The sequence below is a fragment of the Streptomyces lacrimifluminis genome (genome assembly GCF_014646095.1).
In the GTDB taxonomy this organism is placed as follows: Bacteria; Actinomycetota; Actinomycetes; order Streptomycetales; family Streptomycetaceae; genus Streptomyces; species Streptomyces lacrimifluminis.
The window spans coordinates 1-52,541 of record NZ_BMMU01000041.1 but is presented as its reverse complement, the minus strand read 5'-3'; the positions used below and the strand labels follow the sequence as shown (position 1 = coordinate 52,541).

Sequence of the window (52,541 nt, the reverse complement as noted above, 5' to 3'; positions counted from 1 at the left end):
TGGCCGCGCTCGACTGCATCCCGGGGATGAAGGGGCTGACCACCCTCGGCGGACTCGCCAAAGGCATGAAGGCCCTGGGCGCGGGTGGTCTCAAGGCCATGGCCAAGGGGCTGGGAAGACGAGGCCTGCGCAGCGAGGCGGACAATGCCGTCGCCAAGGGGAAACCGGCCGGCGGGCGGTGCAAGAACGGCGATCCGATCGACATGGTTTCCGGCGAGATGCTGATGACCGCGACGGACGTACTGCTTCCCGGAGTGCTGCGGCTGGCCGTCGCGCGCACGCATGTCTCCACCTATCGCTCGGGCCGCTGGTTCGGCCCCTCATGGACCTCCACACTCGACCAACGGCTGGAACTCGACGACGAGGGAGTTCTGTTCGCCACGGCGGACGGCATGGTCCTGGTCTATCCGCCGCCGCAGGGCGACAGCGCTGTCCTGCCGCAGGAAGGGCCGCGCTGGCCGCTGTCCTGGGACGAGGAGCAACCGGGTGCTCTGCGAGTCACTGACCCCGTGTCGGGTATCACCCGGCTTTTCGCTCCCGTGGAGAGTGCCGAGCACGACACCGCGCTCACGCTGCCCATACGGGCGGTCTGGGACCGCAACGGCAACCGTATCGACTTCGATTACGCCACTGACGGCTCGCCGCTCGCCCTGAGGCACTCAGGTGGCTACCACGTGGCCGTCGACTCGGCCGGCGCCCGAGTCACGGGACTACGGCTGCTCGATCCGGACAACGGCCCCGTCCCGCTGGTTCGTTACGGCTACGACAACGGCCGCCTGACCGAGATCCTCAACTCCAGCGACCTGCCGTACAGGCTCACCTACGACGCTGACGACCGAATAACGTCCTGGACCGACCGCACGGGCTCCTGGTACCGCTACACCTATGACGAGGCCCACCGTGTCATCCGCGGCGAGGGCGTCGAGGGCATCCTGGGCTGCACCATCGCGTACGGAGCCGAGAACCGCACCACGCGGTACACCGACTCCCGCGGCCGCACCGCCACGTACCGGCACAACGAGAGGCTCCAGCTCGTCTCGGTGACCAATGCGCTCGGGCAGAGCATCGTCAACGAGTGGGACCGCTTCGACCGCCTTCTCTCCCGGACCGACGCACTGGGCCGCACCACCCGCTACGGCTACGACCCGGCGGGGAATCTCACCACGGTCGTCCGCCCCGACGGTGCCGTGACCGCAGCCGAATACGACGAACTGCGCCGACTTGTGCGGGCGGTGACCCCCGGTGGAGCGGAGTGGCACCACGCGTACGACAGCAGAGGCAACCACCTCGCCACCACCAGCCCGAGCGGGGCGACGACGCGCTACGAGTACGACGGTCACGGCGGCCTCATCGCCGTCACCGATGCTGTGGGGCGCACCAGCACAGCTCGGTGCGACGCGGCCGGGCTGCCCGTGGAGTTCACCGACGCGCGGGGTGCCGTCAGCCGGATCCAGCGGGACGCCCTGGGACAGGTCAGCAGTTTCACCGACCCGCGGGGACGCGTCACGCACCGGCGGACGACGCCCGAGGGCCGGATGGTGTGGCGCCGGACACCGGACGGGGCCCAGGAGTACTGGGTGTGGGACGCCGAGGGCAACCTGGTGTCCCAGACCGACCATTCCGGGCGTACGACCACGTTTGCGGTCGGCCCGTTCGGTCAGGTCGCCGCCCGTCGGCTGGCCGACGGCACCACTCACTCATTCGCCTACGACACCGAGCTGAACCTGGTCGAGGTGACGGACCCGCACGACAACACCTGGCAGTACGGGTACGACGCGGCGAACCGCCTGGTGTCCGAGACCGACTTCGGCGGGCGCTCGCTGGCCTACGAACTGGACGCGGTCGGCCTGCTCGCGTCCCGTGTCAACGGCGCCGGAGAGACGGTCTCGTTCCAGCGCGACGTCCTGGGCCGCACCGTCGAGACACGGTACGACGGTGGGTCCGCCAGTTGCACGTACGACGCCGCCGGCCGTCCGACCCGGGAGGCCGGTCCCGACGCCACAGTCGACCGCACGTACAGCATGGACGGTCTGCTGCTCACGGAGAGCATCGACGGCCGGACGACGACGTTCGAGTACGACATGCTCGGACGGCGCATCAGGCGGTGTACCCCCACGGGCATCGAGTCCACCTGGACGTACGACGACACGGAACGCTCTGCCGTGCTCGAAGCGGACGGTCGCCGCATCGTGTTCGGCTTCGACGAAAGCGATCGCGAGACGAGCCGAGCCCTCCCGGGCGGTGTCCGGCTCAGCCACTCCTGGGACGGCACGGGCAGACTCGCTGCCCAGACGCTGGAGCGAACTTCGGCCCCCGATGGGGAAGAAGCCCTGCTCCAGCAGCGTACCTATCTGTACCGCCCGGATGGTGTCCCCACGTCTGTCGACGAACTCACCACCGGAACACGCCACTTCGCCCTCGACACCAGGGGCCGGGTCACCGCCGTGGACGCGCGAGGGTGGCAGGAGGCGTACCAGTACGACGAGTTGGGGAACATCACTCAGGCGTCGAGCCCCGCTGTCGAGGACGGTGACAGTGATCGTGCCTTCGCGGGAACCCGCATCCGCCGCACCGGGCGCACCAGTTACGAACGGGACGGGGAAGGCCGGATCGTCCGCACGGTGCGGCGGCTGCTCAACGGGCAGCGGCGGATCCGGTCGTACACGTGGAACAGCCGGAGCCAACTCGTCGGCACGACAACACCGGACGGATCCGACTGGCGCTACCGGTACGACCCCGCGGGCCGGCGGGTGGCGAAGCAACTGCTGACCGCGGACGGCGCTGTTGCCGACGAGATCCTCTTTGTGTGGGACGGCACCCGTCTCGTCGAGCAGATAGCGCAGGACGGTTCCGCCACGACCTGGGACTACGTCCCCGGCACTCATCAGCCGATCGCCCAACTCGACCGGGCTGCGCCAGGCATGGACGCACTTTTCCACGCGATCGTCACCGACCTCTCGGGCGCGCCGGCGGAACTCGTCTCGGCGGACGGCGAGGTGGCCTGGCAGCAGCGGACAACTCTCTGGGGCAGCCGTCTGCCCGACACCCCGCATACCGGCGTCACCGACAAGGTCGACTGCCCGCTGCGGTTCCCCGGGCAGTACGCCGACGAGGAGACCGGCTGGCACTACAACTTCCTGCGCCACTACGACCCCCTCGCGGGGCAGTACGTCAGCCCCGACCCGCTCGGCCTCGCACCCGCCGCGAACGACAGCGCGTACGTCCCCAACCCGTACCGATGGAGCGACCCGCTCGGCCTGGCCTGGCAGGACCCGAGCAACGGAATGCGGTTCGGGCGGGATCCGGATCTTCCGGAGGGGGATCGCGCGTACACGCGAGACAACCAGTACCCGTCGGGTTACCGCACGCCCACCCACGACTACATGGTCGAGAACTACACCGACGAAGGCCGGGCGATCAGCGGGGTGCCGCGAGACAGCGACGGCGCGCGGATCCCACGGGACCAGCTCACCTGGCGCAACGGCAACGACGACCTGATCTGGGACCCCCGGGCCAACAATCCTGAACCGTTCCACCGTACGGTGACCTACGAACACCTGGATCCCGTAGTCCAGCACTGGAATCGGGACGGCCGATTCTCCGACCGCGCCACACGCAACGACTTCTACAACAACACGGACCACCTGGAACCGATGGAATGGAGCGAGAACTCCCGGGGCGGCGGGCGTATGACGGACACGTTCATCCAGGAAGTCGGAGACGGATACTCATGCAGCTGAGCACGGAGGATTCATGGACATTCGCGCCGTAGTGACGGGCTTCCGTGACGCGGAGCCGCTTTCCGGCCTGCCCGACAGCTGGCACTGGTCGCCGGCACCCGGCATCGACTTCGCGGGGGCGTTGTCCGCCGACGGTAAGCGGCTGCTCCAGCTGAGCGGCCGTAATTCCTACGATCAGGAACTCGCCGTCAGCACCCTCCGGTTCGCCCGTGAGCACGAGGACACGCTTTTCTCCAGCAATTCCTTCCTGGGCGCGCTTGGCGGATTCGAACCGCCCGCCGGGCATCGTTTCGATGCGGTGGTCGGCATCGCGCCTGAGGTCCACCGCTTCTATCGTGTGGAGAATCCGGACCTGACGCCGCACGTCCGGCTGACCTTTCCGGCGTACTCCTGCGAGTTCTCCGGCGAAGAAACGCTGGACGAGGCCATCACCAGGTACCGCATGCTGCGCCTGAACCATCTCGGCCGCGAACCTCTCCCCTTCCTGAAGATGCGGTACGCCAACACGCGGACCCGAGGCAAGAGCACGAATCCCGGACGGGGCCTCACCGAGCCGGCACGGCTCGTGGAGGAGCTTCGGCTGATGGACGGCGGAACCGGGAGTTTCGTCGAGTTCGAGAACCGGCATGGCGATGTGTGGCGGGCAGAATGGCACGGCTCCTGGTTCGTCGCCGAGTGGAATTCCCAGAACGGCACACCGAGGCAGATCGAGATCGACGAACTTGTCGAGTTCGCCACCGCGAGGCTGCGCGACCGGTAGGGACGAAGGTCGAGCATGGCGTCCGAGTGGGACTGGGAGAGCGGCCAGGGTCTGCTGGGTCTCGATGACCCCAGCGAAATGGGGATGCCGCGTTCGACTGTGGCGAGGTTCGTCTCGGTACAGCGGTGGTCGGGTTGGCCTTCAACTGCTCTCTGGCCGAGGCCTCGCCACGCATCGTCAGGGCGATGCAGTTGCCGGACCGGGATCAACGCGGGTTCGCCCTCACCGCTGCGGGCACCGCGGCGCGGCTCGACGGTGAGCTGACCCCGGAGCTGGACGCCGCACTGCGGGCGGTGGGGCCATCGCGGCCTCGCCGAGACCGCCGTCGACGACACGATGACGTTCGTGCCGTTCCGGGATCTGCCGCCGTGGTTCAAGTGGCGGAAGGTCGCCTCAAGGGTGCTGGACTGGGCGGCACAGCCGATCCGTCTGGGCCTGCCCGGCTGGCACGCGCTCACCGTACGGCCGCTCGTGCTGAGCCCGGAGAACGTGCCGCTCATCGCGGACGAGGCCGAGGCGAAACGGGATGTGTTCCTCGCGGCCTTCTCCGCGATGACGCATGGTAGGGGCCCGGGTGCCGCTGCCATACTGAAACCGCTGGCGGCAGCGCTGGAGACCGCCGACACCGAAGGCGCGGGGATGCTCGCGCAGTTCGTCGAGTCATGCCTGGGGGACGCCCAGGCCAGGAACTGATGATGCCGGTCAACTACTCCTTCCGGCACGAGGTCGCCGAGAAGGTCCGAGAAGAAGGCCGAGAAGAAGGCCGAGAAGAGGGCATCGAGAAGGAACGCGCTTCGATGATCCTCCGGATCGTCGAGTGGCGCGGCATCACGGTTCCGGCCTCCGTACGGGACCGAGTCGAGGCCTGTTCCGACCTGGGTCAGCTTGGGATCTGGGCCCAGCGGGCGGTCAACGCGACGAGCGTGGAGGACCTGTTCGCCGACGGCACGCACTGACTGGTCCGATCCGGCCGCCGGGACCCAGCCTGCGTCGGCGGCCGACCCACCGGATCTCCTGGACGGTGATGTCCTGCGCCGTCTCGGACTGATCTGCCGCCGGGCGACTGTGCGGGGACCGTGAAGAGTGTGCCGTGGCGGTTGTGAACGGTCCGTAGGTGGAGCGGCATTGGCCCTCTTTGTCACTCCCGGCTCGGACCTGGTGGGCCGTATCGGACGAGTTCCATACGCCCGGACACCTCCTCCCCGCCTCGACCCTCCACTGCCCTCTACACCCGAAATAGGTTCCCGATAGGCTCAGCACACCCCCACATCTCCCTCCCACCCCACACGACACGAACCCAGGACACCCGCCATGCCGCGACGCAGCACTTCAAGCCGGACGGGAAGCTCGTCGGGAGACCCGTCGGGGCCCAGGAACCGCACGCCGCAGCCCCTGCCGGGGCGGCGGCGCAGCATCGGCGACTTCGTCAAGGCGTTCCTCGCGTTCGTCGCCCTCGCCGTCCTGCTCGTCGGCGTGCCCTACACCCTCGCCGTGACCATCGGCTGGCCGTTCCCGGACGGGTCACCGTCCCTGGACTGGCTGCAGGAAGAGATCACGGTCAACACGTTCCTCGGTGTCCTCGGGGTCATCGTGTGGGTCGCCTGGGCCCAGTTCACCGCGTGCGTGCTCGTCGAGGTGAAGGCCGCGCTGTCCGGGGTCGGGATGCCGGGGCGGGTGCCCGGGGCCGGGCCGAGTCAGCTGCTCGCGCGGCAGCTCGTCGCCGCGCTGCTGCTGGTCGGAGCCACGGCCGCCTCCCTCACACCTGGCCTCTCGCAGCTCGGGAACAGCTACGACGACAACCAGAGGGGCACCGTCGCCTCCGCCCAGGCCACGCCCGGCGGTTCGCTGAGCGGGATGTTCGCGCAGCAGCAGGAGCAGGCGGCCAGTACCGCCGCCGCGCTCGGCCGGCAGGCCGCGGATGCCGCCAGTCACGCGGAGATCGGGGGACCGTCGGTCAAGGCCGAGGACACCAAGTACTACCGGATTCAGCCTCCCGAGGGGCGTCATCACGACTCCCTCTGGGAGATAGCTGAGCGGCACCTCGGCGACGGGCGCCGGTACGGCGAGATCTACCAGCTCAACAAGGACCGCGTGCAGCCGGACGGTTCGCGGCTCTCCGAGGCCAGTCTGATCCGGCCCGGCTGGATCATGCAGATGCCCGGCGACGCCCGGGGCGGCGACCTCGTCGAGATGCCCAGCACCGGCACAGGCGCAGGAACGAGCACCACCGCTCCCGACGCCGGTGCCACCGTCTCCCCGCAGGTCGCGCAGCAGATCAACCAGTACGCCCAGACCGGCGACCACGCTCAGAAAGCCGGTGGCGGCCGGCAGGGCGGCACCGCCTCCCTGGACACCAACACCACCCGCATCAGCCTCTCCGACCGGCGCGCCGCAACCGGGCCCCAGGCCACCCCGGCCCCGGCCGAGCACCAGGAGCCGCACGCCGAAGCCGCGACCTCGGCCTCCGCGACCTCCGCCGAATCAGATGCCGGCTTCTCCTTCGGTCTCCCCGAAGCCCTCGTCGGAGCCCCTCTCCTCGCCGCCGGTCTCCTCGGCGCCCTCGGCCGTCGGCGCCGGCAGGCCCTGTGGCAGTCGGCGCTCGGTGCGGTCGGCGGGCGGCGCGGTATGGAGCCGCCCACACCGACCGGTGCCGCCGCCGACGCCCAGGACGCGCTCCTCATCGGCGCCGACCCCGAAGCCGTACGCCTGCTCGACCGGTCGCTGCGCGGGCTCGCCGCCTCCCTCGCCGGAGAGTCCCGCCCGCTCCCCACCGTCTACGCCGCCTGGCTCAGCAACGGTGACCTGCACCTCCAGCTCGCCCAGCCCGCCGGAAAGCCCCCGGCCCCGTGGCAGCTCGGCCAGGACCAGACGTTCTGGCTGCTGTCCCGGACCGACGCCGAGCGGTACGAGGATGTCGACACCGCCGCTCCCTACCCGGGCCTCGTCAGCCTCGGCACCATGGACGACTCGCGTCTGCTGCTCAACCTGGAGTCGGTGCCGGGCATCGTCTCGCTGAGCGGGAGCGAGTCCGACCGGGCCGCCGTATTCGCCTCTGTCGCCGCCGAGTTGGCCACCAACGGGTGGTCGGACCGGATGACCATCACCCTCGTCGGATTCGGCGAGGACCTCACCCCCCTCGCCCCCAACCGGCTGCGCCACCTCGACGACATCGAGGCCCTCGTCGAGACGATGGAGGCCGAGACCAGGCAGCGGCGCGGCGCGCTCGGTGCCGCCGGTCACGACTCGGTCCTCACCGGCCGTACCGGGCCCGCCCAGCACACCCGTTGGGCCCCGCACCTCGTCCTCCTGGCCGCCGAACCCTCCGCCGACGACGCCGTCAAGCTCGCCGAACTCGCCGCCGACGCAAGCCGGCTGGGTATCGGATACCTCGTCGGCACCGACAGCGGTGATCTGCCCGGCGCCGCCTGGGAGTTGGAGATCACCAGCGAGGGCAAGCTCCTCGCTCCCCTCCTCGGACTCGAACTCGACGCCCAGGTACTGCCCGTCGCCCAACAGCGGGCGATCGTCGAGCTGTTCGTCAGCGCCGACCCCGAGAGCACTCCGGACGGCCCGACGGCCACGCCTCCCTTCCTCGTCGACATCAGCGAGCAGGGGCGCCCGGCGGTGTACGCGCGGCTCGTGGGCCCGTACGAGATCATCGGCCTCGACACCCCGGACGGCGAGCGCAGCCCGCTCCAACACGAGGCGCTCGCCCTGCTGTTGCTGCACCGCGAGGGCGTCCACCCGCGCGTGCTCGCCTCGGCGCTCTGGCCGCGCGGGGTCACCGACGACGTACGCGAGGCGCTTCTCGACCGGCTGCGCCTCTGGCTCGGCACCGACCCCGACGGCACCCCCCGCCTCGCCACCGACGCGGGCGGGCGGCTCACGCTCGCCAAGTCGGTCGTGTCCGACCTCGATGTGCTGCGCTCCCTCTACCACGAGGCCACGCAGGGCAAGGGCGTCGACAGCCGGGTCGTCCGCGGGCGGCTCCTCACCGACGCGCTCGTGCTGGTGCGCGGGCCGTTGCTCGCCGATCGTCCCGAGGGTCGCTACGGCTGGCTCACGCACGAGATCATCGACGCCCAACTCCCGCTGCTGGTCGCGGACATCGGGCTCGCGCTCGCCGAGTTCCACCTCGTGAAGAACCGCGCCGAGCGGGCCATCGAGGCGCTCACCGCCGCCCTCAACTCCGCCCCCGGCGACGAGCGGCTGTGGCACGAACTCCTGCGCGCCACACACTCCACCGGCGACACGGACAAGCTCCAGCAGGTCGCCGCCGACCTGATCCGCCGCAGCGGCGCGCGCGGTCTGCCGCCCCGCACCGAGGCGCTCCTCGACGAACTGCTGCCGACGTGGCGCGACGGCACGGCGGCCGTGGGATGAGGGCCGTGGAATGAGAGTTGTCGGATGAGAGCTGTGGCATGAGAGCTGTGGGATGAGCATCGACCAGCTGATCGTGGCCGTCTCCGCCCTCTGGGGCGCGGCGGCCGGGACGCTCGTGCCGCGTGCCGCCTACCGGTTCTCCGTCCCGCCCGGGGAGACCTGGCGGGACCGGTGCCCGCAAGGGCATGAACTCGGCGGCTGGCTGGGCCGGGCGCGCTGCGCGACCTGCGCCGGTACGGCAGACAGGTCCGCCGGGGACGCCGGGCACCTCGCGGCGGGCGCGGCCGGCCCCCCGTACGAAGGGAGCGCGAGCGCGTCGTACGGCCCCAGCACCCCTCTCCTCGCCCTGGCCACCGCGCTCGTCTGTGCCGCGCTCGCCGCCGCGACAGGTACCCGGCCCGAGCTCGGGGCCTGGCTGCTGCTGGCGCCCGTCGGGGTGCTGCTCGCGGTCGTGGACTTCCGGGTGCAGCGGCTGCCCGACCCGCTGACCCTGCCGCTGGCCGCCGCCGCCCTCGTCCTGCTGGGCGTGGCCGCGCTGCTGCCCGAGCACGCCGGCGACTGGCTGACCTCGTTGCTGGGTGCCCTGGTGCTCGGGGGCGCGTACTTCGTCCTCTTCCTCATCAGCCCCAACGGCATGGGCTTCGGCGATGTGAAACTCGCCCTCGGGCTCGGGGCCGTCCTGGGCTGGTACGGGTGGGGGAGTGTCGTGCTCGGCACCTTCGCCGGGTTCCTGTTCGGAGGCCTGTACGGGCTCGCGCTCGTCATCGCGCGGCGCGCCGGGCGCCGTACGTCCATCCCGTTCGGGCCGTTCCTGATCGCCGGCGCGTTCGTCGGGCTGCTGATCGGGGCGTACGCGGCCTGACGTGAGGCCACGCGGCCTGACGTGAGGCGTGGCGGGACGCTGACGTAGGCTGGAACGGTCCGCCCCACGCCTTCCGAAGGGACGCCCGGTGACCGAGAACGCCGACCATATGTCGTTTGATGTCACAGCCGTCCTCGAACGTGCGGCGGCGGGCGAGCGGATCACCCCCGAAGAGGCGCTCCACCTCTACCGCGACGCCCCGCTGCACGCTCTCGGCTCGGCCGCCGACGCCGTACGCCGCCGCCGTTACGCGGGTACGGAGCACATCGCGACGTACATCATCGAGCGCAACATCAACTACACCAACGTGTGCGTCACGGCGTGCAAGTTCTGCGCCTTCTACGCCGCCCCCAAGGACAAGGCCAAGGGCTGGACCCGCGATCTCGACGACATCCTGCGCCGCTGCGCGGAGACCGTCGAACTCGGCGGTACGCAGATCATGTTCCAGGGTGGCCACCACCCGGACTACGGCGTCGAGTACTACGAGAAGCACTTCGCCGCGATCAAGGCCGAGTTCCCGCAGCTCGTCATCCACAGCCTGGGTGCGAGCGAGGTCGAGCACATGGCCCGGATCTCGAAGGTGTCGGTCGAGGAGGCGATCACCCGAATCCACGAGGCCGGTCTCGACTCCTTCGCCGGCGCCGGTGCCGAACTCCTGCCCGCGCGCCCCCGCAAGGCCATCGCGCCCCTGAAGGAGTCCGGCGAACGCTGGTTGGAGATCATGGAGACCGCGCACGGGCTGGGTGTCGAATCGACGTCCACCATGCTCATGGGCACCGGCGAGACCAACGCCGAGCGCATCGAGCACCTGCGGATGATCCGTGACGTACAGGACCGGACGGGCGGCTTCCGCGCCTTCATCCCGTACACCTACCAGCCCGAGAACAACCACCTCAAGGGCCGTACGCAGGCCACGATCTTCGAGTACCTCCGCATGATCGCCATCGCCCGCCTCTTCATGGACAACATCGTCCACATCCAGGGCTCGTGGCTCACCACGGGCAAGGAGGCCGGCCAGCTGTCCCTGCACTACGGCGCGGACGACCTCGGCTCGATCATGCTGGAGGAGAACGTCGTCTCCGCCGCGGGCGCCAAGCACCGCTCCAACCGTATGGAGATCATCGACCTGATCCGCAGGGCGGGCCGCGTCCCCGCCCAGCGGACCACGACGTACGAGCACATCGTCGTCCACGACGACCCGGCGAACGACCCGGTCGACGAGCGCGTCATGTCCCACATCTCGTCCACCGCGATCGAGGGCGGCACGGCCCACCCCGAGCTGAAGCTCCTCGCCAGCAACTGACCGAATCACCACCTCACCGACTCACCAACTGGCCTTCCTGTGCTGACGATTCATGCCGCCGACGAGGTCCGGGTCGGCTGGGACGCGGAACCCCTGAAGGACGGTGCCGTCGCGGTCGACGGCAACCGGGTCGCCGCCGTGGGCCCGCTCACCGAGGTCGCGGAGCGGTTCCCGGGCGCGCGGGTGCGTCGCTGGCCCGGTGTCCTGGGACCCGGACTCGTGCACGAGGGCCCACTCCCGGACGCCCCGACGCCACGCGAACGCGTGCATGCCGTGCTGAAGGGGGGTGCGGTGGCGGTGCTGGAGGAGTACGTCACCTCACCCGGCCTCCGATCGGCGGCCGAGCGCAACGAGGTCGTCGTACTGACGCGGACACGGGTTCCGGCGATCGTCGAGGGCGAGCGAGCCGATCTGGCCGTATTCGACGAGAACGAGCAGTGCATCGCGACGGTCTGCGCAGGACGCCTGGTCCACAGACGTAGATAGTGGACAGGGGTCCGGCTTCTGTATGGGGCCTGTGCGAAACGGACCTGCCTTCAGGGGCGCGGGGCTGTATCTGATCTGCGGCTCCGCCGCGTGGGCGCGACAAGCCCCCACGCACCCGCACCCGACAAGCAACCCCACCCCTCTCATCCCGAAAACGCCACTCCGAACGCCCCCGCATCCTGAGAAACCCCACTGCAATTGGTCGCCGCATCATCAGCCGCGACAACCCCCTCCTCGCACTCCTGATCCCGAAACGTCGACCACATCGACACCCACGCAATCCCCTTTTCCTCCGCGAACGCCCGCACCTCCGCCGCGTCCGCCAAGGAGAACGTCTCATTGTCGACGTCATTCACCCCGATCATCGACGTCAACGCCATCCCCTGCCACGCCCTCTCCTCCGACAGCCCGAAGATGTCGGCGAGTTGATCGCGCGTCGCGGCGGCCGAGGCGAGTGCGTAGTCGCCCATGTCGCCGGTGTGCTCGCTGCTGTAGTTCATCGTCATGATGTTGACCGTGGACACCTGTACGGAGTTGTTGTTCGCCGAGTCGAGCAGGGCCACGCTGTCGTCGTCGAGGCCGGTCGGCATGACGGGCAGGGTGAAGGAGACGCTCAGGTCGGTGCGTTCCTTCTGCAGCAGGGCGATCGCCTTCGAACGCAGCTCGACGGAGGCGGAGTCGGTGAGCGTGTCGCCCTCGACGTCGAAGTCGGCCTGGGTCGAACCGGCGGCGTCCAGGGCCGTGCCATAGGCCCTGGCCAGCGCGGACGCACTGCCGCAGACCTCGGCCAGCTCCTTGCCGGAGGCGCCGCCGAAGGAGACACGGACCGTGCTTCCGGTCGCCGTGAGCTTCGCCAGGCGGGACGCGACGGCCGAGTCGCCGATGGCCGTCGTACCGTTCCACTTCGGCGTACAGGTCGTACCGTCCGAGATCACGAACGCCAGGTTGTACGTCGCCGGTGAGCCCGCGCTGTCGTTGCCGGACGCGTCGGTCGCACTGACGTACGGCGCGAAGCCGGTCGTCGAGGCCTGCTCGGAAGGGACCTCGGAGGCGGTGTCGGCGCCGCTGTCCGTATCGCTGTCCGTATCGCTGTTCGTGTTGCTGTCCGAACCGGATGAGCACCCGGCGCAGGTCAGTGCCACCAGACAAGTGAATCCGGCGGCCGACCTCAGAAAACGCCTCATCGCGTATGCACCTGCTCTCGTGATTTCTGTCCCCGGACGGAAACGAAGTGTGTTTCCGGAATGGATCCGAAGCGAATCCGAAGCGGAAATGTCTCACACGACACTGTCCTTCATCAGGGCAGCGGGAGGGCGGGTGGTGCAGGCCGTCGGAGGATCTCTCAGAAGATGCACAGGTTAAGGAGTTTCTCATGGGAGTCTCACATGAGAACCGGAGTTCGGGTCACATAAAGCCCTCCTAACGTCCGGGGAATGCATTCCGAGCCTGACATCGAAAAGCGTGCCGCCGGTCGCGGTCGGCGCCGTAAGAGCGGCAGGGCGTCCGAGCGGCTGGGTGGAGGACGTCGCCGCCAGGAAGAAGCCGAGACTGCTGCCGTAGACGGCGGACCGACCGGTGTGCGACGGGCCCGGCGCTTCAGGTGCGTCCGGCCCGCGCCCGTGCCGCCGGGATGCCGCGACGTACGTACTGCCACAATGGGCACGTGACCCGCGCATCCCTGAACAAGCAGCCGCACGAAGTCGCCTCGATGTTCGACGACGTGGCGGAACGGTACGACCTCACGAACGACGTGCTGTCGCTCGGCCAGGACCGAGTGTGGCGCAAGGAGGTCGCGAAGGCGGTCGACGCGCGCCCGGCGCAGAAGATCCTCGACCTGGCCGCCGGTACGGCCACGTCCTCCCTCCCCTTCGCCCGCACGGGCGCGTACGTCGTCCCCTGCGACTTCTCCCTCGGGATGCTCAGGGTCGGCAAGCGGAACCACCCCTGGCTGCCCTTCACAGCGGGCGACGCCACCAGGTTGCCCTTCAAGGACGACACCTTCGACGCGGTGACGATCTCCTTCGGGCTGCGCAACGTCCAGGACACGGGCGCGGCGCTGCGCGAGCTGTACCGGGTCACGCGCCCCGGCGGACGGGTCGTGATCTGCGAGTTCTCCCACCCGACCTGGGCGCCCTTCCGCACGGTGTACACCGAGTACCTGATGCGCGCCCTGCCCCCGGTCGCCCGCGCGGTCTCCTCGAACCCCGACGCGTACGTCTACCTCGCCGAGTCCATCCGCGCCTGGCCCGACCAGCCGGCCCTGGCCGACCTGCTGCGTGACGCGGGCTGGTCGAAGACGGCTTGGCGCAACCTGACGGGCGGCGTCGTGGCCCTGCACCGAGGCTTCAAGCAGCCGTAGCCGTAGCCGTCGCGGTCCTCTCCCTGTTTCCGTCCTCCGCTGTTCTCCCGTTCCCTTTTCCTTCCCGGTCGGTCACCTGATTACCTGGTCACCTCGAACGCGTCCCCGGGCCGGTCCAGTTCGCGTTCCAGCCCGCCCCGGGGCGGTTTCGGTACGCGCGGCTCGCGCACCCCCGCGCCCCCGCCGCCCTCGCCCTCCCCGAAGTCGAACCACACGGTGACGACGGCACCGCGCGGTATCGCGACGCCGGGCGGCGGATACTGCCGTACGACGTAGTCGACGACGCTGAGCTGGAATTCGGGCCGGTCGGGCGCGCCGAGGAGCACCCCGTGTGCTCTGGCCCTCTCGCGCGCGTCCATGGCCATCAGGCCGACGAGTTTCGGTACGCGCACTTCGGGCGTGTTGGGTGTTCTGTGCACAGACGTCACCCCCAGCGGTACGGGCAGAGTAACCCCGGCCACGCACCGCCCGGAAGCGCTAAGTGTTTTTCTGCGCCAAATTGCTACCGTCTGTAATCAGTTGTGGTCGCAGATCAAGGTGGACACAGATCAAACTGGTGACAGATCAAGCCGATAACAGTGCCCTTCCTGCTTCAGCGTCGGAGTCGTGAAGACGTCGGTGAGCCGCATGCCCAGCCGTCGGGTGACCGCGATGGACCGCTCGTTGCGGGCGTTGACCATCGCGACCACGCTGGACACACCCGCCGCGCGCACCCGCTCCAGGGTCAACCCGGCCGCCGCCGTGGCGTATCCCTGTCCCCAGTAGGCCCGCCCGAGCCGCCAGCCGATCTCGATCTCGCCCTTGGGACCCCAGTCCTGTGGCCACGGCTGGGCGCCCGTGAATCCGATGACCTGGTCCGACTCGTCGAGCATGGTCCACAGGCAGAACCCGTACTCGGCGTCGTGCCGGCGCTGGCGGGCGGTGAGTTCCTCGTAGACGGACAGTTCCGCCGACCTGCCCCCGTGGAACGCCATGACATCGGGGTCGTCGAAGACCCGGTGCCAGGCGAATGCGTCCTCGTCGGTGGGAACACGCAGGCGTACTACGGGGAGCGCTCGGTTCACTGGGCAGCCCTTCAGCCGGGTGATCAGTACTGCTGAATAGACTGCCCATGTCCAGTGCCGGTCGGCACGCAGATTTGAGAGTCTTGGGGAGAACCCGTCGTGACCGAGCCCCTCTCCGAAAACACCGCCGATGTGATCGTCGTCGGGGCCGGGCCAGCCGGTTCCACCACCGCCTACTACCTGGCGAAGGCCGGACTCGACGTACTGCTGCTGGAGAAGACCAGCTTCCCGCGCGAAAAGGTCTGCGGCGACGGCCTCACGCCCCGGGCGACCAAGCAGCTCGTCGCGATGGGCATCGACATCTCCGAGGAGGCCGGCTGGCTGCGGAACAAGGGCCTCCGCATCATCGGCGGCGGCGTCCGCCTCCAGCTCGACTGGCCGGAACTCGCCTCCTTCCCCGACTACGGCCTCGTCCGCAAGCGCGACGACTTCGACGAACAGCTCGCCCGCCAGGCCCAGAAGGCGGGCGCGCGACTGTACGAACGCTGCAACGTCGGCGCCCCGATCACCGACGACCGCACCGGCCGCATCACCGGCGTGCACGCGAAACTCGGTGAGGACAAGCGGGAGGTCACCTTCCACGCCCCGCTGGTGGTCGCGGCCGACGGCAACTCCACCCGCCTGTCCCTGGCGATGGGCCTGCACCGCCGCGAGGACCGCCCGATGGGCGTCGCGGTCCGCACCTACTTCACGTCTCCGCGCCACGAGGACGACTACCTGGAGTCCTGGCTGGAACTCTGGGACCGGCGGGGGGCCGAGGACCGCCTGCTCCCCGGCTACGGCTGGATCTTCGGGATGGGCGACGGTACGTCCAACGTCGGCCTCGGCGTGCTCAACACCTCGGACTCCTTCAAGGAACTGGACTGGCGCGAGGTACTGAAGGCCTGGTGCGCGTCGATGCCGGAGGACTGGGGCTACACCCCCGACAACATGACCGGCCCGATCCGTGGCGCCGCCCTCCCCATGGCCTTCAACCGGCAGCCCCACTACACGAAGGGCCTGCTGCTCGTCGGCGACGCCGGCGGCCTGGTGAACCCCTTCAACGGCGAGGGCATCGCCTACGCCATGGAATCCGGCCAGATCGCCGCCGACGTCATCGTCCAGGCCCACGCCCGGGCCACACCGGCCCAGCGGGAGATCGCGCTCCAGCGCTACCCGCGCGTGCTCAAGGACACCTACGGCGGCTACTACACGCTGGGCCGCGCCTTCGTGAAGCTCATCGGCAACCCGAAGGTCATGAAGATCGCGGCCGAACGCGGCCTGACCCACCCCTTGTTGATGAAGTTCACCCTGAAGATGCTGGCCAACCTGACCGACCCGACGGGTGGCGACGCGATGGACCGGATCATCAACGGCCTGAGCAAGGTGGCCCCGAAGGCGTGATCGGCGGAGGCCCTGTCGGCAGGAGGTGAGTGCCTCCTGCTCGACGGCCCGTCGTGCGAACACCGCCTCGGGGCGGGCCGCCACCGGTACCTGAGGAACCCGTTGGCCGGCGCGCCGCCTGCCGCAGCGCGTCCTGCCGGGCCCGCTTCGAGAGCCGGTCCGGATACACACGCCGTTCACCTGGTCGGTCCCGTGCTCCAGCCACCGGGCGAAGTACCCCGTCCCTCGACCGCAAGAGCGTTCCCGCCCTGATCGAGCCCGCGCGCGACGCCACGATCAGGGCCACGATCAGGGCGTTGATACGTCCACCACGGCCCCCGGCACGGACAGGCAGGCAGCCCTCGCTCTCGTCAAAGAGGCGCGGGCCACCGACGTCGGGCGGCTCCAGTACCGGGTTGACGGGTTGTCCGACATGTCGGACAACAGGCTACGGGTCGAGGGTCGTTGCCCACCAGCGGCAACGACCCTCACAGGTGAATCCTCAACCGCCCGCTCAGAGCACGCGTACCGCACCCGACGCCGGGTACCCGGACAGATCCTGGACGACAACACCCTTGGACGGGTTGGCCGCGTCCAGGTACTGGCCGTTCCCCACGTAGACCCCCACGTGGTACGCCGAACCCTTCGCACCCCAGTACAGGATGTCCCCGACCTGGAGGTTCGACAGGGAGACCTCGGTGCCCTGCATCGACTGGTCCTGCGAGACCCGGGGGAGATCCACGCCGACCTGCTTGAACGCGGCCTGGACCAGCGAGGAGCAGTCCCACGCGTTGGGGCCCGTGGCGCCCATGACGTAGGCGTCGCCCAACTGCGCGTTGAGGAAGGCGATGACGGTCGCGACACTGCCGCTCGCGGGAGCGGCCACCTGCGTCGTCTCCGAGCTGGAGACGGAGGTGGAGGTGGAGGCAGCGAGCGTGGCACGCTCGGCGGAGCGGGAGACAGCGGCCTCCGCAGCGGCCTTGCGGGCGGCCTCTGCCTTCTTCTTGGCCTCCGCCTTCTCCTTCGCCTCCGCGAGGTCCTTCCTGGCCTCCTGAGCCGCCTTGGCGGCTGCGGCGTCACGCTCGGCCTGGAGCTCGTAGTTCGCGGCGGCCAGCTGCGTGGCGTCCGCGGACTCGGCGATCTGAGTGGCCAGGTCGGCCGTGAGGGTGGGCAGTTCGATGGTCTGCGTCACAGGCTCGGCGGCGTTCGCCGCGCTGGACGCACCCGCCACTGCCAGGGTGCTGAGAACGCCACCGGCGACTCCGGCACGCATCGCCAGCGACGAGTTGCCGGCACGCCGGGGCTTCCGGTGGCTTCGTATGTGAGCGGTAGCGGTGTGGGACATGGGTACTAGCGGTACCAGCGACTCCTCCATACCTTCAAGAAACGTGTGGTGCGCCACAGTTGTTCAATGGGGCCCACAAATTCCCGGTCCGTCACTCTTTATTGACGCCGTAACGGGCATTGCGGACACGGGTGATCATGCCTGTGATCACGCACTTTCATCGGTACGTCCCAATTGCCCGCTGCCTACCATTGGTTGCGGTCCGTGGCCAACCCCCGATCTTCACAGGCCTTCACAGGTGTGGTGCAGGTCACGGAACGGTCACCACTCGGGGTGCGTCCCGCGCGAAAATCATCGATCGCCGCCGCTCGTGAACGCGTGCACGCACGTTCGTGCGTCCACATTGACCGCATGCATCCCTCCGGGGTGTGAACGCGCTCCACTATCAAGCGGCCCTGCCCATCTCCAATTTGCATGCAAGGGAAGTCTCTTGATATGGAGACGCCGCCTGTGACCAGCAGTAACCGGAGGGGATGTCACCTCCGGTGATGGCGTGGACGCTTCGCGTGTGAAGATCACCGCTCATCCGACTTCATGATCCTTCGTTGGGTGGTGGAGATCACAAAGGTTCGGCAATACCCCGTGTCGCAGATCACAGACCGCCGGGCATAGGATGCGGGGCAGTTGGGCTTGTGACCTGCTTCACATGTTCGCGATCTTCGCCGGGACGGGCGGTGTTCGCGGACGGACGGGGCGGCGCCGGCCCCATGCAATCGCCAGCAGTCAGTGCCGACTGAGAGGAGCGAGGAGCGGTGAACGCGTATGCGCCCATCCTCGTACTGGGAGCCCTCGGGGCAGGCTTTGCGATCTTCTCCGTGATCATGGCTTCGATCATCGGCCCGAAGCGGTACAACCGGGCCAAACTCGAAGCTTATGAATGCGGGATCGAGCCGACCCCCACGCCGGCCGGCGGTGGGCGATTCCCCATCAAGTACTACCTGACGGCGATGCTCTTCATCGTCTTCGACATCGAGATCGTCTTCCTCTACCCCTGGGCCGTCACCTTCGACGCCCTGGGTGTTTTCGGGCTCGTGGAGATGTTGCTCTTCGTGCTCACCGTCTTCGTGGCGTACGCGTACGTATGGCGGCGCGGCGGCCTGGAATGGGACTGAGGGGCCTCTAAGACATGGGACTCGAAGAAAAACTGCCGAGCGGATTCCTGCTGACCACCGTCGAGCAGGCCGCGGGCTGGGTGCGCAAGGCGTCCGTCTTCCCCGCCACGTTCGGACTCGCCTGCTGCGCCATCGAGATGATGACCACCGGCGCAGGACGCTACGACCTCGCGCGCTTCGGCATGGAGGTCTTCCGCGGCTCACCCCGGCAGGCGGACCTGATGATCGTGGCCGGCCGGGTCAGCCAGAAGATGGCGCCGGTGCTGCGGCAGGTCTACGACCAGATGCCCAACCCCAAGTGGGTGATCTCCATGGGGGTCTGCGCCTCGTCGGGCGGCATGTTCAACAACTACGCCATCGTGCAGGGCGTCGACCACATCGTCCCGGTCGACATCTATCTGCCCGGTTGCCCGCCACGGCCCGAGATGCTGATCGACGCGATTCTCAAGCTCCACCAGAAGATCCAGAGCTCCAAGCTCGGCGTGAACGCCGAGGAAGCCGCCCGCGAGGCGGAGGAGGCCGCGCTCAAGGCACTGCCCACGATCGAGATGAAGGGGCTGCTGCGATGAGCGACGCGAACGGCACCGGAGCGGACAGGCGGCCTGCCGAGGGGGTCAACCCCGAGAAGGACCTCGCCGCCTCCAACCTCCCCGGCCAGCGCGGCGACGGCGGCGAGGAGATCCGCGTCCAGCGCGGAATGTTCGGCGCCGACAACGGTGGCGACACCTCCGGTTACGGCGGCCTGGTCCGCTCCGTCCGGCTCCCGGGAGCCTCGGCGCGGCCGTACGGCGGCTGGTTCGACGAGGTCGCCGACGAACTCGAGGGCGCCCTGGAGGAACAGGGGCTGGTCCCGGAGAACGTCATCGAGAAGACGGTCGTCGACCGCGACGAGCTGACGTTCCACGTCGAACGCATGTACCTGCTCGGCGTCGCCCAGACCCTGCGCGACGACCCCGCCCTGCGCTTCGAACTCTGCACGGGAGTGAGCGGAGTCCACTACCCGCAGGACAAGGGACGCGAGCTGCACGCCGTCTACCACCTGCGCTCGATCACCCACAACAGGCTGATCCGCCTCGAAGTCAGCGCCCCGGACAGCGACCCGCACGTCCCGTCCCTGGTCTCCGTCTATCCGACGAACGACTGGCACGAACGCGAGACGTACGACTTCTTCGGGATCGTCTTCGACGGTCACCCGGCCCTGACGCGGATCATGATGCCGGACGACTGGCCGGGCCACCCGCAGCGCAAGGACTATCCCCTCGGCGGCATCCCCGTCGAGTACAAGGGCGCCCAGATCCCGGCTCCGGACCAGCGGAGGTCGTACTCATGAGCACGCAGCACGCAACTCCGCGCGAGACCACCGAGGGCACCGTCTACACGGTCACCGGTGGCGACTGGGACGAGGTCGTCCAGTCCGCGGCCCGTGCCGACGACGAGCGCATCGTCGTCAACATGGGTCCGCAGCACCCGTCCACCCACGGTGTGCTCCGCCTCATCCTGGAGATCGACGGCGAGACGGTCACCGAGGCCCGCTGCGGCATCGGCTATCTGCACACCGGCATCGAGAAGAACCTCGAGTTCCGCACGTGGACGCAGGGCACGACCTTCGTCACGCGCATGGACTATCTGACGTCCTTCTTCAACGAGACCGCCTACTGTCTCGCCGTCGAGAAGCTCCTCGGCATCGAGGACCAGATCCCCGACCGCGCCACCCTCATCCGCGTGCTCCTCATGGAGCTCAACCGGCTGTCCTCGCACCTCGTGTGCATCGCCACCGGCGGTATGGAACTCGGCGCCACCACGATCATGATCTACGGATTCCGTGATCGTGAAATGATTCTCGACATCTACGAGCTCATCACGGGCCTGCGGATGAACCACGCGTACATCCGCCCCGGCGGACTCGCCCAGGACCTGCCGCCCGGCGCGGTGGACCACATCCGCGAGTTCGTGAAGAAGATGAAGAAGAACCTTCCCGAGTACGACAAGCTCGCCACCGGGAACCCCATCTTCAAGGCCCGTATGCAGGACGTCGGTTACCTCGACCTGGCCGGCTGCATGGCCCTCGGCGCCACCGGCCCGGTCCTGCGCTCCACCGGCCTCCCCCACGACCTGCGCAAGTCCCAGCCGTACTGCGGCTACGAGGCGTTCGACTTCGACGTCCCCACCGCCGACTCCTGCGACTCCTACGGCCGCTTCCTGATCCGTCTGGAGGAGATGCGCCAGTCGCTCCGGATCGTCGAACAGTGCCTGGACCGGCTCCAGCCCGGCCCGGTCATGGTCACCGACAAGAAGATCGCCTGGCCCGCCCAGCTCGCCCTGGGACCGGACGGCCTGGGGAACTCCCTGGACCACATCAAGAAGATCATGGGCACCTCCATGGAGGCCCTGATCCACCACTTCAAGCTGGTGACCGAGGGTTTCCGCGTCCCGCCGGGACAGGCGTACGCGGCCGTCGAGTCACCCAAGGGCGAACTCGGGGTGCACGCCGTCTCCGACGGAGGCACCCGGCCCTACCGGGTCCACTTCCGGGACCCGTCCTTCACCAACCTGCAGGCCATGGCGGCGATGTGCGAGGGCGGCCAGGTCGCCGACGTCATCGTCGCCGTCGCGTCCATCGACCCCGTGATGGGAGGCGTCGACCGGTGACCACCACCCCTGAGGGCGTCAGCCTGGGAATGCCCCAACTGCCCGCGCCCGCTTACCCGGACGACGTCCGAGCCCGGCTCGAAGCGGACTCCCGCGAGGTCATCGCCCGCTACCCGGACTCCCGGTCCGCCCTCCTGCCGTTGCTGCATCTCGTGCAGTCGGAGGAGGGCCATGTCACGCGCACCGGGATGCGGTTCTGCGCGGACATGCTGGGCCTGACCACGGCCGAGGTCACCGCGGTCGCCACCTTCTACTCCATGTACCGCCGGGGCCCCTCCGGCGACTACCAGGTGGGCGTCTGCACGAACACCCTGTGCGCGGTGCTGGGCGGCGACGCCATCTTCGAGACCCTCCAGGAGCACCTCGGCGTCGCCAACGGCGGCACCACCGAGGACGGCAAGGTCACCCTGGAGCACATCGAGTGCAACGCGGCCTGCGACTTCGCACCCGTCGTGATGGTCAACTGGGAGTTCTTCGACAACCAGACCCCGGCCAGTGCCAAGCGCCTCGTCGACGACCTCCGCGCGGGCGTGCAGGTCGAACCCACGCGCGGTGCCCCCTTGTGCACGTTCAAGGACACCGCCCGCATCCTGGCGGGCTTCCCCGACACCCGGGACGGGGCCGTCGAGGCGAGCGGCAGCGCGGGCCCTGCCTCGCTCATCGGGCTCAGGCTGGCCAAGGGCGAGAGCCCCGCGCGCGTGGTGCACCCCAGGGGTGGCGCCTCCAAGAGCACGCCGCCGCACGACCCGTCGTCCGCCGAGCACCTCAGTTCGCACGACGCGCCGCAGGACACGGCGGCTTCCGACCCCTCCCACCCGGCGGGGCCCGTCACCGAGGAGGGGGAGTGATGACATTGGCACCCGAGAACGGGGGCACCGCCCGCGCGAGCGAATTCGAGCGTGGGGGAGAAACCAGCCCCGAGAAGCTGCTCGCACCCGTGCTGTCGGCCTTCTGGGACGAGGACCGGTCCTGGAGCCTGGACGTCTACCGGAGGCACGAAGGGTACGAGGGACTCCGCAAGGCCCTCGCCATGACCCCGGACGACCTCATCGCATACGTCAAGGAGTCCGGTCTGCGTGGCCGCGGCGGTGCGGGATTCCCTACAGGAATGAAATGGCAGTTCATTCCTCAGGGCGATGGAAAACCACACTATCTAGTTGTCAACGCCGACGAATCGGAGCCGGGAACCTGTAAGGACATCCCGCTCCTCTTCGCGAACCCGCACAGCCTCATCGAGGGCATTGTGATCGCGTGTTATGCCATCAGGTCTTCGCATGCGTTCATCTATCTGCGCGGTGAAGTCGTGCCAGTGCTGCGGCGGTTGCACGAGGCCGTACGTGAGGCCTACGCGGCGGGCTACCTCGGCAAGGACGCGCTCGGCAGCGGACTCGACCTCGAACTCACCGTGCACGCGGGCGCGGGCGCGTACATCTGTGGTGAAGAGACCGCACTGCTCGACTCGCTCGAAGGCCGCCGGGGTCAACCGCGGCTCCGTCCCCCCTTTCCTGCCGTCGCAGGGCTCTATGCCTGCCCAACTGTTGTAAATAACGTCGAGTCGATCGCGTCGGTTCCCGCGATTCTGCACAAGGGCAAAGAATGGTTCCGGTCGATGGGAAGTGAGAAGTCCCCGGGCTTCACGCTCTACTCACTCAGCGGCCATGTCACCAATCCGGGCCAGTACGAGGCCCCGCTCGGCATCACGCTCCGCCAACTCCTCGACATGAGCGGCGGGATGCGCTCCGGCCACCGGCTGAAGTTCTGGACACCGGGCGGCTCCTCGACACCGATGTTCACCGACGAGCACCTCGACGTCCCTCTTGACTACGAAGGAGTGGGCGCCGCGGGTTCCATGCTCGGCACAAAAGCACTCCAGTGCTTCGACGAGACGACCTGCGTCGTGCGGGCGGTCACCCGCTGGACCGAGTTCTACGCCCACGAGTCCTGCGGCAAGTGCACGCCCTGCCGCGAAGGGACGTACTGGCTCGTGCAGTTGCTGCGCGACATCGAGGCCGGCAAGGGCGTCATGTCCGACCTCGACAAGCTGAACGACATCGCCGACAACATCAACGGCAAGTCGTTCTGCGCCCTCGGTGACGGCGCCGCCTCGCCGATCTTCTCCTCCCTCAAGTACTTCCGCGAGGAGTACGAGGACCACATCACGGGCCGGGGCTGCCCCTTCGACCCGGCCAAGTCCACGGCCTGGGCCGACCGCACGGAGGTGAACGCATGACGGTGACCACGAGCGCTGCCTCCGGAGGAGGCGACGCGGCGGTCCCGCCGGAAGATCTCGTCTCGCTGAAGATCGACGGCATCGACATCAGCGTGCCCAAGGGCACCCTGGTGATCCGAGCCGCCGAACAGCTCGGCATCGAGATCCCGCGCTTCTGCGACCACCCCCTCCTCGACCCGGCCGGCGCCTGCCGCCAGTGCATCGTCGAGGTCGAGGGCCAGCGCAAGCCCATGGCGTCCTGCACGATCACCTGTACGGACGGGATGGTCGTCAAGACTCACCTCACCTCGCCCGTGGCCGAGAAGGCCCAGCACGGTGTGATGGAGCTGCTCCTCATCAACCACCCGCTCGACTGCCCGGTCTGCGACAAGGGCGGCGAGTGCCCCCTGCAGAACCAGGCCATGTCGCACGGCCAGGCCGAGTCCCGCTTCGAGGGCAGGAAGCGGACCTACGAGAAGCCTGTGCCGATCTCCACGCAGGTGCTGCTCGACCGCGAGCGGTGCGTGCTGTGCGCCCGCTGCACCCGCTTCTCCAACCAGATCGCGGGCGACCCGATGATCGAGCTGATCGAGCGCGGCGCGCTCCAGCAGGTCGGCACCGGCGAGGGCGACCCCTTCGAGTCGTACTTCTCCGGGAACACGATCCAGATCTGCCCGGTCGGCGCGCTGACCTCGGCGGCGTATCGCTTCCGCTCCCGCCCCTTCGACCTCGTCTCCTCGCCCTCGGTGTGCGAGCACTGCTCCGGCGGCTGCGCCACCCGCACCGACCACCGGCGCGGCAAGGTCATGCGGCGCCTGGCCGCCCCCGACGCCGAGGTCAACGAGGAGTGGATCTGCGACAAGGGACGCTTCGGCTTCCGGTACGCGCAGAAGCCCGACCGGCTCCGGACGCCCCTGGTGCGCAACGCCGACGGCGTCCTGGAGACCGCCTCCTGGCCCGAGGCGCTGGAGGCGGCGGCACAGGGACTCCTCGCGGCCCGCAGCCGTACGGGCGTTCTCACCGGCGGCCGGCTCACCGTCGAGGACGCCTACGCGTACAGCAAGTTCGCGCGCGTGGCCCTCGACACCAACGACATCGACTTCCGCGCGCGCGTGCACAGCGCCGAGGAGGCCGACTTCCTGGCCGCCCGGGTCGGCGGACGCGGACGCGACCTCGACGGTACGGGTGTCACGTACACATCCCTGGAGCAGGCGCCCGCGGTCCTGCTGGTCGGGTTCGAGTCCGAGGAGGAGGCGCCCGGCGTCTTCCTGCGGCTGCGCAAGGCCTGGCGGGGACACGGACAGAAGGTCTTCTCGCTCGCCACGCACATGACGCGCGGTCTGGAGAAGGCCGGGGGCACGCTGCTGCCCGCCGCCCCCGGCACCGAGACCGAGTGGCTGGACGCGCTCGGCAGCGGGTTCGGGCTGGAGGAGAGCGGGGTGACAGCCGCCGAGGCGCTGCGCACCGAGGGTGCGGTGATCGTCGTGGGAGAGCGCCTGGCCGCTGTTGCAGGCGGCCTCACCGCCGCCGTTCGGGCCGCGTCCACGACCGGCGCCCAGCTGGTGTGGATCCCGCGCAGGGCGGGGGAGCGCGGTGCCGTCGAGGCCGGCGCGCTGCCGTCACTGCTGCCGGGTGGCCGTCCGGCGACCGACCCGCGCGCGCGGGACGAGGTCGCTGCCGCCTGGGGTGTAGCTGAGCTTCCGCACCGCTTCGGCCGCGACACCGGCCAGATCGTCGAGGCCGCCGCCGGGGGCGAGTTGCAGGCACTGGTGGTCGCCGGCGTAGAGGTCGCCGACCTGCCCGATCCGGCACGCGCGCGTGCGGCCCTCCGCGAAGTGGGCTTCCTGGTGTCGCTGGAACTGCGGCCCAGCGAGGTCACCGAGCACGCCGACGTCGTACTGCCGGTCGCCGCGGTCGCCGAGAAGGCGGGCACCTTCCTCAACTGGGAAGGCAGGGGCCGCCCCTTCGAGGCCGCGCTCAAGCCCGACCAGATGACCCGGCGCCTGGCCCCGTCCGACGCCCGCGTGCTCCAGATGCTGGCCGACGCCATGGACGTACACCTGGGGCTGCCGGATCTGCGTACCGCGCGGCAGGAGCTGGACCGACTCGGGTCCTGGGACGGGACGCGGGCCAGCAACCCGCTGGAGATCGGCGCCCAGTTGCCGCGTCCGGCCGCCGGGGAAGCGGTGCTCGCCGGGCACCGGCTGCTGCTCGACCTGGGGCGTCTCCAGGAGGGCGACGACGCGCTCGCCGGGACGCGGCACGCCGCACACGCGCGCGTGTCGGCCGCCACGGCCGCCGAAGCCGGGGTCAAGGAAGGCGATCTGCTCGCCGTGACCGGTGCCACCGGGACGGTCGAACTGCCCCTCATGGTCACCGAGATGCCCGACCGCGTGGTCTGGCTGCCGCTGAACTCCACCGGAGGCGGCGTCGCCTCCGACACCGGGGCGCTGCCCGGCGCACTCGTCCGCATCGGCCCGGCGACCCTCGCCTCCGACGCCCCCAAGGAGGTGGAGGCATGAGCCCGTACCTCGCCGCTGAAGACCTGTCCCTGTTCGGCACCGACCCCTGGTGGCTGGTCGTCGTCAAGGCGGTCTTCTGTTTCGCCTTCCTGATGATCACCGTGCTGTTCTCCATCGTGTGGGAGCGCAAGGTCGTCGCCTGGATGCAGCTGCGCATCGGCCCCAACCGGCACGGCCCCTGGGGCATGCTCCAGTCGCTCGCCGACGGCGTGAAACTGATGCTCAAGGAAGACCTGATCGTCAAGCGCGCGGACAAGGTGGTCTACGTCCTCGCGCCGGTCATCGCGGCCATTCCGGCCTTCATGGCGATCGCCGTCATCCCGTTCGGACCGGCCGGCAACGAGGTCTCGATCTTCGGCACCCGTACGACGATGCAGCTCACCGACCTGCCGATCGCGATGCTCTACATCCTCGCGGTCGCCTCGGTCGGCATCTACGGCATCGTGCTCGCGGGCTGGAGTTCCGGATCCACCTACCCCCTGCTGGGCGGTCTGCGGTCCTGCGCGCAGATGATCTCGTACGAGATCGCCATGGGTGCCGCCTTCGCCTCGGTGTTCCTCTACTCCGGTTCGATGTCGACCTCGACCATCGTCGAACAGCAGCACGACCGCTGGTACATCGTCCTGCTGCCGGTCTCCTTCCTCATCTACGTCGTGACGATGATCGGCGAGACCAACCGCGCCCCCTTCGACATGCCGGAGTCCGAGGGCGACCTGGTCGGCGGCTTCAACACCGAGTACTCGTCCATCAAGTTCGCGCTGTTCATGCTCGCCGAGTACGTCAACATGGTGACCGTCTCGGCCGTGTCGGTGACGCTCTTCCTGGGCGGCTGGCGGGCCCCCTACCCCATCAGCACCTTCTGGGAGGGCGCCAACCACGGCTGGTGGCCGATGCTCTGGTTCGTGGTGAAGGTGCAGCTGCTGCTGTTCTTCTTCATCTGGCTGCGCGGCACCCTGCCGCGCGTGCGCTACGACCAGCTGATGAAGCTCGGCTGGAAGGTCCTCATCCCGGTCTCGCTGGCCTGGCTGATGCTCGTCGCGACCGTACGGACCCTGCGCAACGAGAACTACGACTTCGCCGACATCGCCCTCTACGTCGGCGGCGGTGTCCTCGCCCTGTTGCTGCTCTCCTTCCTGGTCGACATCTTCCGCGAGCGGGGCAAGGCGGAGCAGACGGCCACCACCGAGCCCGTCGCCTTCGACCCGATGGCGGGCGGATTCCCCGTACCGCCACTGCCGGGACAGGAGGCGCCGGCGGTGCCACGCAGGCGCCCGCGATGGGGGTCCCCCCGCGCGAGCGAATTCGAGCGTGGGGGAGAGCGCGAGTTGATTGTCAGTGGTGGACCGGATACTGGCAGTGACGGATCTCTGGATGGAAAGGAGGCGTCCGATGGCTGAGGAGCCAAAGGAGACCGGGCAGACGAAGCCCGGCTTCCAGAACCCCGTGGCCGGCTTCGGCGTGACCTTCAAGGCCATGTTCAAGAAGCGGCTGACCGAGCAGTACCCGGAGCAGCAGAAGACCACCGCTCCCCGGTTCCACGGACGGCACCAGCTCAACCGCCATCCGGACGGCCTGGAGAAGTGCGTCGGCTGCGAACTGTGCGCCTGGGCCTGCCCCGCGGACGCCATCTATGTGGAGGGCGCCGACAACACCGACGAGGAGCGCTACTCGCCGGGTGAGCGGTACGGCGCGGTCTACCAGATCAACTACGCCCGCTGCATCCTGTGCGGGCTGTGCATCGAGGCGTGCCCCACGCGCGCGTTGACGATGACGAACGAGTTCGAGCTGGCCGACAGCAGCCGCGCCAACCTCATCTACACCAAGGAACAGCTCCTCGCCGGACTCGACGAGGGCATGGTCGACTCGCCCCACTCGATCTTCCCGGGCACCGACGAACAGGACTACTACCGGGGGCTGGTCACCGAGGCCGCGCCCGGCACGGTGCGTCAGGTAGCCGTCTCCAAGGGCGAGAAGCCGGAAGAAGAGGGGGTGGGAGCATGAGCGCGCAGCTCGCCGCCGCAGCCACTCTTTCTGCTGGCACCTCCACGGGTGAGGCGTTCCAGTTCTGGGTGCTCGGTACGGTCGCCGTGGCCGGGGCCCTGTGCACCGTCTTCATGAGGCGGGCCGTGCACAGCGCGCTCTGTCTCGCCGGAACCATGATCATCCTTGCGGTGTTCTACCTGGCCAACGGGGCCTACTTCCTGGGCGTCGTCCAGATCGTCGTCTACACCGGCGCGATCATGATGCTGTTCCTCTTCGTGGTCATGCTCGTCGGTGTCACCGCCGCGGACTCCCTCAAGGAGACCATCAAGGGCCAGCGCTGGCTGGCCCTGCTGTGCGGGCTCGGCTTCGGCATCCTCCTGGCCGCGGGCGTCGGGAACGCCTCCCTGAAGGAGTTCACCGGCCTCGGCCAGGCCAACGCGAACGGCAACGTGGAGGGCCTGGCCGCCCTCATCTTCACGAAGTACGTGTTCGCCTTCGAGATCACCGGCGCCCTGCTGATCACGGCCGCCGTCGGCGCCATGGTGCTCACGCACCGCGAGCGCACCGAGCGTGCCAAGACCCAGCGCGAGATGTCCGAAGAGCGTGTGCGGGGCAAGCACCTGCCGCCGCTGCCCGCCCCGGGTGTGTACGCCCGGCACAACGCGGTGGACGTCGCTGGTCTGCTGCCCGACGGCACCCCGGCCGAGCTGTCGGTCATGCAGACACTGCGTCAGCGCGGCCAGATCCGTGATGTGTCCGCCGAGGCCATCAGCGACCTCAAGGCTCTGGAGCAGCGCGCTGAGGACCGCCTGGAGCGCACCAACAGCGGCCCGGGCAAGGGCTCGAACCGTGGGGAGGCGTCGAAGTGAACCCGGTCAACTACCTCTATCTCGCCGCCCTGTTGTTCACGATCGGCGCCACCGGCGTCCTGATCAGGCGCAACGCGATCGTCGTCTTCATGTGCGTCGAGCTGATGCTCAACGCCTGCAACCTCGCGTTCGTCACCTTCTCCCGGATGCACGGCAATCTCGACGGCCAGGTCATCGCCTTCTTCACGATGGTCGTCGCCGCCGCGGAGGTCGTCGTCGGGCTCGCGATCATCGTGTCCCTGTTCCGTTCCCGCCACTCGGCCTCGGTCGACGACGCCAGCCTGATGAAGCTGTAAGGGGTCGCTGAATCGTGGAGAATCTGATTGCGCTGCTGGTGGCGGCGCCTCTGCTCGGAGCGGTCGTACTGCTGTGCGGCGGCCGGCGGCTGGACGCCGTCGGCCACTGGATCGGCACGGCGCTGGCCGCCTGCTCCTTCGTGATCGGCGTGGTCCTCTTCGTCGACATGCTGGGCAAGGACGCCGAGCACCGCGCCCTGATGCAGCACCTGTTCAGCTGGATCCCCGTCGAGGGCTTCCAGGCCGACGTCGCCTTCCAGCTCGACCAGCTGTCGATGACGTTCGTCCTGCTGATCTCCGGTGTCGGCTCGCTGATCCACGTGTACTCGATCGGGTACATGGAGCACGACGAGCGGCGCCGCCGTTTCTTCGGCTATCTGAACCTGTTCCTCGCGGCGATGCTGATGCTCGTCCTCGCCGACAACTACCTTCTGCTGTACGTCGGCTGGGAGGGCGTGGGCCTCGCCTCGTACCTGCTGATCGGCTTCTGGCAGCACAAGCCCAGTGCCGCGACCGCCGCGAAGAAGGCCTTCCTGGTCAACCGCGTCGGCGACATGGGCCTGTCGATCGCCATCATGCTGATGTTCACCACCTTCGGGACCTTCGCCTTCGGGCCGGTCCTCGAAGCCACCGGCGAGACGAGTGAGGGCAAGCTCACCGCCATCGCCCTGATGCTGCTGCTCGCGGCCTGCGGCAAGTCCGCCCAGGTGCCGCTGCAGTCCTGGCTCGGGGACGCGATGGAGGGCCCGACCCCGGTCTCGGCCCTCATCCACGCGGCGACGATGGTGACCGCCGGCGTGTACCTGATCGTCCGCTCCGGGGAGATCTTCAACGCGGCGCCCGACGCCCAGTTGGTGGTCACCGTCGTCGGCGCCGTGACGCTCCTCTTCGGTGCGATCGTCGGTTGCGCGAAGGACGACATCAAGAAGGCGCTGGCCGGCTCGACCATGTCGCAGATCGGCTACATGATCCTCGCGGCCGGCCTCGGCCCCATCGGATACGTCTTCGCGATCATGCACCTGGTGACCCACGGCTTCTTCAAGGCCGGACTGTTCCTCGGCGCCGGCTCGGTCATGCACGGCATGAACGACGAGGTCGACATGCGCAAGTACGGCGGCCTTCGCACGTACATGCCCGTCACCTTCGTGACCTTCGGCCTCGGCTACCTCGCCATCATCGGGTTCCCGGGTCTGTCCGGCTTCTTCTCCAAGGACAAGATCATCGAGGCGGCGTTCGCCAAGGGCGGCACCGAGGGCTGGATCCTCGGGGGCGTCGCTCTGCTCGGCGCGGCCATCACCGCGTACTACATGACGCGCGTGATGCTGATGACGTTCTTCGGCGAGAAGCGCTGGCAGCCCGACGAGAACGGCAACGAGCCGCATCCGCACGAGTCCCCGAGGTCCATGACGATCCCCATGATCGTGCTCGCCTTCGGGTCGGTCTTCGCGGGCGGGATCTTCGCCATCGGCGACCGCTTCCTGCACTGGCTGGAGCCCGTCACCGAACACGCGCACGGACACCCGCCGGTCAGCGCCCTCACGGTCACGCTGGCCACGATGGTCGTGCTCGTCATCGGCGCCGGCACCGCGTACGTCCAGTACGGGCGCCGTCCGATGCCGGTGGTCGCTCCGCGCGGGTCGCTGCTCACCCGGGCCGCCCGGCGCGACCTCCTCCAGGACGACTTCAACCACGTCGTCCTCGTACGCGGCGGCGAGCACCTCACCCGCTCGCTGGTGTACGTCGACCACACCCTGGTGGACGGGGTCGTCAACGGTACGGCGGCCTCCATGGGCGGCCTCTCCGGGCGCCTCCGCAAGCTGCAGAACGGCTATGCCCGCTCGTACGCGGTCTCGATGTTCGGCGGTGTGGCGATCCTCATCGCCGCGACCCTGCTGATGAGGGCGGTCTGATACCGATGTCCTTTCCCCTCCTGACAGCGACGGCGGCACTTCCCGCCCTCGGGGCGATCGCCACGGCGGCCGTACCGGCCGCGCGGCGCACCATGGCCAAGTGGCTGGCGCTGATCGTCTCGCTCGCCACACTGGTGCTCGCCGCGATCGTCCTGGTGCGCTTCGACCCGGCAGGCGACCGCTACCAGCTCACCGAATCCCGCGCCTGGATCGCGGACTTCGGGGTGCGCTACGAACTGGGCGTGGACGGCATCGCCGTCGCGCTCATCGCACTGACCGCGCTGCTGATCCCGTTCGTGATCCTGGCCGGCTGGCACGACGCCGACCCCCTGGAGACCGGAAACACGCGGTGGCGGCCCACCCAGGGCTTCTTCGCGCTGATCCTGGCCGTCGAGGCGATGGTGATCATCTCCTTCGAGGCCACCGACGTCTTCCTCTTCTACATCTTCTTCGAAGCCATGCTCATCCCGATGTACTTCCTCATCGGCGGCTTCGGGGACCGAGCCCACGAGCACGGTGAGGAAACGGCGTCCACTCAACGCTCGTACGCCGCCGTGAAGTTCCTCCTCTACAACCTCGTCGGCGGTCTGATCATGCTGGCGGCCGTGATCGGCCTCTACGTGGTGGCGGGGAACTTCTCGCTCACGGAGATCGCCGAGGCGCGGGCCAACGGTTCGCTGGACATGGCGACGAACACCGAACGCTGGCTGTTCCTGGGCTTCTTCTTCGCCTTCGCGGTGAAGGCGCCCCTGTGGCCGCTGCACACCTGGCTGCCCAACGCCATGGGGGAGGCCACCACGCCGGTCGCCGTGCTGATCACGGCGGTCGTCGACAAGGTGGGCACCTTCGCGATGCTCCGCTTCTGCCTCCAGCTGTTCCCGGAGGCGTCCAAGTGGGCGACGCCCGTCATCCTCGTACTGGCGCTGATCAGCATCATCTACGGGGCGCTGCTCGCGGTCGGCCAGCGGGACATCAAGCGGCTGGTCGCGTACGCGTCGATCTCGCACTTCGGGTTCATCATCCTGGGCATCTTCGCGATGACCAGCCAGGGCCAGTCGGGCGCGACGCTGTACATGGTCAACCACGGGATCTCGACGGCCGCGCTGATGCTGGTGGCCGGCTTCCTGATCTCGCGGCGCGGCTCGCGGCTCATCGCCGACTACGGAGGCGTCCAAAAGGTTGCCCCGGTGCTCGCCGGCACGTTCCTGATCGGTGGGCTCGCGACCCTGTCGCTCCCGGGCCTCGCGCCCTTCGTGAGCGAGTTCCTGGTCCTGGTGGGCACGTACGCGCGCTACCCGGTGGTCGGCATCATCGCCACCTTCGGCATCGTCCTCGCCGCGCTCTACGTTCTCGTCCTCTACCAGAGGACGATGACGGGCCCGGTGAAGCCGGAGGTCGCCGAGATGCCGGACCTCAGGGTGCGTGAGCTCGTGGTGGTGACGCCGCTGATCGTGCTGCTGATCTTCCTGGGTGTCTACCCGAAGCCCTTGACGGACATCGTCAACCCGGCGGTCAAGCAGACCATGTCCGACGTCCAGAAGAAGGACCCCCAGCCCGAGGTGGAGGCGGCCAAGTGAGCGCATCAGCCGTCCACAGCCTGTGGACAACGGCGGCCGACCCGATCTCCAAGATCGACGCGCCGAAGATCGAATACGGGCAATTGTCGCCCACCCTGATCGTCATCGGCGCGGCGATCGTCGGGATCCTGGTCGAGGCGTTCGTGCCCCGCAAATCCCGCTACTACGTACAAATGTTCGTTTCTGTCGTCGCTCTCACCGCCGCGTTCGCCGCGGTCGTGGGGCTCGCGACGAGCGGGTACGGCACCACCAAGGCCGGCATCGCGGCCATGGGCGCGATCGCCGTCGACGGGCCCGCACTGTTCCTGCAGGGCACGATCCTGCTCGCGGGACTCGTCGGACTGTTCACCTTCGCCGAACGGCGCCTCGACCCCGAGGCCCACGGCAACCGCGTCGACTCGTTCGCCGCGCAGGCGGCGTCCGTGCCGGGCAGCGACAGCGAACAGGCCGCGGTGAAAGCCGGGTTCACCACCACCGAGGTGTTCCCGCTGCTGCTGTTCGCGATCGGCGGCATGCTGATCTTCCCCTCGGCCAACGACCTGCTGACCCTGTTCGTGGCCCTGGAAGTCTTCTCGCTCCCGCTGTACCTGCTGTGCGCCCTGGCCCGCCGCAAGCGGCTCATGTCGCAGGAGGCCGCGGTCAAGTACTTCCTGCTCGGAGCCTTCGCCTCCGCGTTCACCCTGTTCGGCATCGCCCTGCTGTACGGCTACGCGGGCTCGGTGTCGTACGGAACGATCGCCCAGGTCGTCGACGGCACCGTCAAGGACGTCAACCCGGCACTCGCCGACACCATGGGCAACGACGTGCTGCTGCTCATCGGTGCCGCGATGATCGTCATGGGCCTGCTCTTCAAGGTGGGCGCCGTTCCGTTCCACATGTGGACACCGGACGTGTACCAGGGCGCGCCCACCCCGGTGACGGGCTTCATGGCGGCGGCGACGAAGGTGGCGGCGTTCGGCGCGCTGCTGCGACTGCTGTACGTCGTGCTGCCGGGTCTGCGCTGGGACTGGCGGCCGGTCATGATGGGCATCGCCGTTGTCACCATGCTGGGCGGCGCGGTCGTCGCGATCACCCAGACCGACATCAAGCGGCTGCTGGCGTACTCGTCCATCGCGCACGCCGGGTTCATCCTCGCGGGTGTCATCGCGATGACACCGGACGGGGTTTCGTCGGTTCTGTTCTATCTGGGCGCGTACTCGTTCGTGACGATCGGGGCGTTCGCGGTGGTCACCCTGGTGCGGGACGCCGGGGGCGAGGCGACCCACCTGTCCAAGTGGGCGGGGCTGGGGCGCCGTTCGCCGCTGGTGGCCGCCGTCTTCGCGGTGTTCCTGCTGGCCTTCGCCGGAATTCCGCTGACCTCCGGGTTCGCCGGGAAGTTCGCCGTGTTCAAGGCGGCGGCCGAGGGCGGCGCGGGGACGCTGGTCGTGGTCGGTGTGATCTCGTCGGCGATCGCCGCGTTCTTCTACATCCGGGTGATCGTCCTGATGTTCTTCAGCGAGCCCCGGCCCGACGGACCCACCGTCGCCGTGCCGTCGCCGCTGACCATGACGGCGATCGGGGTGGGGGTGGCGGTCACCGTGGTACTGGGTGTGGCGCCGCAGTACTTCCTCGACCTGGCGAACCAGGCGGGCGTCTTCGTGCGCTGAGCGGTGAGTTTCACGGATCGCGCCGGGCCCCGGTCTCCTTGTGGGACCGGGGCCCGGCGCGTGTTCACGGCGTCGCACACGTCACCGTGGGGTTCCAGCGGGCGAACGTGCCGCTGGGGTTCTGCTTCCAGACCCAGGCGTGCAGGGCGTAGTGGATCGGCATGCCGGGCTCGTGGCCGAGCATCGGACCGTCGAAGGGGACACCGAACATGCTGGGACGGTCGTCGTCGGTCGCCAGATCCTGGTCCTTGTCCACCACGATCCACTCCGCGGCGACGAGCCTGCGCGACTCGGTGGCGCTCGGGGTGCCGGCAACGGGAACGTCCCCGTCCATCGCGTCGAGGCCTTCGACCCAGCTCGCGTCGGACACCTCGTCCATCCAGTCCTCGTCGGCCCTGTCCTCGTACAGCAGAGCGGCCGGCTTCGCCGGGTCGAGTGAACCGTAGAGCTTCTCGTTGATGTAGTGGAAGCCCGTTCCGCCGAGGGTGGGGTGGGTCGAGCAGAAGGCGGGCCCGTAGCCGTCCGTGACGGCGAACGGCGCGTACTGGTACTTCGCCGTGCCTTCGAGCGTCTTGGCCAGCTCGGTCCAGACCGTGGGGTCGACGGGGTCGCCCGGCGCGGAGTGCGCGGGGGCGATGGCCAGGGAGAGGGATGCGGCGGTCGTGGCGAGGGCGACGGTGACGTTGAGCTGGCGGCGGGACATGGGGGGACTCCTAGAGCGGGAGAGGCGCGTCGAAGAGCGCCGGTCCGAGAGGCGCGGGGCGCCGGTCCGTTGGGCGGGCCTCCCCTGGTCCCGCCCGAGCAGCATGTCCCAGGGCCTTCGGGGACGCCACGCGAAGGGGCCCATTGGGCTGAACACCCCCGGTCCGGCGGAGGGGCCGGTGCCATGGGACGGAGGTGTGGCGGGGCGACCTGTGGATAACTCCGGGGCTGTCGGTGCGGGCCCCTATGGTGGACGCAGTGGTCGAGGCGCGACGTACGGGGGACACGACGATGAGCGCGATGAGCGTGATGGGCGGGTCGGGTGTGATGACGGAAGCCGGCGAGGGTCCGGGAGCGGTCGGGACGGTGGACAGCGAGGCGCTGGCCACGCTGCACCGGGTCTTCGGGTACGACTCCTTCCGCGGCGAGCAGGCAGCCGTCATCGAGCATGTGGTGGCGGGCGGCGACGCCGTCGTCCTCATGCCGACGGGTGGCGGCAAGTCGCTCTGCTACCAGATTCCGTCCCTGGTCAGACCGGGTACGGGGATCGTCGTCTCGCCGCTCATCGCGCTGATGCAGGACCAGGTGGACGCGCTGCGGGCGCTCGGTGTGCGGGCCGGGTTCATGAACTCCACGCAGGACTTCGACGAGCGGCGGGTGGTGGAGGCCGAGTTCCTGGCCGGTGAGCTGGACCTCCTGTACCTGGCTCCGGAGCGGCTGCGGCTGGAGTCGTCCCTGGACCTGCTCTCCCGCGGGAAGATCGCTGTTTTCGCCATCGACGAGGCGCACTGCGTCTCACAGTGGGGGCACGACTTCCGGCCCGACTACCTGGCGCTGTCGCTGCTGGGCGAGCGATGGCCGGACGTCCCGCGGATCGCGCTCACGGCGACGGCCACGCACGCGACACACCAGGAGATCACCCAGCGGCTGGGCATGCCGGACGCCCGTCACTTCGTGGCGAGCTTCGACCGGCCCAACATCCAGTACCGGATCGTGCCCAAGGCCGACCCCAAGAAGCAGTTGCTGTCCTTCCTGAAGGAGGAGCACGCGGGCGACGCCGGCATCGTCTACTGCCTGTCGCGCAACTCCGTGGAGCGCACGGCCGAGTTCCTGTCCGCCAACGGCGTGCAGGCGGTGCCGTACCACGCGGGGCTGGACGCGGGCACGCGTGCGGCGCACCAGTCGCGCTTCCTGCGGGAGGACGGTCTCGTCGTCGTGGCGACGATCGCCTTCGGGATGGGCATCGACAAACCCGATGTCCGGTTCGTCGCCCACTACGACCTGCCCAAGTCCGTCGAGGGCTACTACCAGGAGACGGGCCGTGCGGGGCGCGACGGACTGCCGTCCACGGCCTGGATGGCGTACGGACTGAACGACGTCATACAGCAGCGCAAGATGATCCAGGGCAGTGAGGGCGACGAGGCGCACCGGCGCCGGTCCGCCGCGCACCTGGACGCGATGCTGGCACTGTGCGAGACGGTGCAGTGCCGGCGCAGTCAGCTGCTCGCCTACTTCGGACAGGACCCGGAACCGGGCGGTTGCGGCAACTGCGACACGTGCCTGGTGCCGCCGGACACCTGGGACGGCACGGTCGCCGCGCAGAAGGTGCTGTCGACAGTGTGGCGGCTGGAGCGTGAGCGGCGGCAGAAGTTCGGCGCGGTGCAGATCGTGGACATCCTGCTGGGCCGGCGGACCGCCAAGGTGATCCAGTTCGACCACGACCAGCTCTCCGTGTTCGGCATCGGCGAGGAGCTGACCGAGGGCGAATGGCGCGGGGTCGTACGGCAGATGCTGGCGCAGGGGCTCCTCGCGGTCGAGGGGGAGTACGGGACGCTGGTGCTGACCGAGGAGAGCGGGTCGGTACTGCGGCGCGAGCGGGACGTGCCGATGCGGAAGGAACCGAAGAAGGCGGCGACCGCGCGGTCGGCCGGTGGCAGCGGCCGGGGCGAGCGGAAGGCGAAGGCAGCGGCAGCGATGGCCGAGTTGCCCACGGAACTGCAGCCGGCGTTCGAGGCACTGCGGACCTGGCGTGGTGAGCAGGCCCGTGAGCAGGGGGTCCCGGCGTACGTCATCTTCCACGACGCCACGCTCAGGGAGATCGTCAGCGTCTGGCCCGAGTCGGTCGCCGAGCTGGGCGGGATCAGCGGAGTGGGCGAGAAGAAGCTCGCCACGTACGGGGAGGGCGTGCTGAAGGCGCTCGCGGCCCTGGGCGGGGCGCCGGAGTCCGGGGCGGGGACCCCGCCCGGCTCCACGGACAGTGAGGGCGAGGGCGCGAAATCCGGGCCGGGGCCGGACCGGATGGGGCCGGACGACTGGCCCGAGATGGAGATGGAGCCCGAGCCCGAGGACTGGATGTAGAGGGCTGGAGCCCGCATACAGGGTGTATGGGGTATATGGGAGGGGAGTGTGGGGCGGGACCGGGCGGGCCGGTTCCCTGCCGGCCGGCGCCGGATCACGCGCCCTGTTCTCTGCCCCCGGCGCTCCCCGGCGCTTCGCTCAGCTCGCAGGAGTGATTCTGCCCCTCACCTCGCCCAGGCCTACGCGGGTGCCGTTCGGACCCGGGGCCCAGGCGGTGAGGGTGACCTCGTCGTCGTCCTCCAGGAAGGTGCGCTTGCCGGCGGGGAGGTCGAGGGGGGCGGTGCCGTTCCAGGTGAGTTCGAGGAGGGAGCCGCGCTCGCGTTCGGTCGGGCCGCTGACCGTGCCCGAGCCGTAGAGGTCGCCGGTGCGCAGAGAGGCACCGTTGACGGTCATGTGGGCGAGTTGTTGTGCCGCCGTCCAGTACATGGTGGAGAAAGGGGGCTCGGAGATGGTGTGGCCGTTCACGGCGACGGAGATACGGAGGTCGTAGCCGCCGGGCTCCTCCTCGGCGTCGTCGAGGTAGGGAAGCAGGGGGTGGGTGCGGGCAGGCGGGGCGATCCGGGCATCCTCCAGGGCGTCCAGCGGCGTGATCCACGCCGAGACGGACGTGGCGAAGGACTTGCCGAGGAACGGACCCAGCGGGACGTACTCCCATGCCTGGATGTCGCGGGCGGACCAGTCGTTCAGGAGGCAGAGGCCGAAGACGTGGTCCCGGAAGGCGGACAAGGTCACGGGGCTGCCCATGGACGACGGTGTGCCCACCACGAAGCCGACCTCCGCCTCGATGTCCAGGCGGACCGACGGGCCGAAGAGCGGGACCGGGTCGGTGGGGGCCTTGCGCTGGCCTGACGGTCGTACGACGTCCGTGCCGGAGACCACGACCGTGCCCGAGCGGCCGTGGTAACCGATCGGCAGGTGCTTCCAGTTGGGGGTCAGGGAGTCCGCGGCGTCGGGGCGGAAGATCTGGCCGACGTTCCGGGCGTGGTTCTCGGATGCGTAGAAGTCGACGTAGTCCGCGACCTCGAAGGGAAGGTGCAGCGTCACCGCGGAGAGAGGGTGGAGGAGAGGTGCGACGGTGTCCTGGTGGGACGGGACGGTGACCCAGGCCGTGAGGGCGCGTCGGATGTCGGACCAGGCCGTGCGGCCCGCGGCGAGAAGGGGGTTGAGGGTCGGGCGGGCCAGTACGGAGACATAGGGGGAGCCGAGGGCTGCGGCTGCGGCGCCCGCGTCCAGGACGTGGTCGCCGAGTCGGACACCGACCCGCCGGTCCGTGGAGCCGGCCGGGGAGAACACGCCGTAGGGGAGGTTGTGCGGGCCGAAGGGGTCGCCCTCGGGGACATCGAAGGGGGGCATGGGGTGCTGCCTCGCTCTCGTGTGGCCATGTGGTCGCGCCACAGGTTACGGGTGAGTCGAGGGCTCAGGGCAGTGTTCCCGGCGTCTGAAGAGTTCGCAATGTTCTGATAAGTGTCGTTCGGAGCCGGTGATTCCCGCTTGGCGCCCTTTGGGGGACATGGCGGGGCGCGGGTAGGGCGCGGGTGGGGCGGAGACGGGGCTCCGGTGCTGGTCCGCCCGGTCAACGTGTGCCTTGCTCGATCTTGTGAACCAGGGGTTCGCTGTACGGAGTCGTCGGCCTGCTCGGGTCGTCCTGCGCCGGCACCCGGTGCGGGAACTGGTGCCTGCGCCGGGGCTGTTGCTGAAGGGAGGCGGAACGTCGTCCGGTTCGGACGGAGACCGATGGGCCGAACGATCCGTATTCTCTGGATCATGGCCGCTCCCACCGCATACGCACTGATCGCCACGGACCTGGACGGAACGCTCCTGCGTGCCGACGACACGCTCTCCGACCGGTCGCGGGCCGTGCTGGAGCGTGTCACGGCCGCAGGTGCCCGGCATCTGGTCGTGACGGGACGGCCGGCTCCGAGAGTCCGGCCGCTGCTCGACGACCTCGGCGCCGGAGGGCTCGCGGTGTGCGGGCAGGGGGCGCAGCTGTACGACGCCGGCGCCGACCGTCTGCTGTGGTCGGTGACCCTGGACCAGGAGCTGGCGGAGACCGCGCTCGGCAAGATCGAGGCCGAGGTCGGGCAGGTGTACGCCGCAGTCGATCAGGACGGTGTCGACGGGCTCACGCTCATCGAACCCGGCTACCTGATGCCCCACCCGACGCTGCCCGCCGTACGGGTGCCGCACCGGGACGATCTGTGGGCCGAGCCCATCAGCAAGGTGCTGCTGCGCCATCCGTTCCTGTCCGACGACGAGTTGGCGTCGGCGGCGCGCGGAGCGGTCGGTTCCCTCGCGACGGTCACCATGTCGGGGCCGGGCACCGTCGAACTCCAGCCATGCGGCATCACCAAGGCGACGGGGCTCGCGCTGGCAGCCGAGTATCTCGGGCTGACCGCGTCCGCCACCATCGCCTTCGGTGACATGCCCAACGACATCCCGATGTTCGACTGGGCGGCTCACGGGGTGGCCATGGCCAACGCCCATCCCGAACTCAAGGCCGTGGCGGACGAGGTCACCCTCTCGAACGAGGACGACGGGATCGCGGTGGTGCTGGAGCGGCTGTTCGGGGGCGGGACGGGCCGGTAGGAGGCCCGGGTCAGCAGGCCGGCAGGTCGGCCCAGTAGGGCCGGCCCGGCCTGCTGACCCGGGCAGCGCACCGGTCTGGGGCGGCCTAGTAGGCCCCGTACACGTTGTCTATCGATCCGTATCGTGCCGCCGCGTAGTTGCAGGCCGCGGTGATGTTCGCGATCGGGTCGTAGGGGTCGTACGAGGTGCCGGTGACGTGGTAGGCGGCGAAGGTCGGGTCGATGACCTGGAGGAGCCCCTTGGAGGGGGTGCCGGCTGCCGCGTTGGAGTCCCAGTTGTTGATGGCGTAGGGGTTGCCCGACGACTCGCGGATGATGTTGCGGTAGATGCCGTCGTACGTTCCGGGGATTCCGTTCTGCGCCATGATGTCGAGCGATTCGCGGATCCAGCCGTCCAGGTTGTTCGCGTAGTACGTCGTCGTCGACGACGACGCGGCCGGTGCGGCCGAAGCCGTTGTCGCGGTCAGGAAGGGGATGACCAGGGCTGCGGCGGCCGTCCCGGTGATGGCGAGTGTGCGGGTGAGCGCGAGCGGGCGGCGGGGGGTTCTCGCGTGGTGGTGCCGACCTCGTACGGGCATGGTGAGTCCTCTCCGGCGCCTGCGAGGTGAGCTGTCGGGTTCGGGCGGGAGATGCCCGGCCGGGCGCGTTGTCGGCGCGCGGCTTCACCCCTAGCCGCTCCGGCGTGAAAGCCCGGACCGGCGGCCTACCTGGGTCCCCCGCTCCTGCCTGCGTGAGTCACGTGTGGGTGGGTGGGTTGTCTGCTCTGCGGGCGGTGGCAGGATTCGGCGGTCCGCCCGGTGTGGCGCGAAACGTATGCGAGAGCACACGGATGGAACAAGGGGCAGAAATGCAGGACTTGCCTATTTGGGATACCCATTGGGAATAAAACGGGCAAATAGCAAAAGGGGAGTGGAGGGCAACTTGCCTTTTGTGAATGGGGAGTTTGCGGGGTGGGGGTGGTGAGGGTCGCCTGTGGGAGTGACTCGAATCACGGAGCGGGGGTAGTCGTGGTCCAGGTGGAGTCGATGGGGTTTTGGGGTGCTTCATGACTATTGGGTGTTTGTGTCCGTTACGAGGGTGGAACCTCTCGCGCGATGCGCGACGTTGTCTCGGTGACGGCCGCGGGATGTTTATAAATGTCCATGCTTTGGACTGATCAAAAACATTCCGGTCGTGATCCGATACCGCCTGGCCTGGACGGGCGGGCGCTCGCGGTGATCGAAACATGACCGGATACGCTGACTTGAGTGATGGCAGCGACCTATCGACACACCGTGTGACCGCCAGTAGACACCAGCAGACAGGAGATCCCTCGTGACCGTCGTCGGGCCGTTCGGGCTGAGCGTGCGGGACCAGGCTCTCGAAGCCGATGTCCAGGCCGGATTGGCGGCTGTCGAGGAAGGGTTGCTCGAAGCCACCAAGAGCGAGGTCCCCTTCATCACGGAGGCCGCGCAGCATCTCGTACGGGCCGGCGGGAAGCGGTTCCGGCCCTTGCTCGTGATGCTCGCGGCGCAGTTCGGGGACCGCCATGCGCCGGGGATCGTGCCGTCCGCGGTGGTGGTGGAGCTGACCCACCTCGCGACGCTGTATCACGACGACGTCATGGACGAGGCCGAGGTGCGGCGCGGGGTGCCCAGCGCCAACACGCGCTGGGGCAACTCCGTCGCGGTCCTCACCGGGGACTTCCTGTTCGCGCGCGCCTCCCACATCCTCGCCGACCTCGGGCCCGAGGCGGTCCGGGTGCAGGCGGAGGCGTTCGAGCGGCTGGTGACCGGGCAGATCCTGGAGACGGCGGGGCCGTCGGACGGGCGGGACCCCGTCGAGCACTATCTGGACGTGCTGGGCGGGAAGACCGGGTCGCTGGTGGCCGTGGCCTGCCGCTTCGGGGCGATGATGTCCGGGGCCGACGACACTGTCGTGGATGTGCTCACCCAGTACGGGGAGCGGCTCGGGGTCGCCTTCCAGCTCGCGGACGACGTGCTGGACATCGCGTCCGACTCCCACGAGTCGGGGAAGACGCCGGGGACGGATCTGCGGGAGGGCATTCCCACGATGCCCGTGCTGCGGCTGCGGGAGCGGGTGGCCCGGCTGGGGCTGGCCGAGGATGTCGCGTTGTGCGAGTTGCTGGACTCCGACCTGAGTGACGACGCCCGGCACGCGGAGGCGTTGGCTCGGCTGCGGGTGCATCCGGCGTTGGAGCAGGCTCGGCGGGACACGGTGCGGTATGCGGAGGAGGCGCGGGCCGCGCTGGTGCCGTTGGCGGAGTGCGATGCGAAGGCCGCGCTGGTGGAGATGTGTGACGCGGTGGTGCATCGGGCGGGGTGAGGGGTTTCGCCCCCGCCGCCCTTACCCGTCCCGCCCCTCCCCCAGAGGGGGACCCTCGGACGGGCTGCATGCGCGAACCTCGGCCCCAGGCACCGGACGGGCTGGAGATGTCGGCCTCGGCCGCCAGGCACCGGATGGGCTGGAGGGTTGGGCCCTGGCATCGAGGTGCCGGATGGGTGGGGTGACCCCTACGGGTCAGGGGAAGCTGGGGCTCCTCATGTCATCCCGTAGCAGTACACGGAGTTGAGCCCAAGGTCTGACGATTCCCCGTCGCCGATTTGGTGAGATGGAAACCACCACTCCTCACCGGTTCGGGTGAGAATGGCGGCTCAGGGTGGACAGTGTGGGACGGACAGCCGCCGCCGACGACGGAGGTAAGGCACACATGGCACCGTACGAAGAGGCCAAGGCGGGGAACCGGATCGAGGCCGGGAACGAGGCCGAGGACGCGCCGTCCCGGGGCCGCAAGGCCGCGCGGTACGCCGCTCCGGCCGTGGTGATCGGTCTGACGGTCGCGACGATCGGCCTGGTACCGGCGTTCGCCGGCTCCGGTGACCCCGATCTGCCGAAGATCAGTGCGCAGGAACTCATCGAGAAGATCGCCGCGTCGGACGTACAGCAACTGTCCGGCACGGTGAAGATCAGTACGGATCTGGGGCTGCCCGATCTCGGCGGTCTGGAGAGCGGACTCCTGTCCGGCGGACTCGGAGGGGGCTCCGACGACTCGGGGTCGGCCGCCGATCCGAGCGCCAAGCTCCTTGAGCTGGCCACCGGCACGCACACCGTGCGGGTCGCCGTCGACGGCCCCGACAAGCAGAAGCTGTCGCTGCTGGAGAAGGCCGCCGAGTACAGCGTGATCCACAACGGCGACGAGGTGTGGGCGTACGACAGTGCGTCGAACGAGGCGTACCACGCGACGGCCCCCGCGTCCGAGAGCGGCAAGGGTGAGGACAAGGGTGAGGACAAGGACCGGATCCTGCCCGGTGACGACGCGTCCGCCACGCCGGGGCAGCTCGCCGAGGAAGCTCTGAAGGCGGTCGACGACACGACCTCCGTGACCGTCGACGGCACCGCCCAGGTGGCCGGCCGGGACGCGTACAAGCTGGTCATCACGCCGAAGGCGTCCGGGTCCACGGTCGGGGCGATCAGTATCGCGGTCGACTCGAAGACGGGGACGCCCCTGAAGTTCACGCTCACCCCGGCGAGCGGCGGTGCCGCCGTCGTGGACGTCGGCTTCGTCGACGTCGACTTCGGCAAGCCCGCCGCCTCGACCTTCGACTTCACCCCGCCCAAGGGAACGAAGGTCACCGAGGAGGGCGGGACGAAGGCCTCGGAGGACACTGACAAGGCCGAGAACAAGGCCGGGGAGGACTTCGCCAAGGACTTCGACAAGGAGTTCGGCGAGGATCTCAAGGGACTTGAGGGTCACGAGGGTGCACCGGACGGGCTCGAAGACGATGGCGTCAAGGTCATCGGCGAGGGCTGGAACTCCATCGCCATGTTCGACTCGGGGATGGAGGGCGGTGTCCCGTCGGCCGAGAGCTCGCCCGACGCCGGTGCGTTCGGCGGGTTCCTGGACTCCTTCGGCGACAAGGCCTCCGGCGACTTCGGCTCCGGCACGGTCTTCAAGACCCGCCTGATCAACGCCCTGATGACGGACGACGGCAAGCTCTACGTCGGCGCCGTCACGAAGGACGCCCTGGTCAAGGCGGCCAACGCCCAGCAGTAACCGCCCACGGGATTTCCCGTACGGGAAATCCCTCACGGGTACGACGAATGAGGGAGCCCATGGAGGAACCGTCCGCCACGGCGTGGCAGAAGGTGAACCGGGGTGACGACGCCGTCATCGTCACCCGTGCCCTCACCAAGCGCTACCGTGGCGGACAACTCGCCGTCGACGCTCTCGATCTCACCGTCCCGGCGGGCAGCGTCTTCGGTTTCCTCGGCCCCAACGGCTCCGGCAAGACGACGACCATCCGCATGCTGATGGGCCTGATCGAGCCGACGTCGGGCACGGCGCGGGTGCTGGGGCAGTCGATGCCCCGGGCCACCCGCGCCGTCCTGCCCCACGTCGGCGCGCTCATCGAGGGGCCCGCGCTGTACGGCTTCCTCTCGGGCCGCGACAACCTCGCACGGTACGACGCCGCCGACCCGACCGCCGATCCGCGCACCCGGCGTATCCGCGTCGCGGCGGCGCTGGACCGGGTGGGCCTGACGGCCGCCGCAGGCAAGAAGGCGAAGGCGTACTCGCTGGGCATGAAACAGCGGCTCGGCCTCGCGGCGGCGCTGCTCCAGCCGCGCCGGCTGCTCGTCCTCGATGAGCCGACCAACGGGCTCGATCCCCAGGGGATGCGCGAAATCCGTTCTCTGGTACGGGAGTTGGCATCGGACGGCACCACCGTCTTCCTCTCCTCCCACCTCCTCGACGAGATCGAGCAGGTCTGTACGCATGCGGCAGTGATGGCGCAGGGGCGGCTGATCACCCAGGGCCCGGTGGCCGAGTTGGCCGCCGGGGCCCGCGGCCTGCTGGTCGTGACGACGCCCGACGCGGCGGACGCGGCCCGCGTGCTCAAGGAACAGGGCGTCGCCGACGTGGTCGTCACCGAGGACCGGGACCGGGTGACCGGCGAGGTGCCGGAAGACGACCGCGAACTGGCCGATCTGAACGCCGCGTTGGTCGGCGCGGGTGTCCGCGTCCGGGGCTTCGGTATCGAACGGGCGTCCCTGGAGGACGCGTTCGTGGCGCTGACGGGGGAGGGCTTCGATGTCGCAGGCTGAGCAGGCTGAGACCGAGGCGGCGCCTCCCCGGACGCAGAAGGCGCCACCCAGGCCCAACCCCCTCTGGACCCTGAGCCTTTTCCGCAGCGAGCTCGCCATCACCTTCCGGCGCTGGCGGACCCTCGCGCTGCTCGCCGTGCTGGCCGCCGTACCGATCGTCGTCGGCATCGCCGTGAAGATCGAGACGAGCGACGGTTCGTCAGCCGCCGGGGGAGGTCCCGGGGGCGGGGGCGGGGGCGGCGGGGGACCGGCGTTCATCTCGCAGATCAGCAACAACGGTCTGTTCCTGGTGTTCACGGCCTTGGCCGCGACCCTCCCCTTCTTCCTCCCGATGGCCATCGGCGTCATCGCGGGCGACGCGATCGCCGGCGAGTCGAGCGCGGGCACGCTCCGCTATCTGCTGGTCGCCCCGGCCGGCCGTACCCGGCTGCTCCTCACCAAGTACGCGACCACGCTGACGTTCTGCCTGGTGGCGACGCTGGTGGTGGCGATATCGGCGCTCACGGTCGGCGCGTTCCTCTTCCCGCTCGGCGACCTGATGACGATCTCCGGTACGAGCATCAGCTTCGCCGAGGGCCTCGGGCGGGCGCTGTTGATCGCGCTGGTCGTCGCCGCGTCACTGATCGGGGTGGCGGCGCTCGGCCTGTTCATCTCCACCCTGACGAGCAGCGGCATCGCGGCGATGGCGACGACCGTCGGGCTGCTCATCACCGTCCAGATCCTCGACCAGATCCCCCAACTGAGCGCGCTCCAGCCGTACTTCTTCTCCCACTACTGGTTGTCCTTCGCCGACCTGATGCGCGAACCGGTCTACTGGGACGACCTGGTGAAAAACCTCGGCATCCAGGCCCTGTACGCGGCGGTGTTCGGCGCGGCGGCCTGGGCGCGGTTCACGACGAAGGACATCACGGCCTGAACTCCTGGCCGAAGAACGTCTTCGCGCGGGTGAGCGCGTCGGTGTCGTTCAGTACGTCACCGGGCTTGCTCCCGTTGCCGAGGAGCACCCCGCCGAACCGCATCTCCATGTAGGCGGCCGAGTTGCTGAGCGTGCCGACCAGCGGGTCGGCGTACGCCTGCTCCGGGGCCGCGAGGACGGTGACGCCCCACAGGGTGCGCCCGGCGAGGGTGTCCTTGAAGTCGAGGCCGGGCGTGCGCAGCCAGCCCGACCAGTGGTCGAGGTAGCGCTTCACGGAGGCGGACACCGAGTACCAGTACAGCGGCGAGGCGATCACGATGTCCGTGGCCGCGAGTGTGGCGTCGAGCAGGAGAGCCGCGTTGTTCCCGGTGGGCCGGACGTGGTCCGTGTCGTGGCGCAGGTCCTCGAAGTCCGGCAGCGGGTGGTCGGCGAGACTCAGCCAGCGCTGCTCGACATCGGCGGGCAGTTGTTCGGCGGCCCGGCGGGCGAGCGCCTCGGTGTTGCCGTCGCTGCGGCTGCTGCCCAGCAGGAAGAGAAAGCTGCGGTTCATGATCTGCCCCCGGTGCGGTCGGCGTACGGCGGGTGCACGTGCTGGGATTGCGCGCGCACCGCCATTGCATGCGTACGCAGTATATGCACATGCATTGATTTCTGGCCAGTCCCCATTACCGGGCCCGGGGTGCCCGCAGGCCCGCCCGTTCCTCCGCCGCCGTCATGACCCGGAGCAGCGCCTCCTCCTCGCCGTGCCGGGCCACCACCTGGAGCCCGACCGGGCAGCCGTCCGGGCCGAAGCCCGCGGGGATGCTCGCAGCCGGGTGCCCGCTGAGGTTGAACGCCCAGGTGAGCGCGGTCGAGTACCGGTCCCCCGGGCCCTCGTGGCCGTGCGGCGGGTTCGGGGTGGTGGGGGTCAGGAGCAGGTCGGCCCGGCTGAACAACTCCGCCAGCCGCCGGTCGTTGACCACTCGCAGCCGGTGCGCCGGCGCGGTGTCGCCGCGTGAATCACCGTCCCTGGCCGTACTCGTACCCGTACCCGTATCTGGACCCGCGCCCGGTGCCCGCAGCGCCAGCCAGGCCGGCCCCGGGTCGTCGAGGCGTACGGGGGCGTCCTCCGGCGGCAGCAGCCGTACGACCCCGGCACCGTCGAGCCGCAATGCGGCGCCGTGCGCGACGAGGGCGGGCCCGGGATCGGTGCGGGCGAAACCGAGGGAGTCGGACCAGACGGCGGTGAGGGGTCGCCGCGCGTACTCCTGGTCGCTGACGCTGACGCCGTGGTCGCCGACGCCGGTCATGTCGCCCCTGCCGCCTGCCGCATCCACCGCGTGTCCGTCGGCTCCGGTCACGCACCGCCAGTACGTCCGCAGGTCCGCCGCCCGCCGGGCGACCGCACCGGGCACGCTCAGCCCCGTCCGGTCGGGATGCGGCAGGCGCCCGTTCGTCGACTTGAGGCCGAACACCCCGCACCAGGCGGCCGGGATGCGGATGGACCCCGCCCCGTCGGCGCCGGTCGCGAGCGGCACCAGGCCGGCCGCCACCGCCGCCGCGGCCCCGGCCGACGAACCGCCCGGCACGCGGTCCGCCCGCCACGGGTTGACCGTCCGCCCACCGGCCCCAAGTCCCCAGGTCTGCCAGGGAGTTCCGGCACCGGGCGCGGGTACGGACGTGGTGCCCAACGGCACACACCCGGCGGCCGTCAGTCGTATCGCGTCCGCCGCCCGCTCCCCGTACCGGCCCTTCACCGCGATCGGGACGCCCGCGAGCGGCAACCGCTCACCCGCGGCGACCCGTGCGTCGACCTCGCGTGCCCGCCGTACGGCCGCCTCGTGCCACACCTCCGTGAACGCGCACAACTCCGGTTCCACGGCGGCGATCCGCGCGAGCGCTGCCGTGACGACGTCGACGGCGGTCACTTCCCGCGCCAGTACGGCGGCGGCGACTTCCGAGATCAGGAGATCGGTCATGCCGCATTCTCCTGCGCCCGGCCGCGGTGGACGGCGGGGACGGTCAACTCGGCCGCCAAGGCGACCGGTTGACCGTCCCCGGGGTGGGCGGTGTGCGTGGACGATGGTCCGACGCGCGTTACTCCGACAGCTCCCACACGGCGTACGCGGCGGCGTCACTGTTGCGGTCGAGCGCGGTGTCGTTGATGTTGGCCGTGGTGTCGCAGGACGAGTGGTAGCAGCGGTCGAACGCCTGGCCCGACGTACCGCCCCACTTGGCCGCCTGTGCCGCCGACTTGGTGTTGCTGGCACCGGTGAACAGGCCTCCGACGGGGACGCCCACGTTCTTGAAGGGCGCGTGGTCGGAACGGCCGTCGCCCTCGGTCTCGATCTCCGTCGGGACGCCGAGACCGGAGAAGTAGTCCTTGAAGGTCTGCTCGATGGTCGGGTCGTCGTCGTAGACGAAGTAGCCGGGGTTCGGCGAGCCGATCATGTCGAAGTTGAGATAGCCGTCGATGCGCGCACGGTTCGCGGAGGAGAGGTTGTTGACGTAGTACCTGGACCCGACCAGGCCCAGTTCCTCCGCTCCCCACCAGGCGAATCGCAGGTGCTTTGTGGGCTGGTACTGGGCGCGCGAGACGGCGAGCGCGATCTCCAGGACGGCGGCCGAGCCGCTGCCGTTGTCGTTGATACCGGCGCCGGAGGAAACACTGTCGAGGTGCGAGCCCGCCATGATCACCTGGTTGGTGTCGCCGCCGGGCCAGTCGGCGATCAGGTTGTAGCCGGTACGGCTGGACGCGGTGAACTGCTGGATGGTCGTGGTGAATCCGGCCGCGTCCAGCTTTGCCTTCACATAGTCGAGCGAGGCACGGTAGCCGGTTCTGCCGTGCGCCCGGTTGCCGCCGTTGGCGGTGGCTATGGACTGCAGCTGGGTCAGGTGCGCCTTGACGTTGGCCAGGGGCAGGTCGGGCGCGGCGGCCAGCTTGACGGCCGGCGCGGAGTTGGGAGAGGGGGCCGCGCCTGCTGCCGCGCCCGTGGTGAGGAGCGCGGTGGAGGCGAGCACGGTGACGGCCACAGCGGTGGCTGTGGCGCGTCCGGGAACCGAGAGCTTCATGTGGGGGGCTCCGAATTCCTGGGGAATCACAGGGATTCCGCGACGGATGGGTGCCTGGATGGTGAAGCTCTGGCTAACGGTTCGTCAAGAGCGCTATATGGACAGCGAGTTCGCATTCCGGATGAACATGGACATGATCAGTAGCTGATGCCGAAGCGCCTCCGCCTCCGCGTCCGGGCACTGGCCCTGGCCCTGGCCCTGGGGCAGGGCCAGGGCCAGGGGTAGGGGGCAGGGCTAGTGCAGACAGAACTCGTTCCCCTCCGGATCCGCCATCACCACCCACTCGCCTCCGGCCTCCCGCACCTCCCGCAGCACACTCGCCCCCAGCCCCGTCAGCCGCTCGACCTCGGCCGACCGCAGGTCCGGACCCGGGTGCAGATCGAGATGAAGCCTGTTCTTGCCCGCCTTCGGCTCCGGTACGCGCTGGAAGAGCAGCCGCCGCCCGAGCCCGGTCCCGCTCTCCTCCTCGTACGGGTCACCGGGATGCCGTACGGCGGCCAGGTCCCGCCACGCGCGGCGCCCGTGCGACTCGACGGTCAGCTCGGCCGGCACGGCACCGAGGCCCAGCAGACGTTCGACCAGCGCGCTGTGGTCCTCGACCGTGTACGCGAGCGCGGCGGCCCAGAAGCCGGCCTGCGCATGCGGGTCCACGCAGTCGATGACCAGCTTCCAGTGCACGGGGGTGGGGGCGTCCTGTGCGGGTGTGTGTGTCATGGAGACCACTTATAACGTGCCGGACTGACAACGGCTCGCTGTACGCCCGCTGTCAGTGGCGTACGTCCTGCGTGGCCTCCACCGTCGGAGGAACGAGGACCGGGTCTGCCGCCGCCCGTACCGCCCGCGCCCCCCGCCGCGCCGCCCGCAGCGCGTCCCATGTCAGCAGGGCCAGGGCGAGCCACACCAGGGCGAACCCGGCCCAGCGTTCCGGCGGCATGGCCTCGTGGAAGTAGAAGATGCCGAGGAGGAACTGGAAGACGGGAGCCAGGTACTGGAGCAGGCCCAGCGTCGACAACGGCACCCGTATCGCCGCCGCGCCGAAGCAGACCAGCGGGAGCGCGGTCACGACGCCGGTCGCCGCGAGCAGGGCCGCGTGCCCGGCGCCGTGCGCACCGAAGGTCGCCTGGCCCTGGCCGCCCAGCCACAGCAGATACGCCAGCGCGGGCAGGAACTGGACCGCGGTCTCGGCGGCCAGCGACTCCACTCCGCCCAGGTTGACCTTCTTCTTCACCAGGCCGTAGGTGGCGAAGGAGAAGGCCAGGCAGAGGGAGATCCAGGGCGGCCGGCCGTACCCGATCGTCAGGACGAGTACGGCGGCCAGGCAGACGCCGACCGCCGTCCACTGCACCGGCCGCAGCCGCTCCTTCAGCAGGAGGACACCCATGGCGATGGTGACGAGCGGGTTGATGAAGTAGCCGAGCGAGGCCTCGACCACGTGCCCGCTGTTCACGGCCCAGATGTAGACGCCCCAGTTGACCGTGATGAACGCCGCGGCGACCGTGATCAGGGCCAGTCGGCGCGGTTGCCGCAGCAACTCGCCCGCCCAGGCCCAGCGGCGCAGCGCCAGCAGGGCGATGCCGACGAAGGCGAGGGACCACACCATTCGGTGGGCCAGGATCTCCACCGCCCCGGCCGGCTTCAGCAGCGGCCAGAACAGTGGGACGAGGCCCCACATCCCGTATGCCGCGAAGCCGTTCAGCAGACCTTTGCGCTGCTCGCTCGTCGGCTTGCCGGCCACCGGCGTCTCCCCTCGTACCAGCACATGACCATATGGACGTGCGTTCACGACGGTAACGCCGGGCGCCCCCGGCTGTCATGTTCGTATCGGCATACGGTCATGACAGGCGGGGGCGGACGTCCTCAGGGGCGTGACGGGGGAGTGCGCGCCCCTGAGGGGTATGGGGGTCAGGCCTTGAGCGCGGCGGCGATCGACTCGGCGATCGGCGTGGTCGGGCGGCCGGTCAGGCGGGACAGGTCGCCCGGGGTGCCGGCCAGCTCGCCCTTCTCGATGGACGCGTCCACGCCCGCGAGGATGGTGGCGAGGCCCTCGGGCAGACCGACGCCGGTCAGGATGCCGATCAGGACCTCGACGGAGACGGCGTTGTAGGCGACGTCCTTGCCGGACTGCTTGGACACCTCGGCCGCGTACTCGGCGAAGCTCCAGCTGGTGTCGCCGCTCAGCTCGTACGTCGTGTTCTCGTGGCCCTCGCCGGTCAGCACCGCGACAGCGGCGGCGGCGTAGTCGGCGCGCGCGGCGGAGGCGACCCTGCCTTCACCGGCGGCCTGGGTGACGCCGTGCTCAAGGGCGACGGCGAGCTGCTCGGTGTAGTTCTCGTTGTACCAGCCGTTGCGCAGCAGCGAGTACGGGACGCCGGACGCGAGGATCGCCGCCTCGGTGCCCTTGTGGTCGTCGGCGAGCGCGGCCTTCAGGGTGCCCGGGGCGCTGGTGTACGCGAGCAGCGCGGCGCCCGCGGCCTTGGCGGCGTCGAGGACGACCTTGTGCTGGCCGACGCGACCCTTGTCGAACTCGTTGCCGGAGATGAGCAGCACCTTGTCGCCGGCGGCTATGACACCGTCGAAGGTCTCCGGCCGGTTGTAGTCGGCGACCGCGATCTTCACACCGCGAGCCGCGAAGCCGGAGGCCTTGTCCGCGTCGCGCACGACGGCGGTGATCTGGTCGGCCGGGACCTTCTCCAGCAGCTGCTCGACTACGTGACGACCGAGGTGGCCGGTGGCTCCGGTGACGACGATGCTCATGGCGAATCTCCTTGTGGGGTGCGGACTGGCACTAACCCTAGGGGAAGCGCTAACTTCGGGAAAGTGCCCACTTTGAAGTAAGGTACTTACATGACGGTAAGTGGCAAGGTCGAAGTCGTGGGCAGGTCCGAGACGGTCGACGCCGTCGATGTCGAGGGGATGTGTCCGTACCGCCTCGTCCTGGAGCACGTCACCAGTCGCTGGGGTGTGCTCGTCCTCATGGAACTGCTGGTGCGCCCGTACCGCTTCAGCGAGCTGCGCCGGGCCATCGGCAGGGTCAGCGAGAAGATGCTGACGCAGACCCTCCAGACACTGGAGCGCGACGGCCTGGTCCACCGGGACGCGAAGCCGGTCATCCCGCCCCGCGTCGACTACTCGCTCACCGACCTCGGCCGTGAGGCAGCCGCTCAGGTCAAGGCCCTGGCCGACTGGACGGCGGAGCGCATGCCGGACGTGGACCGGGCCCGCCGGACCTACGACAAGGCCCGGGCCGAAAGGACCCGGGCCCAGTAGCCGCTCGTACTGTCTACGTAGCCACGCGTACCGCTTATCCGACGACGGTCCAGGTGTCCCCGCCGGCGAGGAGGGCGGCGAGGTCGCCCTTGCCGTTCTGGACGATCGCGGTGTCGAGCTGG

At 69.2% G+C, this 52,541-nt stretch carries 44 protein-coding genes; 31 read left to right on the top strand and 13 right to left on the bottom strand.

The window, feature by feature from the left end; all coding sequences use genetic code 11:
* The 8 genes from IEY89_RS36185 to IEY89_RS36150 form a co-directional block, all read left to right on the top strand.
* Window positions 1-3,740, top strand: a 3,740-nt coding sequence (locus IEY89_RS36185) for a DUF6531 domain-containing protein (protein WP_229695614.1), incomplete at its 5' end; no start/stop codon positions are given.
* A gap of 13 nt (window positions 3,741-3,753) precedes the next feature.
* Window positions 3,754-4,500: a hypothetical protein gene (locus IEY89_RS36180; RefSeq protein ID WP_189151781.1), complete on the top strand. Its 747-nt coding sequence runs from the start codon at window positions 3,754-3,756 to the stop codon at window positions 4,498-4,500.
* 345 nt (window positions 4,501-4,845) lie between these two features.
* Entirely contained in the window at window positions 4,846-5,193 is a 348-nt protein-coding gene (locus tag IEY89_RS42105; protein ID WP_373287339.1) for a hypothetical protein, read from the top strand.
* Window positions 5,193-5,456, top strand: a complete 264-nt coding sequence (locus IEY89_RS42100) for a hypothetical protein (RefSeq protein ID WP_189151788.1) — start codon at window positions 5,193-5,195, stop codon at window positions 5,454-5,456. The genes IEY89_RS42105 and IEY89_RS42100 overlap by 1 nt, the downstream gene beginning before the upstream one ends.
* 355 nt (window positions 5,457-5,811) lie before the next feature.
* On the top strand, window positions 5,812-8,883 hold the full coding sequence (locus IEY89_RS36165; RefSeq protein WP_189151780.1) for a BTAD domain-containing putative transcriptional regulator: 3,072 nt from the start codon (window positions 5,812-5,814) through the stop codon (window positions 8,881-8,883).
* 52 nt (window positions 8,884-8,935) lie between these two features.
* Window positions 8,936-9,745, top strand: coding sequence for a prepilin peptidase (locus IEY89_RS36160; protein ID WP_189151779.1), 810 nt, complete (start codon window positions 8,936-8,938; stop codon window positions 9,743-9,745).
* Window positions 9,746-9,854: 109 nt separating this feature from the next.
* Window positions 9,855-11,048 (top strand): cyclic dehypoxanthinyl futalosine synthase, encoded by a 1,194-nt coding sequence (gene mqnC / locus IEY89_RS36155; protein ID WP_189151787.1) that lies wholly within the window; start codon window positions 9,855-9,857, stop codon window positions 11,046-11,048.
* Window positions 11,049-11,087: 39 nt separating this feature from the next.
* Window positions 11,088-11,534, top strand: a complete 447-nt coding sequence (locus IEY89_RS36150; protein ID WP_189151778.1) for an imidazolonepropionase-like domain-containing protein — start codon at window positions 11,088-11,090, stop codon at window positions 11,532-11,534.
* Window positions 11,535-11,677: 143 nt separating this feature from the next.
* On the opposite strand, the gene IEY89_RS36145 is transcribed toward IEY89_RS36150, so the two are convergent.
* Window positions 11,678-12,718, bottom strand: coding sequence for a chitinase (locus IEY89_RS36145; protein WP_189151777.1), 1,041 nt, complete (start codon window positions 12,716-12,718; stop codon window positions 11,678-11,680).
* A gap of 479 nt (window positions 12,719-13,197) precedes the next feature.
* On the opposite strand from IEY89_RS36145, the gene IEY89_RS36140 reads away from it, so the two are divergent.
* Window positions 13,198-13,893, top strand: a complete 696-nt coding sequence (locus IEY89_RS36140) for a demethylmenaquinone methyltransferase (protein ID WP_189151776.1) — start codon at window positions 13,198-13,200, stop codon at window positions 13,891-13,893.
* Window positions 13,894-13,973: 80 nt separating this feature from the next.
* Here the strand turns inward: IEY89_RS36140 and IEY89_RS36135 are convergent, their stop codons facing one another.
* Window positions 13,974-14,312, bottom strand: coding sequence for a PASTA domain-containing protein (locus tag IEY89_RS36135; protein WP_189151775.1), 339 nt, complete (start codon window positions 14,310-14,312; stop codon window positions 13,974-13,976).
* A gap of 129 nt (window positions 14,313-14,441) precedes the next feature.
* The gene (locus IEY89_RS36130; RefSeq protein ID WP_189151774.1) at window positions 14,442-14,957 is read right to left on the bottom strand and encodes a GNAT family N-acetyltransferase; all 516 of its coding nucleotides are present in this window, start codon (window positions 14,955-14,957) and stop codon (window positions 14,442-14,444) included.
* A gap of 99 nt (window positions 14,958-15,056) precedes the next feature.
* On the opposite strand from IEY89_RS36130, the gene IEY89_RS36125 reads away from it, so the two are divergent.
* Complete coding sequence (locus tag IEY89_RS36125) at window positions 15,057-16,340, top strand: geranylgeranyl reductase family protein (protein ID WP_189151773.1); 1,284 nt, start codon at window positions 15,057-15,059, stop codon at window positions 16,338-16,340.
* Between the two features lie 493 nt (window positions 16,341-16,833).
* Here IEY89_RS36125 and IEY89_RS36120 read toward each other — a convergent pair whose 3' ends face one another.
* Entirely contained in the window at window positions 16,834-17,694 is an 861-nt protein-coding gene (locus IEY89_RS36120; protein WP_189151772.1) for a C40 family peptidase, read from the bottom strand.
* 722 nt (window positions 17,695-18,416) lie between these two features.
* Here IEY89_RS36120 and IEY89_RS36115 point away from each other — a divergent pair.
* The 14 genes from IEY89_RS36115 to nuoN are packed head-to-tail and all read left to right on the top strand — an operon-like array spanning window position 18,417 to window position 34,437.
* Complete coding sequence (locus IEY89_RS36115) at window positions 18,417-18,776, top strand: NADH-quinone oxidoreductase subunit A (RefSeq protein ID WP_189151771.1); 360 nt, start codon at window positions 18,417-18,419, stop codon at window positions 18,774-18,776.
* A 14-nt stretch (window positions 18,777-18,790) separates the two neighbouring features.
* Window positions 18,791-19,345 (top strand): NuoB/complex I 20 kDa subunit family protein, encoded by a 555-nt coding sequence (locus IEY89_RS36110; protein ID WP_006382209.1) that lies wholly within the window; start codon window positions 18,791-18,793, stop codon window positions 19,343-19,345.
* Complete coding sequence (locus tag IEY89_RS36105; RefSeq protein ID WP_189151770.1) at window positions 19,342-20,106, top strand: NADH-quinone oxidoreductase subunit C; 765 nt, start codon at window positions 19,342-19,344, stop codon at window positions 20,104-20,106. The genes IEY89_RS36110 and IEY89_RS36105 overlap by 4 nt, the downstream gene beginning before the upstream one ends.
* A complete protein-coding gene (locus tag IEY89_RS36100; protein WP_189151769.1) occupies window positions 20,103-21,425 on the top strand; it encodes an NADH-quinone oxidoreductase subunit D in 1,323 nt (440 codons plus the stop codon). The genes IEY89_RS36105 and IEY89_RS36100 overlap by 4 nt, the downstream gene beginning before the upstream one ends.
* A 29-nt stretch (window positions 21,426-21,454) precedes the next feature.
* Window positions 21,455-22,273, top strand: a complete 819-nt coding sequence (gene nuoE, locus IEY89_RS36095; protein WP_189151786.1) for an NADH-quinone oxidoreductase subunit NuoE — start codon at window positions 21,455-21,457, stop codon at window positions 22,271-22,273.
* Window positions 22,273-23,655, top strand: coding sequence for an NADH-quinone oxidoreductase subunit NuoF (gene nuoF / locus IEY89_RS36090; protein WP_229695613.1), 1,383 nt, complete (start codon window positions 22,273-22,275; stop codon window positions 23,653-23,655). Before nuoE ends, nuoF begins: the two co-directional genes overlap by 1 nt.
* Complete coding sequence (locus tag IEY89_RS36085) at window positions 23,652-26,156, top strand: NADH-quinone oxidoreductase subunit G (RefSeq protein ID WP_189151768.1); 2,505 nt, start codon at window positions 23,652-23,654, stop codon at window positions 26,154-26,156. The genes nuoF and IEY89_RS36085 overlap by 4 nt, the downstream gene beginning before the upstream one ends.
* Entirely contained in the window at window positions 26,153-27,553 is a 1,401-nt protein-coding gene (gene nuoH / locus IEY89_RS36080; protein WP_189151767.1) for an NADH-quinone oxidoreductase subunit NuoH, read from the top strand. The genes IEY89_RS36085 and nuoH overlap by 4 nt, the downstream gene beginning before the upstream one ends.
* Complete coding sequence (gene nuoI, locus IEY89_RS36075; RefSeq protein ID WP_189151766.1) at window positions 27,546-28,157, top strand: NADH-quinone oxidoreductase subunit NuoI; 612 nt, start codon at window positions 27,546-27,548, stop codon at window positions 28,155-28,157. Before nuoH ends, nuoI begins: the two co-directional genes overlap by 8 nt.
* A complete protein-coding gene (locus IEY89_RS36070) occupies window positions 28,154-29,008 on the top strand; it encodes an NADH-quinone oxidoreductase subunit J (RefSeq protein ID WP_189151765.1) in 855 nt (284 codons plus the stop codon). The genes nuoI and IEY89_RS36070 overlap by 4 nt, the downstream gene beginning before the upstream one ends.
* Entirely contained in the window at window positions 29,005-29,304 is a 300-nt protein-coding gene (gene nuoK, locus IEY89_RS36065; RefSeq protein ID WP_006382214.1) for an NADH-quinone oxidoreductase subunit NuoK, read from the top strand. Before IEY89_RS36070 ends, nuoK begins: the two co-directional genes overlap by 4 nt.
* 14 nt (window positions 29,305-29,318) lie before the next feature.
* Window positions 29,319-31,214, top strand: coding sequence for an NADH-quinone oxidoreductase subunit L (gene nuoL, locus IEY89_RS36060; protein WP_189151764.1), 1,896 nt, complete (start codon window positions 29,319-29,321; stop codon window positions 31,212-31,214).
* Between the two features lie 5 nt (window positions 31,215-31,219).
* Window positions 31,220-32,791, top strand: coding sequence for an NADH-quinone oxidoreductase subunit M (locus IEY89_RS36055; RefSeq protein ID WP_189151763.1), 1,572 nt, complete (start codon window positions 31,220-31,222; stop codon window positions 32,789-32,791).
* Entirely contained in the window at window positions 32,788-34,437 is a 1,650-nt protein-coding gene (nuoN, locus tag IEY89_RS36050) for an NADH-quinone oxidoreductase subunit NuoN (RefSeq protein WP_189151762.1), read from the top strand. Before IEY89_RS36055 ends, nuoN begins: the two co-directional genes overlap by 4 nt.
* Before the next feature lie 64 nt (window positions 34,438-34,501).
* Here the strand turns inward: nuoN and IEY89_RS36045 are convergent, their stop codons facing one another.
* Window positions 34,502-35,140 carry a hypothetical protein gene (locus tag IEY89_RS36045; protein WP_189151761.1) on the bottom strand — a complete coding sequence of 213 codons (639 nt, stop codon included), beginning with the start codon at window positions 35,138-35,140 and terminating at the stop codon, window positions 34,502-34,504.
* 308 nt (window positions 35,141-35,448) lie between these two features.
* Here IEY89_RS36045 and recQ point away from each other — a divergent pair, with 308 nt between their 5' ends.
* Complete coding sequence (gene recQ, locus IEY89_RS36040; protein WP_189151784.1) at window positions 35,449-37,497, top strand: DNA helicase RecQ; 2,049 nt, start codon at window positions 35,449-35,451, stop codon at window positions 37,495-37,497.
* Between the two features lie 138 nt (window positions 37,498-37,635).
* On the opposite strand, the gene fahA is transcribed toward recQ, so the two are convergent.
* Complete coding sequence (gene fahA / locus IEY89_RS36035; RefSeq protein ID WP_189151760.1) at window positions 37,636-38,850, bottom strand: fumarylacetoacetase; 1,215 nt, start codon at window positions 38,848-38,850, stop codon at window positions 37,636-37,638.
* A gap of 411 nt (window positions 38,851-39,261) precedes the next feature.
* Here fahA and IEY89_RS36030 point away from each other — a divergent pair, with 411 nt between their 5' ends.
* Window positions 39,262-40,083 (top strand): HAD family hydrolase, encoded by an 822-nt coding sequence (locus IEY89_RS36030; RefSeq protein ID WP_189151759.1) that lies wholly within the window; start codon window positions 39,262-39,264, stop codon window positions 40,081-40,083.
* Between the two features lie 85 nt (window positions 40,084-40,168).
* Here the strand turns inward: IEY89_RS36030 and IEY89_RS36025 are convergent, their stop codons facing one another.
* Window positions 40,169-40,660, bottom strand: a complete 492-nt coding sequence (locus IEY89_RS36025; protein WP_189151758.1) for a transglycosylase SLT domain-containing protein — start codon at window positions 40,658-40,660, stop codon at window positions 40,169-40,171.
* A gap of 736 nt (window positions 40,661-41,396) precedes the next feature.
* On the opposite strand from IEY89_RS36025, the gene IEY89_RS36020 reads away from it, so the two are divergent.
* The 4 genes from IEY89_RS36020 to IEY89_RS36005 all read left to right on the top strand — a co-directional run bounded on the left by IEY89_RS36020 (window position 41,397) and on the right by IEY89_RS36005 (window position 46,101).
* Window positions 41,397-42,407 (top strand): polyprenyl synthetase family protein, encoded by a 1,011-nt coding sequence (locus IEY89_RS36020; RefSeq protein WP_189151757.1) that lies wholly within the window; start codon window positions 41,397-41,399, stop codon window positions 42,405-42,407.
* Between the two features lie 385 nt (window positions 42,408-42,792).
* A complete protein-coding gene (locus tag IEY89_RS36015; protein ID WP_189151756.1) occupies window positions 42,793-44,136 on the top strand; it encodes a LolA family protein in 1,344 nt (447 codons plus the stop codon).
* 59 nt (window positions 44,137-44,195) lie between these two features.
* Window positions 44,196-45,185, top strand: a complete 990-nt coding sequence (locus IEY89_RS36010; RefSeq protein ID WP_189151755.1) for an ABC transporter ATP-binding protein — start codon at window positions 44,196-44,198, stop codon at window positions 45,183-45,185.
* Entirely contained in the window at window positions 45,172-46,101 is a 930-nt protein-coding gene (locus IEY89_RS36005; RefSeq protein ID WP_229695612.1) for an ABC transporter permease, read from the top strand. Before IEY89_RS36010 ends, IEY89_RS36005 begins: the two co-directional genes overlap by 14 nt.
* Here IEY89_RS36005 and IEY89_RS36000 read toward each other — a convergent pair.
* From IEY89_RS36000 to IEY89_RS35975, 6 genes are all read right to left on the bottom strand, one after another.
* Entirely contained in the window at window positions 46,091-46,651 is a 561-nt protein-coding gene (locus tag IEY89_RS36000) for a flavodoxin family protein (RefSeq protein WP_189151754.1), read from the bottom strand. The two genes, IEY89_RS36005 and IEY89_RS36000, sit on opposite strands and share 11 nt — an antisense overlap.
* Before the next feature lie 115 nt (window positions 46,652-46,766).
* A complete protein-coding gene (locus IEY89_RS35995; RefSeq protein ID WP_189151753.1) occupies window positions 46,767-48,059 on the bottom strand; it encodes an amidase in 1,293 nt (430 codons plus the stop codon).
* 118 nt (window positions 48,060-48,177) lie between these two features.
* Entirely contained in the window at window positions 48,178-49,152 is a 975-nt protein-coding gene (locus tag IEY89_RS35990) for a M28 family metallopeptidase (RefSeq protein ID WP_189151752.1), read from the bottom strand.
* A gap of 234 nt (window positions 49,153-49,386) precedes the next feature.
* Complete coding sequence (locus IEY89_RS35985; protein ID WP_189151751.1) at window positions 49,387-49,866, bottom strand: VOC family protein; 480 nt, start codon at window positions 49,864-49,866, stop codon at window positions 49,387-49,389.
* A 52-nt stretch (window positions 49,867-49,918) separates the two neighbouring features.
* Entirely contained in the window at window positions 49,919-50,887 is a 969-nt protein-coding gene (gene rarD / locus IEY89_RS35980; protein WP_189151750.1) for an EamA family transporter RarD, read from the bottom strand.
* 167 nt (window positions 50,888-51,054) lie between these two features.
* Window positions 51,055-51,906: an NAD(P)H-binding protein gene (locus tag IEY89_RS35975; protein ID WP_189151749.1), complete on the bottom strand. Its 852-nt coding sequence runs from the start codon at window positions 51,904-51,906 to the stop codon at window positions 51,055-51,057.
* Between the two features lie 90 nt (window positions 51,907-51,996).
* Between IEY89_RS35975 and IEY89_RS35970 the strand changes: the two genes are divergently transcribed.
* Entirely contained in the window at window positions 51,997-52,419 is a 423-nt protein-coding gene (locus tag IEY89_RS35970; RefSeq protein WP_189151748.1) for a winged helix-turn-helix transcriptional regulator, read from the top strand.
* The last annotated feature ends 122 nt before the right edge of the window (window positions 52,420-52,541 follow it).

Coding starts and splice junctions, on each gene's coding strand:
- IEY89_RS36105 (WP_189151770.1), top strand. CDS start 19,342: ATGAGCGACGCGAACGGCACCGGAGCGGACAGGCGGCCTGCCGAGGGG.
- IEY89_RS36165 (WP_189151780.1), top strand. CDS start 5,812: ATGCCGCGACGCAGCACTTCAAGCCGGACGGGAAGCTCGTCGGGAGAC.
- IEY89_RS35995 (WP_189151753.1), bottom strand. CDS start 48,059: ATGACCGATCTCCTGATCTCGGAAGTCGCCGCCGCCGTACTGGCGCGG.
- IEY89_RS36030 (WP_189151759.1), top strand. CDS start 39,262: ATGGCCGCTCCCACCGCATACGCACTGATCGCCACGGACCTGGACGGA.
- IEY89_RS35985 (WP_189151751.1), bottom strand. CDS start 49,866: ATGACACACACACCCGCACAGGACGCCCCCACCCCCGTGCACTGGAAG.
- nuoH (WP_189151767.1), top strand. CDS start 26,153: ATGAGCCCGTACCTCGCCGCTGAAGACCTGTCCCTGTTCGGCACCGAC.
- IEY89_RS36005 (WP_229695612.1), top strand. CDS start 45,172: ATGTCGCAGGCTGAGCAGGCTGAGACCGAGGCGGCGCCTCCCCGGACG.
- IEY89_RS36010 (WP_189151755.1), top strand. CDS start 44,196: ATGGAGGAACCGTCCGCCACGGCGTGGCAGAAGGTGAACCGGGGTGAC.
- IEY89_RS36120 (WP_189151772.1), bottom strand. CDS start 17,694: ATGGAGGAGTCGCTGGTACCGCTAGTACCCATGTCCCACACCGCTACC.
- IEY89_RS35990 (WP_189151752.1), bottom strand. CDS start 49,152: ATGAAGCTCTCGGTTCCCGGACGCGCCACAGCCACCGCTGTGGCCGTC.
- mqnC (WP_189151787.1), top strand. CDS start 9,855: ATGTCGTTTGATGTCACAGCCGTCCTCGAACGTGCGGCGGCGGGCGAG.
- IEY89_RS36145 (WP_189151777.1), bottom strand. CDS start 12,718: ATGAGGCGTTTTCTGAGGTCGGCCGCCGGATTCACTTGTCTGGTGGCA.
- IEY89_RS36160 (WP_189151779.1), top strand. CDS start 8,936: ATGAGCATCGACCAGCTGATCGTGGCCGTCTCCGCCCTCTGGGGCGCG.
- IEY89_RS35975 (WP_189151749.1), bottom strand. CDS start 51,906: ATGAGCATCGTCGTCACCGGAGCCACCGGCCACCTCGGTCGTCACGTA.
- IEY89_RS36085 (WP_189151768.1), top strand. CDS start 23,652: ATGACGGTGACCACGAGCGCTGCCTCCGGAGGAGGCGACGCGGCGGTC.
- IEY89_RS36070 (WP_189151765.1), top strand. CDS start 28,154: ATGAGCGCGCAGCTCGCCGCCGCAGCCACTCTTTCTGCTGGCACCTCC.
- IEY89_RS36180 (WP_189151781.1), top strand. CDS start 3,754: ATGGACATTCGCGCCGTAGTGACGGGCTTCCGTGACGCGGAGCCGCTT.
- nuoE (WP_189151786.1), top strand. CDS start 21,455: ATGCCCCAACTGCCCGCGCCCGCTTACCCGGACGACGTCCGAGCCCGG.
- IEY89_RS35970 (WP_189151748.1), top strand. CDS start 51,997: ATGACGGTAAGTGGCAAGGTCGAAGTCGTGGGCAGGTCCGAGACGGTC.
- nuoI (WP_189151766.1), top strand. CDS start 27,546: ATGGCTGAGGAGCCAAAGGAGACCGGGCAGACGAAGCCCGGCTTCCAG.
- IEY89_RS36015 (WP_189151756.1), top strand. CDS start 42,793: ATGGCACCGTACGAAGAGGCCAAGGCGGGGAACCGGATCGAGGCCGGG.
- IEY89_RS36025 (WP_189151758.1), bottom strand. CDS start 40,660: ATGCCCGTACGAGGTCGGCACCACCACGCGAGAACCCCCCGCCGCCCG.
- IEY89_RS36100 (WP_189151769.1), top strand. CDS start 20,103: ATGAGCACGCAGCACGCAACTCCGCGCGAGACCACCGAGGGCACCGTC.
- IEY89_RS42100 (WP_189151788.1), top strand. CDS start 5,193: ATGATGCCGGTCAACTACTCCTTCCGGCACGAGGTCGCCGAGAAGGTC.
- IEY89_RS36045 (WP_189151761.1), bottom strand. CDS start 35,140: ATGTCCCGCCGCCAGCTCAACGTCACCGTCGCCCTCGCCACGACCGCC.
- IEY89_RS36055 (WP_189151763.1), top strand. CDS start 31,220: ATGTCCTTTCCCCTCCTGACAGCGACGGCGGCACTTCCCGCCCTCGGG.
- recQ (WP_189151784.1), top strand. CDS start 35,449: ATGGGCGGGTCGGGTGTGATGACGGAAGCCGGCGAGGGTCCGGGAGCG.
- IEY89_RS36000 (WP_189151754.1), bottom strand. CDS start 46,651: ATGAACCGCAGCTTTCTCTTCCTGCTGGGCAGCAGCCGCAGCGACGGC.
- IEY89_RS36110 (WP_006382209.1), top strand. CDS start 18,791: ATGGGACTCGAAGAAAAACTGCCGAGCGGATTCCTGCTGACCACCGTC.
- fahA (WP_189151760.1), bottom strand. CDS start 38,850: ATGCCCCCCTTCGATGTCCCCGAGGGCGACCCCTTCGGCCCGCACAAC.
- nuoF (WP_229695613.1), top strand. CDS start 22,273: ATGACATTGGCACCCGAGAACGGGGGCACCGCCCGCGCGAGCGAATTC.